The sequence below is a fragment of the Serratia aquatilis genome (assembly GCF_044865145.1).
Classification (GTDB): Bacteria; Pseudomonadota; Gammaproteobacteria; order Enterobacterales; family Enterobacteriaceae; genus Chania; species Chania aquatilis.
The window spans coordinates 115,343-173,013 of sequence record NZ_CP173186.1 but is presented as its reverse complement, the minus strand read 5'-3'; the positions used below and the strand labels follow the sequence as shown (position 1 = coordinate 173,013).

The following is a 57,671-nucleotide window of genomic DNA, read 5'->3' as shown; positions in this document are numbered from 1 at the left end:
TCCGTGGTTGAATGAAACGGCCACCTACATGCTCATGCGTACTGCTCTCAATCAGAGCAGCGAGAAAAGCTCTGGTGAATATGGCGAGTTCGAGGTCGATAAGATTGACAGAACGGCGGCAGCCGAGGCCTTAACCTGGGCTCAAACCTATTTACAGTTATGGCCTGACGGGCAATACGCCGACTCCGTCAATAATATGACCCGCCGCATATACTGGTATTTGCAGGACTGGCAACAGTTGGCAAAGAAATATGAAATTGCTCTGCAACAGGTTTCTGACAGCAAGGCACTGATTAGTCAAATTCAGGAATACGATAATAAAACGGGCTACGAATATAAGGTATCACCTTTCCCCGAAGCCCCGTTGGTCACTTTTATTGAAGCGTTACGGGCACTGCGGACCAATGCGAATGATGAACCGCATCTCACTCAACAAGCGTTGGACAGTGCAAAAGCGGTGTTTGACAATGCCGGTAAACTTCCTTTGTGGAACTATCTGCAACACAATTTGTGGCTGGTACAGAAAAATTATGCGGCAGTCATCAACGCTATCCCTCCCGCGAAAACACTGCCCGCCGGGAATATTCTGGCTTTCAGTGAACAGGTATTGTACGGCGAAGCATTAATGGCGCAAGAAAACTGGTCTGCCGCTCGTCAGCACTGGCAGAATCTGCTGAAACTCAGCAAAGAGGCCGAGCAACAACAATATATTCAGGCCAAGCTGGCCGCGACGATGGTTTACAACAACGACATTGCCGCTATCTTTGCTCCTGACAGCGCGATCACCAACCTGCGTTTTCGTTCCCATGTGCTCAAAACTCGAGCCTCAATGGATTTGCTGCGCCAGCAGGTCATTCATGGTCCAAACAGTGAGGAGCGAACCATTGCACTGCATACCCTGCTGATCCGCGATCTTACCGAAAGCCGTTACGCCGATTGGCTGGCAGATAAAAAGCTCATCAGCCACATTATGCAACCCGCTATCGGTGAAGATTTCAATGATGTGGACCTGTCAGTGTTCGACTGGGCAGGGCAAAGTGCAGAGAATGGCTACTTCTGTCCGACGCTGGAAAACATCGTGACGACATTGAGCCAGAAACCTGCTGATGGCCGCGCCCTCAACTGCCTTGGGGATTTTTTCCGCACTACCGATTCGCATGTTGATTTATGGAAAGATGAGAACGGAAACGACGTGCTCAGCGCTGCCGTCGGGCAAAAATATCCTCTTGGTCAACCAAATCGCCAAAGCTATTACCAACAGATCATTACCAATCCTAAAACAGAAGTAGAAGATAAGAGTTACGCACTCTATCGTGCGGTAATGTGTTATTCACCTTCGGGCCATAATGACTGCGGCGGCGAAGAGGTCGACAAACTGATGCGTAAAGGCTGGTTCACGCAGTTAAAAACTCAATATCCAGGAACGATATGGGCCGGAAAGCTCAAATATTACTGGTAATCAGCCTGCTAATGGCCTGTATCCAAGCGCTTGCGGCAAATACCGTCAGTGCTGGTGAACATCAGGCCTTCTGGCTCTGGTCTGGGGTGAAAACCTCAGACCAGATGCGCAACGCGCAGACGGTGTACCTGCATCAGGGAGAAGTGATCCCCACGTCCCGTGGCACGATTTACCAGCCAATGGGCCTACCGGTAGACAAGTTGGCATTCAAACAAATCTGGCTTACCGTGCGCTTCACCACACTGGACGTACCTGAAGAAATACCGGCGCGTCTGATCCGGCTGATGCAACGCTGGCAAGCAGCGGGCAACGACGTTGTAGGATTGCAGGTCGATTTTGACGCCGCCACTCGGCGCCTGGAAGATTACGGGGGTTTTCTACAGCGGTTGCGGGCGCAGTTACCCGCTGAATTCTCTCTTGGCGTGACCGGTCTGCTCGACTGGGCGAAGACAGGCAGCGTAAAGACGCTCAATGCGCTGCCAGTGGATGAAATAGTGATCCAAAGTTACCAGGGTAGAAAGACGGTGAGTAATTATGCGGCTTATCTTCCCGCCCTAACAAAACTACGCATCCCATTTAAGCTGGGTCTTGTGCAAAACGGGGAGTGGTTCGCAGCGGATGAAAAACAGTTACAAGCCTCCTCCTGGTATCGGGGAACGGTTATTTTTCTGCTAAATCCACAACCTTCCACGGGCTGACACGAAACTAGAACCAACCTATACGCGGTTTTGCTTTTCTGCCACTGGCTGCTTTTCCTCCGCCAATAATTCATAAATCGTTTTACCCACCTTCTGGATCGCCCGTTCAATCTCACTGGTCATCGGTTTGCTGTAACTGAGCCGTAGGCAATTACGGTATTTTCCCGCAGCGGAGCTGATAAACCCAACGGCAATCTGTATGCCTTGTGGCAACAAACAGCGGTTTAGACGCAGGCTATCGAATCCATAAGGCAGCTCAACCCATAACATAAAGCTACCTTGCGGCCTGCTCAGCCGAGTGTTTGGGGGAAAATACTTCACGACCCACCCGGTCATAATGTCGCGATTGCGTTGATACTGGCGGCGCATGCGGCGTAAATGCTGCATGTAATGCCCTTGCTTGATGAATTCAGCCATGGCCAGTTGCGGCAAGGTGGGCACCCGCCCAGCAGAAATGTACTTCCTATGTAAGGCTTTTTCCAAATAGCGACCCGGTGCAATCCACCCGATACGCAGGCCGGGGGCAACCGTTTTAGAGAAGGAACTGCACAGCAATACCCGGCCATCTTCATCAAATGAAGTGATGGTGGGTGGACGCGGGTATTGATAGGCGAGCGCGCCATACACATCATCTTCAATAATGGCAACGTCATAACGCTGGGCCAACGTCAGCAAAGCTTTCTTGCGCTCATCCGGCATGTTGTAACCCAAGGGATCATTACAGGTAGGGGTAAGCTGGATGGCTTTAATCGGCCACTGATCCAGCGCCATTTCCAATGCTTCCAGGCTAATGCCAACCACGGGATCGGTTGGAATTTCAATGACCTTCATCCCCATCCCTTTCAAGGTCTGCATCACACCGTGAAAGCTGGGGGAGTCCACAGCTACAATGTCACCTGGCTGGCAAACGGCACCGATGGCGATAGCCAGTGCACCGTGGCAGCCGGAGGTAATAATGATATTTTCTGCCGATTGATGATTACCACTGTCCAGCATCAGGCGGGCAATCTGCTCGCGCAGCGCCAGGCTGCCGTAAATATTGTCATAATCCAGCACTTCTTCACTCTGATGCAGGCTAATGCGGCTAAGCAAACGGCTGAGTATTTTAAGGCCGGGACCAGAAAGGTCGGGCCTACCAACTCCCAGATGCAACACATTCTCCTGATCGCCCCTCTTCAAAAACTCCAGGGTATTTTCCCACTGAGAGATCTCGACCGGCCTTTGTGCATGGCTGCACACCGCAGGTAAAGAAGGCAGATTTGAACTACCGCGTACGAAGTATCCCGATTTAGGCCGTGCCTCGATCAAAAAGCACTCTTCAAGTTGCCGATACGCCTGCTGTACGGTGCTGATACTGACCCTATGCTCTTCACTCAACACCCTCACTGAAGGGAGCCGCTCTCCGGCAACATACAGCCCCTCTTTAATACGCTGACTAAGAATATCGGCCAATTGTTGGTAGAGAGTCACTGATATCACCTGATTAATTGAAGAGGACCAGTACAGATGGCGCTAATTTGTGGCATTCAGTTTATTTATCACATGTCTGTATGGAAATAATAGCCACCCTTTGCATCTGTAAAGTCTTTCAGCAACGTATCAATCTAGTCGCTCACCTAATGACGGGAGTCGATGATGCATAATATGATTGAAGATCAAATGGATGAGTGTTGTTCGTCGGCTACGCATGCAGCCAGGAAGCACCGCAATATTTTCATCCGTTTATGGAAAAAAGCATACAGATGGGGATGCCGCTGGAATGAGCGGCGCAAAGCCGCCAATACACTAGCAAGGATGAGCTCGGCCCAGTTGAAGGATATTGGCCTGAGCCGAGATGATGTAAAACGAGATCATAGCCGCACGTGAACTCGGTCTGTATGAATCGCAACTTTATACCTGGCGTAGCAAACAACAGCAAAGCCTGCCTGTGCCTGAAAACCTGTTGAAACAGGACTTTTACGCCGATGCATACGGGCCCAGATGCTGGGCCCGTAACGTCAATCAAAACGCAAAACAAGAACAGCCAAATGCGCCCCAGAAGGCATTCTCATCAGAAACGGGAATGCTAGAGCGGCGAGCGATATCATGCTGATGGGCATGAACACCGCAAGGGCCGCAGCATTGGTGTGCCTGGCTCAAGATACCCACTCTATTGGTGGCTACTGGCGGTGCCGAGCGATAATGCCCCGGTACGTTAACCACTGGTGACCACTCCGGCAGCACCGGTAACGGCGGTGGAGAGAGCTGGGAGAAGCTGCCTGCAGCATAGACAATTTTACCGTCTACCACAGTCATCACCGACTCAATCCCTTTGATCTGCTCTTCCGGCACGCTGAAGTAATCTTGTGACAGCACCGCCATGTCAGCCAGTTGGCCCACTTTGATCTGCCCTTTTTTACCCTGCTCGGTAGAGAACCATGCGCTGCCCTGTGTCCAAAGCATTAGCGCGGTTTCACGATCCAGACGTGCGTTGTCGTCGTACATCGCCATGCCGCCAACCGTACGGCCAGAAACCAGCCAATACAAGGCGGTCCACGGATTGTAGCTGGCAACGCGGGTTGCATCGGTGCCTAATCCTACCGGCAGTTCTGCCGCCAGCATTTTGGCCACAGGTGGAGTCTGCTTGGTAGCCTCAGCACCGTAGCGCTCGGCAAAGTATTCACCCTGAAATGCCATACGATGTTGCACGGCAATACCGCCGCCGAGGGCTTTCACCCGCTCGATATTACGTTCAGATATGGTTTCTGCATGGTCAAAGATCCAATGCAAACCGTCAAATGGTATCTCGCGGTTAACTTTCTCGAACACGTTCAGCATACGGTCGATGGATTCGTCGTAAGTGGCGTGCAGGCGGAATGGCCAACGGTGCTCTACCAAATGGCGTACTACGCGCTCCAACTCATCTTCCGTCCCCTGTGGCAAATCTGGCCGCGGTTGCAGAAAATCTTCGAAATCAGCGGCGGAAAATACCAGCATTTCACCCGCGCCGTTATGGCGGTAGAAATCCGTGCCTTGGCCGGGTTTGAGCATATCGGTCCAGAGCTGAAAGTCCTCCAACTCTTGCTTAGGCCGCTGGGTAAACAGGTTGTAGGCGATACGAATGGTCAGTTGCTTTTTCTCATGCAGTTCCGCAATCACCTGATAATCTTCGGGATAGTTCTGGAAACCACCACCTGCGTCGATCGCACTGGTCAGACCCAGGCGGTTCAGTTCGCGCATAAACTGGCGGGTTGAATTGACCTGTTGCTCCAGCGGCAAGGTTGGCCCTTTGGCTAAGGTGGCGTAGAGGAGCATGGCGTTGGGTTTGGCGATCAGCATGCCGGTTGGGTTACCGTTGCTATCGCGTTGAATTTCTCCCCCCGGTGGGTTTGGCGTATCTTTGGTGTAGCCCACCACTTTCAGCGCCGCACGATTCAGCAGGGCGCGATCGTACAAATGCAGAATAAACACCGGTGTGTCCGGTGCGGCGGTGTTGATTTCTTCCAGCGTCGGCATACGGCGTTCGGCAAACTGGAACTCGCTCCAACCGCCGACCACTCTGACCCACTGCGGGCTTGGCGTGCGCAACGCCTGCTCTTTCAGCATCCGTAGGGCATCGGCCAGAGACGGCACCCCCTCCCAGCGTAATTCCAGGTTGTAATTCAATCCACCGCGGATCAGGTGCAGGTGAGAGTCGTTTAGGCCAGGCACCGCCGTGTGGCCGTGCAAGTCGATCACCTGGGTTTCTGGCCCGGCGTGCTGCATAACGTCGTTTTCGCTGCCGACGGCAACAAATTTACCGTCTTTGATCGCCACAGCCTGAGCGGTGGGGTTCTCGCGGTCAACGGTATGAAATTTACCGTTAATGATGATCAATGAAGCTGTGTGACTCATAACGTTTTCCTTTAATGGCGAGTGAGCCATTGATGAAACATGCGGGTGACGAGCGGCATCCACAGGAACACCACTAGGGCCACTACGCTGGCATCGTTCAGTAAATGCCCGGCCAGCGAACCGCTTAGCCCCGGTAATAGTTGATGCCAAAACCAGGGCACTAGATTGGTCGAAGGGAAAATCACCAACAGGGTGATTAAAAACTGTTTCCACTTGGCGGGTGGGCGTACGTTGGCACTGTTTGGCGTGAACCAAAACTCGGCGCCAGGGCGGATTTCAATATGATCGCTGCCCAACAGCAACGGCTTGACTTGCTCGATGTACTGCAAGCGCTGGGGGGAATGGATCCAGCGGTACAAATTGTCCAGATTATCGAAACGCACCAGTATCGTATAAGCCAACTCGCTGCCGGAAGGGCGGATGACGTTCACCCCCAAGTGGCCGGTAAAGGTTGCTGCATCAGGCATAATGCGCTTTAGCCAGGCTTCATAGGCATGTTCCTGACCCGATGCCAAATGATGGGTAATAACCAGCGTAACGTGTTGCTGATTGGACATGGAACCGGCCCCTGAAAAACCCCGGCCGCTTGGGCCGGGTAAGGTTTATTTCACATTGCGCGCCGGTGCGTGATGCACTAGGGTATAGGCATAGTCAACGCCCATACCGTAGGCGCCGCTGTGTTCACGCACCAAGTCCATCACAGCGTCGTAAGTTTCTTTGCGTGCCCAGTCGCGTTGATACTCAAGCAACACCTGCTGCCAGGTCACCGGGATCGCGCCAGCCTGCACCATGCGGTCGATCGCACGTTCGTGAGCATCCACGGAAGTACCACCAGAAGTGTCGGTGACCACATAAACTTCATAACCGGCTTCCAGTGCCATTAAGGCTGGGAAGGTCAGGCAGACTTCGGTCCACAGTGCGGAGATCACCAGTTTTTTGCGGCCGGTGGCTTCAACCGCTTTCACGAACGCCGCATCTTCCCAGGAGTTCATTGAGGAGCGTTCAATCGGAGTGATTTCAGGGTGAACCGCCAGCAGTTCCGGCCAGATATAGCCGCTAAAGCTTTCGCTTTCGACCGAGGTAAAAATCGTGGGCACATTAAAAATCTTGCCCGCTTTTGCCAGCGCAACCACGTTGTTTTTCAGTTGCTGGCGATCAATATTGGCGACGCCAAAAGCCATCTGTGGTTGATGATCAATAAAAAGCAGTGCAGAATTTTTTGGATCAAGCAATTGAAAATTAGACATAATTTACCTTAATAATATGATTTCTGTGAATAATACAGATAGGCCGTATCAGTGAAATTCATGGTAGGTAGATGCCGTTTGCAAAGATAGCGTAGAATTTTTGTCTTCTTGTTAAGTTTTTTTATATGCAGGGGAACGAAGTGAGAATAAACCTAGACGCATTGCTGATCTTGGACGCCTTGGAGCGTCACGGTTCATTTGCCGCAGCGGCAGCCGCACTGTTTAAAACGCCGTCTGCCCTGAGCTATATGGTGCAGAAACTGGAGAGCGATCTGGACATCACGTTGCTCGATCGTTCTGGGCACCGGGCAAAATTCACCGATACCGGCAAACTGATGCTGGATAAGGGGCGGATATTGCTGCGCGCCGCGCAAGATCTGGAGCAACAGGCGCGCTATGTGGAAAGTGGTTGGGAGAGTGAGCTTACCCTGGCCGTAGATGCGTCGTTTCCCTTTGAACGTTTATTGCCGCTGATTGACGAGTTTTACCGTCATCATCATCACACCCAGTTGCGTTTCAGCCATGAGGTGCTGGCCGGCTCTTGGGAGGCACTGGTTTACGGCTGTGCCGATATCATTATTGGTGCGATCTGCGAGCCGCCTTCCCGCGCGGGTTTCTCTTTCAGCCCGCTGGGGAGTTTGGAATATATTTTTGTCGTCGCCCCACACCATCCGCTGGCGACGATGCCGGAACCGTTATTGAAAACGACTATCCGCCAGCATCGCGCGGTAGTGGTACATGACACTTCGCGTGTTAATAGGCCGCAAAATCTGCACGTACTTGATGAGCAAGATCAACTGACGGTATTCAGCTTTAAAAGCAAACTCCAGGCGCAACTGGCCGGGTTAGGCTGCGGCTATCTGCCGCGTTATCTGGCGGAGCCTTACCTGAAAATGGGCCAGTTGGTAGCAAAAAATGTCGAGGCAGAATGTTATAGTGATACCTCGTATTTTGGCTGGCGCGAAAGTGCAACCGGCTTGGCCGCAGCCTGGTGGCGTGATCGTTTGCAAGCTTATGCCGATGCCGGCTTCATTTATTCGATCACAGGAGTAATAAAATAAACATAACCTTATGAATTTAAATTAAATTACCAATATACTTAAATAAATTTATACACATTACTATACACAATAAATCTAGTGTGAACCTCATAGATTGAATTATGAACAAAACAAGGCATTGTAGGACCTTGCGTAAAAAAGATTTATATAAAAACTAGTCACACTGTTCACTCACCCTTATTTTTATATATTAATCAATTACTTATTCAGTGACTGGTTATCCCCAAACTGTGCACCACTGTTCACTTCCGCGTGAACAGTGTAACCCGCAGGAACGAAGAGATGAGTACAATCTGATCATGTAGTTGATCTTTCCACATAAGAATGAATATCTATGCATAAGGCGAATAACCACATCTCAACCCCTCTCAAATAATTACAATACATTATTATTTTTTTAAAAAAACCTAATGAATTTCATGTACAGTTTGATTTAAATTAAATTTAAGGCTAATAATATTAGAAATAATATATGACCAGTAGGGATACTTGGATGGAAAGCTCATATGCATTTGATTTGAAGTTAGTTTGTGGTGGTTACTGCTATTTTTCAACCTACACATTGGGCTCTGAGCCGGATAAAGAAGGTTTAGAGTTTCGTACCCCTAGTCTTGTTTATAATATTAGATTTGCGAAAGCACTACAAGAAATGGGCCAAAACTATAAGATGATAAAGAACGAGAAGTCATTCTATGAGTGGACTTGCGTCCAAGGATGGGCATTGGTAGACGCTGATTTTGCCAGAAACTTTGTACCTCATTGGTTGCGTAAAAGAAAATGTATGACTTCCCCTTTTAGCTCGTTTACTGATGTAAAAATAGCATCTCCATCTGTAAGGAAAAGGACTTTTAGAGGAAAATTTAAAACTCGAATTCTTGAACGTGATAATAATCAATGTGTACTTTGTTCAAAAGCGTCGAATTTAACTCTACAGCATGTAGTCCCTTATTCAAAAGGCGGAGAGACAAGTTATCGTAATTTAGTCACACTATGTGAAGTTTGCAATCAGGAGTTGGGAGCGGATTATTGTAGAGAGCTTTATCAATTGGCAGGTTTATTTGGTGGTATTGAGCTCTCACTTTTGAGAGGAGGAAAGCTTGGTAAAGATGCTATCTCAAGAGCGTCTCAATTTTCATCAAATATCATGCATACACGAAGTGAGCTTTACTAAATGGAAAACTATAACCAGCCCTCAACAGTACATCATAAATATGCTTATATATTTCATTATTACTATGAGTAAATATTTATATAGACGACCTAGTTTGGTTTATCATTTAGTTATGTAACTATTTACATAGTAGGTCTTTTGCGTTTGCTTATACTACTTGGCTATTGAAAAAAGAAAAGGCAGGACCAATTTATTGTTTTTTAAAGTTTATCATATATACTCCCTTATAGAACCATATGGTAAATAATAAAAGGCTTTCAGCATGAAATTATATAAATATATGAGCTATGGAAATTTTGAGAAATTTATAGACAGTGGTTGCGTCGTGTTCTCAAACGCACAGAAGTTCAATGATGTATTTGAAGTATCAAATTATTTTTCTGAGAACTTGATCATTGAAAATGAATCATCATTTGAAAAATGGCTTAGACCCATTACTAACATTTCAAACTCAGTAATTTTGTGCTTAACTAGAAACCCTTTAAATACGTTAATGTGGGCACATTACGCAGACTCTCACAAAGGAGTGGTCATAGGGATTGATATATATAAAACTGATATGATTCTACCCGAAGAGAATATTTTACCCGCTCAGTTTGGTAACATCATTTATACACACACCCGTCCTTCAAATGACATTTTGTCAAAAGAAAATATAGCTAATGGTTACGCTCAGAAAATTGAGTTCGACTTAAGAAATATGGAAGCACTACAAAGAAAATACTTATATAAATCAGCAGAATGGGCGTATGAGGAAGAAGTAAGAATAGTAAAACACTGTAACTATAGCAAATTCAAAAAATCAGAATACTATCAATCTTTTTCGCTTATGGAGTTACCTTTTAATTCAGTTGTGGAAATTTACTTTGGCATTAATTTTGAAAAAAACAAAATGAAAAAAGATACATATGTAAAATTAACGTCAAAATATAAAAACTTGGCATTAAAGCAATGTTCATTAAACCTTAAGGGATGGAATTTACTCCCAATAAGTCTATCTGAGAATGACTTCATTGCGAATGAAGAAGATGACAAAGAGTGGGTCCCAATAAAGGTGAGCTCCTTTGACTTAATTATAATGAAGTCAAAGGAAAAACTACGGGGAATCATTAAATTTATGCAGCGAAAGACGAGGCGTAATTGTTCGGGTAAATAGCATCTCAAATTTGATAATAAGTATTACTCTTACGTTTGGGCATAAAATAGGCCTGCAAGCAGGCCGGAAGGGTCACCGATACATTTTCCTTGGTGTTGAAGTGTATGCGGTTTATACAAGGGACTATAAATGCCCCACTGCGGCAGTGTCCAATGGGTTAGACAGATCAATAACCGTGTATTGATCGGCGAAAACGATCGTGACCGCTTTCACTCAGCAGGCTTCACACTTGGGCAGCCAGTCGGCCTCGCAATCTTCATTCAATACCAGATTGGTCTGTATCCCCTGGCTGGTCTTGCGCTTGAGTAAGGTGATCTCGTATTCGCGCAAGGTCTGCGGGATGGCTCGCCCGAAAGCGGTCAGATTCAGCGGGTATTTGTGGCCTCGGGCCTCCATATAAGAGAGGTAAGCGTGATACAGATACTTGCGCGGGTTGGCTGGCACAATATTGGCGTTCCCCATATACAGGCCGTGCGCTTCACTCTCTTCCAGCAGATAGCCACAAAAATCAACCAGGGGATCGGCACTGCGTTTGATCTCCAGCGCTTCACTCGAGTGCTGTTGCGCCTGGAGCAGGTCGCGGGCGTCGTTCGGGTTAGCAAAACGTTGCATCAGGTGACGCACAATCACCGCCAATTCCCCGATGATTTTGGTCAGAAGCTGCGGGTCACGCTCATGCGTTGGTATCACCTCTGGGAACGGTAGGATCACCCGGCGACGGGAGACGCCGCCGCTGCGGTCACTGAACTGCATCGGGTTGTTGTTGACCGCCAGGATCACCGCCGGAATATGAGTGGAGTAGCCATCACGGTATTTCGGATCGATGGCTACCGCATCACCGCCGGTGATCGCCTTGATACCTGCCCCGTCACCGCTCCACTTCTCCTGGTCCGGCAGGATAATCAGCGAGAACCCAACCACCGAAGCCCGATCCCGCGAGGATTCCAGCGTATCAATGGAAGCCGAGGTGGTGTTGTCTTTCCCGGCCAGCAGGCTGGCGATTGAGGCCATCACACTTTTACCGCTGCCGCCCGGCCCGGTGACTTCAAGGAACATCTGCCAGTCGTAGCGATTTGCCAACACCATAAAGAGCGCCGCGAGGATACGTTCCTGTTTTTCGAGTTGCTGACCGGCGGCCCGCGTCAGCCAGCGCCAGAAGTGTGGTGCGTGGTCGGCCAGATTTTCCCCTGCCTTGGGTGGGGTGTAATCCACGCTGTTGACGGTGCGCAGCCAGTGGGTTTTCTGGTGGGCGCTGAACTGACCGGTAACGGTATCGAACACCCCATTGCGAAAACCAATCAACTGCCGGGCCGGGGTGCCCATTTGCGGCACCATCAGCTTGAGCGTGTCTAACACACTGTTGATCCCCGAGGCCGAGAACGGGGCGCGGATCTTCTGGAACAACGCGGCAATTTCCCGGCTGAGTACCCGGTAGGGCAATATATGCCATGCGCCGCTCTCGTAACGGTATAAGTCTTCCCCCACCGGCGGCACGGCCAGCAAGTGCTGATAGTGTTCGGCCAGCAGTTCGGCCTTTTCACTGGCACTCATGGCTTTCAGGTCGGCATCGCTGAGGGTGTCAAATGGGCTCGGCTGCTCCGGTTGGCTGAACGCCTGTAACTGCGCCAAGGTCGGCAGTGTGCCCTGTTGTTGATAGAGATCGTTCCAGTCACCCACCACTGGCGGTAAGGCCGGTTTAGCGCCGGTCAGTTGGGCGGCCTCGGCGGCACGGATCTGGCCGGTGCCACTCTCGTCATTATCGGCGGCCAGCAACAGCAACGCATCCGGGTATTGTATGCGTAACTGCTGTGCCAGAGCGGGCAGGTTATTGGCACTGAGCGCAATACACACGCTTTCCCCGGTTAATTGATGCACGGTCAGCCCGGTGGCGTAGCCTTCCGTTAACCAGATCACCGCATTATCCGGCCCGGCCAGATAATGGCAGGCGTCTTTGACCTGCCCCCCCGCCAGGGTGCGTTTGTCGCCTGCGGCGTTGATCAACTGGACGTTAACCACCTCCCCGGTGGCATTGGTCAGTGGTAACAATAGATCGCCGGGTTGATAGGTGATACCGCCCACGCGCAAAGGGTTCCCCTGTAGCGTCAAGGTGTTCACATCCGGCCAACCCTTGCGGACTAGGTAGGCGTTGCCTGTCTTGGTTACGGCAGCGGCCAGCAAGTGGTGGGCCTGTTCGGCGGCCTTGTGCCGGACCTGGGTTTTATCCTGTTGGCTGTCCTGCACCGGTAACGGTTCGAGTGAGGAGTTACCCAATACCCCGGCCACCTTGTCGGCGGCCTCTTTGGTGGTTACCGCCAGCGCTTTTTCGACCAGTGACAGACCATCCCCGCCGCCGCACTGGTTGCAAAACCAGGTTCCGCGCCCTTGCTGATTATCAAAGCGGAAACGGTCTTTGCCGCCGCACACCGGGCAAGGCTGCGCCCGGCCCCCGGCGAGGATGTGAATACCTAACGCAGGAAGTAATACCGGCCATTGGCCGGTTGCTGCACGCGCGGTATGGGAAACGTTTAGCTGTGTCATCGTGGCCCCCTTAATGCACGGTGGTGTGAGCAGTGGCGGCGAGCTGGTCACAGCACAACTCGTCCATCATCTTTTGCCCTAACGTTGTCAGGCGGGGAGGGGCGACCAGAATATCCGGCTGCACCATATCCCCCAGCATGGCGCACGCCATGTCCATGCCATCTTCCGGGCCGTGCTGGCAAACAAAGTAGCCTTCTAACTGCATGGCGATGGTCATTTGCAACTCATCCAGCGAGTAACCGAGGCTTACCCCATAAAAAGCGCAGGTATCGAGATAGGCTTGCACTACCGCACGACGATACACCGCTGTACGCACTTCAATAGGCAGGCAGGATTGATTGAGAGTATTCATGCGGCGGTGGCCTCCAGGCTGTTATTGATATGGGATTCGCAGGTGGTCACGACCTGCCCGAGTTGGTCAGTGAGTACCGCCACCACCGAGGCGAGAGCCTCTTGCTGGAAGGCGTCCGGGCGTTGGCCGTAGCAGTTCATCTGGTCGAGCATGTCGAGGAACAGCACGCCGACAGAATGTGCGTGTTGCAAGCGCAGGAAATCGGCATGCGGGATCGGGTAGTGGGTATCGGTATGGAAACGGGCGGCTAAGGTGTTCATGCGACCTCTGTTACAGGCAGACGGCCTGCGAAGGACAACACGTAATCACGTACCAGGGCACGGCGGGCGGAGCGCTCACAGGTGGCGACGGTGCGCAGCATGCACGGCTTTAATGTGGTGGTATTGCGGCGCACGGCGGCAAACAGAAAGACGAATTGCGTGTGCGAAGATGTAGGGATCGTAGCCATGGTGGCAGCCTTCTTAGAGTAAAGGTTATTGCTACCACCGAAGTTTCCACGCTTATGGGTGGTAGCCCAGACGGGGGTGGAAATACCGGCCTCTAAGAATACCGGCCAGCCCGAAGGCTGCCCCGCCTGAGCCACCATTGTTTGATAGCCACAGTAGTATAAAAACCACTGTGCAAAAAATGAGCGAGCAAAGGCTGCGACGTAAAAAAACACGCTAGGCGCGTGTTGTGTCGCCTTAGAGTTACACGGGTTTCCACGCCCGGCTGCCGATTGTGCGACAGCGCAAGGACTATAGCGTAGGACTTGCCGCCAGGGCAAGCCGGAAAACGCATACGGATGTTCAATCGATCGCATAGTGATCAACAGTCTGTCAGGACTGAGGTTTTATAGTTGTCGGAGCCGTTGGACAGCGGCACATGGCGCACCTTGGGCGCGTGGTATATCGATGGCCCTTGGCAATTGAGGGCAATCACCCCGTGTTTGGCGCTGCGACGTTCTGACAGTTTCATTTCAGGGTTTTTGCGCAGCATCAGGATCGCTTCTGCCACAAACAGGGCATCGCTTTGATCCAGGCTGAAGGTTTGCTGGCCGAGCGTCAGGAGCATCATACCGCGGCCTCTTGGTGACGGTTGGCGATACGGTCAGCCATCCACTCGTTCACTTCAGATTCAAGCCAGGCAACGTTTTTACCGCCCAGGGAAATCTGGCTCGGGAACTGTGAACGCCCAATCATTTCATACACGGTGGAGCGGGAAAGGCCGGTGGTGTAGAGCACTTCTGGCAGGCGCATAAAGCGATCCTGGGGCGTTGAATCTGTCGGGATTGGCGCAGGGGTAGAACGGGACTGTGTGGTAACTGCAAGCATGGTTATGCTACCTCGTTGTGTTTCCGGTGGGTTCTCACCGGGGCTGTGTGGACTCGTGTGGTAGCGCCCCATTATGTGAATATTTTTCCTGATGGCAACAAGGACTTGTTGTGCGGAAAGAGGACTTAACTGCTTGAAAATAAGCCAAATCCTAATATTGGCTTATATTGACTAATATTGGCTAACTATTGGAAAACAGTGGCAACCCATTAATAGGTTTAAGCTATAAAAGTAGTGGTTATTAATAGGATAAAACGTTATTAAAAATCGCGTTATGGCTAGCCAGGGAAAAGCTCAATTTTGGGCCGAGTGAACAGTAGTGAACAGTGAGTGATGAGTTTTCAAGTAACTGTTCACCTCTTTATTTATTGATTTAACTCTATTTTTTCTTAAAGTGAACAGTAGTGAATAGTTTATATAAAAACTAAAATCTCGGTGATGGTTTTCTGGTCAATTTCAGGGGCTGTTGTCCTGCCGGTGGTCCAACGGGCATCGATAGCGATGTTGTAAGGCTATCAGCAGAATAGTGACACATTGACGAACACCGGAGAGGATCCCCATGAGTGAGAACAGCACACCAACAGTGAGTAAAGAACTGGCCGATTTCCGTGAAGCCAGAGAGGCGCATCAGAAAAACGTCCAGGCATTGCGAGAGATTGAAGCCGCTATCGCCCGCTGTCATCAACAACTGAAAGAAACCGAGGAACAGGGGCAGCAGGCAAAGAGCAAATGGCGAGAGCTGTTTCACAGCCTCCGGGGTGAAATGACCGAAGAGCTTCAAGCACAGCATACACAGCGGGTTTCTAAACGTGAGTTGGTCAAGGAATTTGATTTGCTTATAGAAGGATTAGAACTCGACAGGATTTCGGCACAAAGTAAATGCGCTATGACGGCGGGCCCCCTTGAAATCACGCACAAGGCTGCGCTGTTGTCGCATGCTGATGAGGTCATGAATCAAGCGTTAAGGGAACATGCTGTGCATCTCATTCATGCCTTTAACATCAAGCGTGTCGCTTACGGCGTTTATTACAGCAACGGTAAAGAGTGTGCATCGAGCGATATTATTAACTTTCTTTCTCAATTTTCCTCAGTTTACGATCTTTCAAAAAATAACGAGCCGATCCATTTAGAAATTGGTGCGGAAAAGCCTTATTTAGACGGGGTGGATATGGACCTTTACAAGAGCCCAGCGAAAAGAATGAAGTATTATACTGAATTGAAAGCAAGACGTGAGCGCTATGAAGAAATGAAGAGTAAATCATTATGATGCGTTGCCCTGTCTGTCGTCATTCATCTTATACGCGCACCAGCCGTTATTTATCTGAGCAAACGAAAGAGGCCTATTATCAGTGCCAAAATATAGAGTGTTCATGCACGTTTAAAACGAGGGAAAGTGTTGAACATGTTATTCGGCAACCGTTAACACCGGAAACTATTTCGGCACCACCTCCACCAGAACGCCGAACGTTAAATCGTTACGGCAATAATAATCGCCTGCATTGATTAATCACACCCGCATCTATTTCCCTGGATGCGGGTTTTGCTTCCCACCCTATATCGAGAACAGCCTTTTTTCTGGCTAGCCTGCTTCAAACTGCGCGTGCATGCATAGGGTGCATGATTTTGCATGCGTCTAATGCGTGTGTTTACCCTATCTTGCCCCAGTGCTGGCGCGGCTTCAGGCCGATCATGCAACTGCATGAAAAGCGACACATGAAGCGGGCAGGCGAGGCGGGGATAGCATTGCGCGCTGAGGGCGTAATATCCATTTTGGTCTATTCCTTATTAAGATAGTCTGTACACATCTGAGCTAAACCTTTAGATGCAAGTTCCTTAATAAAACTCAATAATGCCGCCTCTTCATAAACCGTGGTACAATCCATTAACTTGCTGCCTAACTCAACAATTAGCTCCTTTGTGCGTAAAGATAGATCACCATAATTGGCATACGTATAAGCAAACCGGAGTAAACCACATATCTCTATTGTCTTCCGTCCCTTATCATTTATTGGTAAATAGTATCCGCACAGTTCAATTATTTTAATATTGTCAGCATAAGAATCATAATGAGGGTGATTGATTATATAATCCTCACCTTTAATAGGTAGAGTTTTCCTATTTTTATTTAAAAGAACATTTTTATTCCCCTTTGCTGAATTACAATCTTTGCATGAGACACAGAGATTACTAGGCTCCATAAGAAATTGCGGATGTGTATCTTTGGGGATAATATGCTCCGCATCCCAAACTAAATTATGGTCAACAACAATGCGCTGTTTACAATAAGGACAAGTGAAATTTTGTTTGTCAATATAGAATTCTTTAATATAATTTTTAAACTCAGATAACTCAAAATTATCTTTATTATTCCAATAAACTCCAACTTTCTCAGTATCTTTCAATACTGAAAAATTATCATATGCAGTTTTATAAACACCTTCAAGATCATTTGAGGTTAAATACATCTTTCCCCTCCAAAAGTACCTTTTCTGCTAAACATATTAATTTATAAATTGGATCGGTGGGTATAATCGTTTCTTTCAGAGATAAAATCCTTTGAACTTCGCTGATACTATCTCCTGATTTTTTATAGAAATCTCTAGGATTAGTTAGGAAGGACAAAAGGACTCTTAATAGATATTCGTTTTTGAAGCCAGGGGATTTGAAAATTTCAGCCAACTGATAATCAGCGGATTTTTTTGATGTCATTAATGCATCATGTAATTCGTTTTTTTCTAAGGAACAAATATATCCATTTCCCTGTTCAAGTCCTGATACTATTTGTGGAGAGTGAGTCGCTAAAATGAAATGACACCCATTGTAGTGACGAAAGGTCTCTTGGAGTAGTCTGATGAAGTCAAGTTGCCACTGTGGGTGTAGACTGATTTCCGGCTCATCGATACAGACTAACGAATTATCATCTATTGCACCGGCAATTCCTATCATCATTGTTATGATGCATTGTTGACCAGAACTTGCTTGGTTAAAGCTAAATGATTTTTTTTCATTCTTATTAGTTAGATTAATGTTTTTTACTTTTACAGCACCCTTGGACATCAAATATACGAGCCATTCATAGTCAGCATTATCTATGCTTTTTTTGTCATAAAGATTAAACTTAATATTAAAATTCTTTCCACCAAAAACTTCATTAGCTTCTTCAATACGCTTCAACAAGGAGAGTTTTTCTACATTACTCTCAAATACACCCCCATCACTTTTACGATATATAGTGAAGTGATTTTTTATATCACTATCTTTTGCCAAATACTCCTCAATAAAAGTTTGATCAAACCATTTTGAAAAGTTAACATAATCCCTCATTTTTCCACTATAAGAAGAATCGACATCAATGAAAGGCATATATTTTTTGACATAACTATTATACTCTTTTGTATGAAGATAGCCTAGATTTACTTTTATCTCAAAATTAACGCTAATATTTTGACTGAAGCCTAAATAATTAAAAACATCCCCTATTTTTGATGAATTATCCTTACTATCCATAAAACCTTTAAATATAGAAAGAAAACCATCAGATAGCATATCTAATGGAGATGAACCTCGTCCATCAAACCCTATATAATTATATTCACCCGTGAATTTAGAGTTTTTCCTTGCATTTGCTATAGTGGGGAACTTGTCAAATCGACTAGTCGATACAGCTATAACTTTCTGTGGTTGTTTTACAGAGTTGAACGCTAGTTTCATACGTTCAGCTTCTCCATCAAAAACAAATGAATTAACCACCTTCCCAAGTAAATTACTTTTGCCACAGGCATTCTTACCAGTAATAATAGTAAACGTATTTGTGTTATTTCCCTCATCTTCAGAAAGTTTTATTTCCCTACCATGCTCCGTGATAGATATTATTTTAAACATCATTATCTCCCACTATATAATTAGCATACCACTGCAACATCTCTCTACGCTTTTCAAGGTATTGAGCATGGTTATATGTTCCCCGGATACTATTCTTATCCACATGTGCAAGCTGCATCTCGATCCACGCACTATCAAATCCTTGTTCATGTAGGATAGTAGACATTGTGTGTCTAAAACCGTGACCGGTAGCTCGTCCCTTATACCCTAACAGCTCAATCACCTGATTCACGCTTTCCTTACTTATAGGCTTTCTGCGGTTGTTGCGTCCAATAAAAATATAAGGATAGTGACCGGTGATCGGCTGTAGCTGTTTAAACAGCTCCATAACCTGCGTGGATAAAGGAACAATATGGGGGCGGCGCATTTTCATACGTTCGGCGGGGACTTCCCATATTGCCCGCTCAAAATCGATTTCTTCCCAGGTAGCAAAACGCATTTCTTGTGTACGCACGCCGGTAAGCATCACGATTTTAGCGGCGTTCTTGGTAATAATGCTGCCGGTATAACCTTCTAAATCTTTTATGAAGTAAGGCAGCTCCTCTGCTGAAAGGAACGGATGGTGTTGTTGCTTTGGAACAGCCAATGCACTGGCGAGATCTGGAGCGGGGTTGTACTCCGCCCTGCCGGTGATAATCGCATAGCGGAACACTTCTCCACACCGCTGGCGCACTTTGCGGGTTTTCTCTAGTGCTCCCCTCTTCTCAATGCGCCGAAGTACCTCTAACAGCTCCAATGGCTTAATTTCAGAGATCGGCCGCTTGCCGATATAGGGGAAAACATCAGCCTCAAAGGTGCTCATGATTTCCTCCCGATAGCCCAGTGACCAGCGATCTGCTTTAGCCGTATGCCACTCACGGCTGATAACTTCAAATGAGTTCTCGGCGGAGAGTTTCTGAGCCAGCTTTGCAGCCTTTTTCACTTCACCTGGATCAATCCCTTCAGAAACTTGTTTACGCGCCACCTCACGCTTTGAACGCGCTTCAGCAAGGGAAACTAAGTCATAGGTGCCGAATGACATCAGCCTAGCCTTACCGGCGTAGCGATAGCGAAAACGCCAACCTTTACTGCCACTGGGTTCGATCAGGAGTGAAAGGCCTTGGCCGTCGTTGAGTGTATAGGCTTTCTCTTGAGGTTTGGCACGGCGGATTTGTAAGTCAGTTAGCGGCATGTGTATAGCTCAAAGATGTATAGTCAAAATCTATACCCATCAGTATACACATTTTTCACGGATTTAGAGAGAAACCCTCGGACACCCTCGAACAGAAAATCAAAGTAAACATTGTTTTTATTGGTTTTTTTTGATTTATCGGGAGGTATTCGGACAAGCTTTGGCGGAAGATCACAGGAGTCGAACCTGCCCAGGACCGCTGGCGGCCCCAACTGGATTTGAAGTCCAGCCGCCCCACCGGGGACGAGGATCTTCCTCTGGGAATCGGAAGCAAGCGGCGATTATAGCGCGAATCTACCTCTGCGCTAAGTGAGAAATCATGTTTCCGCGATCGCCTTCTTACACTTGATTATCCGCAGCAAACGCTCACTTTTTATCTGCTACGCTAACCCAGCCCGGGTTATTCACCCGTACATTGCTGGAGATGCTATGACCAAGAAAGTTGCCGTTCTGCTGAGCGAAGGATTTGAAGAGGCAGAGGCGGTTATCGTGATCGACGTGTTGCGCCGTTTGGAGATTGAAGTGGAGCTGCTGTCCTGCTGGGATCGGCTAGAACTCCGCAGCTATCACCAGATGCGTATGTTCGCCGATGCTCTGTTGGAACGCCGCATGGACACGCTGTACGACGCCGTAGTGATCCCCGGTGGGCCACAAGCGACTATCGAAATGGCAGAGAACGAGTTGGCAGTGGAGTTTATCCGCCGCCATGATCGTGCAGCCAAGCTGATCTGTCCATTGTGCTCCGCCGCCGCACGCGTTCTGGCCAGCAATAAGCTCTTGCAAGGCCGCCGCTATGTTTGTTCGGGCGATCTTCATCAGGAAGTCGAAGACGGCACCTACGTGGCCGAAAAGGTAGTGGAAGATGGCAATCTGATCAGTGGGCAAGGTCTGGGGGCAGCATTTGATTTTGCTCTCACCATTGCTTACCGTCTGACTGGCGATCGCGCTACAACGCAAGAACAAGCTGAGCATATCTATCACGAAAGCTGGCAAGTCCCACAGGCAGTGCACTAATACCCACTGCTGCTAACCAGGCGCGGCGCAGTTAGCGCTTTCCGGCCCAACGCCGGGGCGATAAATGTTACCGCGCTTTCTGTTTTCTACGCCAACCGCCTAATACACTACCTCGCCGTAACAGTCCCGATGCTCCTTGGGTGTCATGTCATAGCCTTTTTTAAATACCGAGTAAAAGTATTGCAATGAAGGGTAGCCACACATCTGGGAGATTTCGTTAATAGGTAACGACGTGGTGGTGAGTAAATTGCGGGCACGCTCCAGTTTCTCTTCATGGATCACATTATGGATAGTCTGGCCGGTTTCATCTTTGAAGCGTTTTTCCAGGTTGGAACGGGATATCCCAACAGCATCCAACACCTGCTCCACCTTAATCCCCTTGCAGGCGTGGTAGCGAATGTAGTGCATGGCCTGGATCACCGCCGGGTCACGCAGCGAGCGGAAATCGGTAGAGCGGCGTTCAATCACTTTCACCGGGGGCACCAAAATACGTTGTAACGGCAGTTCCCGCTGGTCGAGCAACTGATGCAACAGCTTGGCTGCACGGTAGCCCATCTGGCGCGTGCCCTGTGCCACGGAAGACAGCGCCACACGCGAAAGGTAGCGCGTCAGTTCTTCGTTATCGATACCTATCACACACAGTTTTTCCGGCACCGGAATATCCAAATGTTCGCACACCTGCAATAGGTGACGCGCCCGTGCATCAGTCACGGCGATAATGCCGGTGTGCTGCGGCAGTGTCTGCACCCAATCTGCCAGGCGATTCTGTGCGTACTGCCAATTATCTGGCGCGGTCGCCATCCCTTGGTATACCACCCCTTGATACTGTTCCGCCGCAACCAACTGGCGAAAAGCCTGTTCACGCTCTTGCGCCCAGCGTTTGCCCCCTTCCAGCGGCAGGCCGTAGAATGCAAAGCGGTTTAGCCCCTTCTCTTTCAGGTGCATAAATGCAGCTTCCACCAGAGCATGGTTATCGGTGGCTATATAATGTACCGGTGGGTAGTCCTCTTCGCGGTGATACGAGCCGCCAACGCCAACAATCGGCACGTTGACGTTATGTAATAACTGCTCAATATCCCGATCGTCGAAATCGGCAATCACACCGTCTCCCAACCAGTCTTTGATATTATCGATACGGCAGCGAAAATCCTCTTCAATAAAGATATCCCAGTCACTCTGCGATGCCTGTAAATACTCCCCAACGCCTTCCACCACCTGGCGGTCATACACTTTATTGGCGTTGAACAGCAACGTAATACGGTAGCGCTTCTTGAACATGAGCGTTCCCCTAATGAAAGCTGCCCTCTGGATTGCATAACACAACTTTCCAGAGAGCAATAAAAATGCCACCACAGTTGTGAAGCAGCACCTAAACCCGGCGTTTAGTTGCGGAATCCATCCATACCGCCAGCAGCAAAATCGCGCCTTTAACGATGTACTGCCAGAAGGTCGGCACATCCAGCATACTCATGCCGTTATCCAGCGAGGCCATGATAAATGCCCCCATGACCGCCCCTGCTACGCTGCCGATCCCGCCGGCAAGGCTGGTTCCCCCGATCACACAGGCGGCAATGGCGTCCAGTTCGGCGATGTTGCCAGCTGATGGTGAGCCAGCCCCCAAGCGTGAGCTGAGGATCAACCCGGCAATCGCCACCATCAGGCCGTTAATGGCGAACACCGCCAGCTTGGTGCGTTCAACGTTAACCCCGGAAAGCCGCGCGGCGTCGATATTGCCGCCAATCGCGTAAATGCGGCGGCCAAAGGCGGTACGCGTTGCCATGAAGATCCCTGCCAGCATCAATGCGGTCAGGATCAATACCGGCGTTGGAACCCCGCGATAATCATTCAGCAGGTAGATCGCCCCCAGCACCAGTATTGCCATGATGCTTTGCCGGGTAATGTCCCCGCTCGATGTGGCAACGGGCAAGCCGAGTTGTGCACGTTTGCTGCGCCGCCGCCACTGCCAGGCCACAAACAACATCAGCCCAATGGCCCCAATGCCGAACCCCAGCCCATTTGGCAGATAGCTTTGGCCAATCTGCGACATGGCACTACTGGTTGGTGAGACAGTTGTACCGTTGGTGATACCGATCAGAATACCGCGAAACGCCAGCATCCCCGCCAGGGTGACAATGAAAGAGGGCACTTTACGATAGGCGACCCACCAGCCGTTCCAGGCACCCAACAGCAACCCGGCCAACAGCGTGACCACAATCGTTAGCGGCAGCGGCCAGCCAAACCAGACGTCGAATATCGCCGCTGCACCACCCAGTAATCCCATCATCGAGCCGACGGAAAGGTCGATCTCCGCCGAGATAATCACAAACACCATGCCCACCGCCAGAATGCCGGTGATCGCCGTCTGGCGTAGCAGGTTGGAAATATTACGCGCGCTGAGATAGGCCCCTTCGGTAGTAAAGGTAAAAAACAGCATGATAACGACGATTGCCGCCAGCATGACGAAGACCTGCATGTTGACGGATTTCAGGCCAAGCAGCGGTTTTTTCTGCACCACAGGCGGCAGGCTTGCTTCAGATTGTGTGCTTTTCGACATGTTTTTCACTCCTCAAGGCCGTTTCCATTACCTGTTCCTGGGTCAAGTCGCGGTTCACCAGATCGGCTTTAATCTGCCCTTGGTGCATCACCAGTACCCGATCGCTTAATCCCAGCACTTCCGGCAGTTCGGATGACACCACAATCACCGCGATCCCTTGCTGGACCAATTGATTGATTAACTTATAAATTTCCTGTTTGGCCCCAATATCAATACCTCGGGTCGGTTCATCCAGAATGAGAATTTTCGGTTTCAATAACAGACACTTCGCCAGGATCGCTTTTTGCTGATTACCGCCGCTCAGCCGGGCAATAGGCAACTCTGGGGAAGAGGTCTTAACCCGTAACTGTTTTAAGGATTGCTGAATGGTGGCCTGTTCCTGTGCGTCATCCAGCATCGTTAATGCACCGCTGAAATCGCCTAATGCTGCCAGCGTCATATTGGCCCCTACGCCCATCACCGGTACGATGCCGTCGCGTTTGCGGTCTTCCGGCACCATGGCAATGCCATAGCGCATCGCTTGCCGGCAGTGGGTGATAGTGGCAGGCTGCCCATCGATGGTAATACTGCCCTGCCAACGCCCTGGGTAGGCTCCAAACAGGCATTGCATGGTTTCAGTACGCCCGGAACCCACCAGCCCGGCAACACCAAGGATCTCCCCGCGCCGCAACGTGAAAGAAACATCATCCACGCGGCGGATATGCCGGTTGATCGGATGCCAGGCCGTCAGGTTCTCCACCTGCAGGATCACCTCCCCAATGGCGTGTGGTTCCTGCGGATAGAGTTCGGTCAGTTCGCGGCCTACCATCATGGCGATAATGTCATCTTCACTCATCCCATTGGCTGGTCGGGTCCCGATATGCTTGCCGTCGCGGATCACGCAGATCAAATCCGAGATGGCTTTCACCTCATTCAGTTTGTGAGAGATGTAAATGCAGGCGATGCCGTGATCGCGCAGATCCTTAATGATCGCCAGCAAGGTGGCGGTTTCACTCTCCGTTAATGAGGCGGTAGGTTCATCCAGCACCAACAGGCGCACCTGCTTATTCAGTGCTTTGGCAATCTCCACCAGTTGTTGCTGGCCCAACCCCAGTTCCCCTACGCGAGTATTCGGGTCCACCTGCAGTTTGACCTGCGCCAACATGCGCTGGCAGCGCAGATACATGTTGTCGTAATCCATAACGCCATAGCTGCCCCACTCGTTGCCGAGAAACATGTTCTCCAGCACCGTCATCTGTTTCACCAAGGCCAGTTCCTGGTGAATGATCGCGATGCCTTTTTGCTCGGTTTCACGAATGGTTTTTGCCGCAATAAGCTCGCCAGAAAAATAAATCTCGCCCTGATAACTGCCGTGCGGATATATTCCGCACAGCACTTTCATCAAGGTTGATTTTCCTGATCCATTTTCACCACATAAGGATAATACCTGCCCGGCCTCTAATTGCAGGCTGACATTGTCCACGGCTTTTACAACGCCGAACTGTTTGGTGATATTTTTCATTTCTAACAGGCAGGGCATTATTCACTCCCCCTATTAACTCAATATACTGCAAGCTGACAGTACTCGCTCGTCACCCGCAGGCAGCTTGATTTATTCAGAGCATGGCTTTGTCAGGAATTAATTAAGATCGGATTTCTTATGGAAGCCATCGGCAATAATCGTGCTTTCAATATTCGATTTATCCACCTGAACCGGCGTTAATAGCCAGGCTGCGACATCTTTACTGCCATTATTCAATTTGGCGTTAGATTTTGGCTGTTCCCCTTTCCCCAATTGCACCGCAATATCTGCGGCTTCATCGGCCAGTTTGCTGATCGGTTTATACACCGTCATGGTCTGGGTACCCGCCACTATGCGCTTGACTGCCGCCAGATCGGCGTCTTGGCCGGAGATCGCCACTTTGCCTGCCAACCCCTGTGCGGCCAGAGCCTGAATTGCGCCCCCGGCGGTGGCATCGTTAGACGCAACAACCGCATCGATATGGTTATTGTTGGCCGTCAGAGCGTTTTCCATGATCTTGAGCGCATTTTCCGGCAGCCAGCCATCGGCCCACTGGTCGCCCACCACTTTAATCTTGCCACCGTCGATCAGTGGTTGCAGCACGGTCATTTGCCCTTTGCGGAACAGCTTGGCGTTGTTGTCTACCGGCGAGCCCCCCATAAGGAAATAGTTGCCCTGAGGCACGCGCTGCACCAGGCTTTGCGCCTGCATTTCACCCACTTTTTCGTTGTCGAAGGAGATATAAAAATCAATATCTGCGTTGTTGATCATCCGGTCGTAGGCCAATACCTTGATCCCTTCACGCTTCGCCTCGCTGATCACATTGCTCAACACCTGGCCGTTATAAGGGATGATCACCAGCACATCGACGCCCCGATTGATCATATTTTCGATCTGCGCCATTTGGGTTTCTTCATTACCATTGGCTGACTGGACGAACACCTCTGCCCCCAGAGATTCGGCCTTTTTCACAAAAATATCGCGGTCTTTTTGCCAGCGTTCTAAACGCAGGTCATCGATAGCCATACCGATTTTAATCTCTTTACTGTATCCCGGTTGGCTGGCCAGTAGCAGCAGTGCACAAGCTGAAAGAAGGAGAGGTTTAATTTTCATCTTATAACCCTTTATTAGTGTAGGGACGATGGCTTTCAAACAGCCTAAACTGAAAGTTGAGGATATAAATCGCGAAACTGCTAGCGAATTGTTATCGCTTATGACCTATTCAGCAATTACTGATTTTTACCGGCCAATTATGATTTTTGGTTTAATGTTGTTTTTATGATGGCGATCATATTTTGAAATAAGAAATATCTAGATGGCCAATAGATACAGCGCGGCGGTAAATAAATCGAATAATGAGATCTGGTCCACATTTAATAATTCTGAGAATTTGAGTGTGAAATAACGTAATTGAGCATTGTTAGCCTTACTCCGATGATTAATACACTCGTCATACTTCAAGTTGCATGGGTGTTGGCCACGACCAATCGCACCAGTCACATAGTGGACTATGCTCCTGGCAACTCTCGGTCTTGCCGCCTACATGCAACTCGAATTATTTAGAGTCTACATCCCGCAGGTCGGGCACTGTTACCAAGGAGTCACAAATGCAATCCTATTTCGATCAGCTTGAACAGGTTCGTTACGAAGGTACCGGCAGCCATAATCCGCTGGCTTTCCGCCACTATAATCCCGATGAAATCATCCTTGGTAAACGCATGGCCGACCATCTGCGTTTTGCCGCCTGCTACTGGCACACCTTCTGTTGGAACGGAGCCGATATGTTCGGCGCAGGCGCGTTTGAACGGCCCTGGCAGCAACCGGGCGATGCGCTGGCATTAGCCAAAAGCAAAGCCGAGATCGCGTTCGAGTTTTTCCACAAGCTGAACGTACCATATTACTGCTTTCACGACATCGACGTTTCCCCGGAAGGAACAACGCTGAAAGAGTACCAGAACAATTTTGCCGTCATGACCGACGTACTTGCCGAGAAACAGCAAAGCAGCGGTGTAAAATTGTTGTGGGGAACCGCCAACTGCTTCACGCATCCGCGCTATGGTGCCGGTGCGGCCACCAACCCGGACCCGGAAGTTTTCAGTTGGGCCGCGGCTCAGGTGTTCGCGGCAATGAATGCGACGCAAAAACTGGGCGGAGAGAACTATGTCTTGTGGGGTGGGCGCGAAGGCTATGAGACGCTGCTCAATACCGATCTGCGCCAGGAGCGCGAGCAGATTGGCCGGTTTATGCAGATGGTGGTGGAGCACAAACATAAAATCGGCTTTGAAGGCACATTGTTGATTGAGCCCAAACCCCAGGAACCCACTAAGCATCAGTATGATTACGATGTCGCCACCGTTTACGGCTTCCTCAAACAGTTCGGTCTGGAAAAAGAGATCAAAGTCAACATCGAAGCCAACCACGCAACATTGGCCGGGCATTCGTTCCACCATGAGATCGCCACCGCCATCGCGTTAGGGATTTTCGGTTCGGTTGACGCCAACCGTGGCGACGCACAGCTCGGCTGGGACACCGATCAGTTTCCAAACAGCGTGGAAGAGAATGCATTGGTGATGTTCGAAATCCTTAAAGCTGGCGGGTTCACCACCGGTGGCCTGAACTTTGATGCCAAAGTCCGCCGCCAGAGCACCGATAAGTATGACCTTTTCTACGGCCATATCGGTGCAATGGATACCATGGCGCTGGCACTGAAAGTTGCGGCCCGCATGATAGAAGATGGCCAGTTACATCAGCAGGTTGCCAAACGTTATGCCGGTTGGAATGGTGAACTGGGCCAGCAAATTCTGCAGGGTAAGCTATCGCTCGAAGCGCTGGCGCAGTACGCTCAACAACAGACTCTTGCACCAAAACATGCGAGTGGGCACCAGGAAAAACTGGAAAATCTGGTGAACCGCTACCTGTTCGGCTAACGCCCAATCTCCCAGTTCATTCAAGTTGCCAGCGTCTTGGCTGTCTTCCCGGGGTCTGGTTTTGGGATCGATAGCCACGCTGCAACTTGGTAACCGCGCGGTGTTGAAACTCACCGCATAATAAAGGACTCGCTATCATGTACATTGGTATCGATCTGGGCACTTCCGGAGTTAAAGTCATCCTTCTGGGCGAACAAGGCCAATTGCTTGCCAGCCACAGTGAACCTCTTCCCATCTCTCGCCCTCATCCCTTATGGTCTGAACAAGCTCCCGATGATTGGTGGCACGCGACGGATCGTGCCATGCTGGCTTTAGCTCAACAGCAAGATCTGCATAGGGTTAAAGGTATCGGCCTGACCGGTCAGATGCATGGCGCTACGCTGTTGGATAAACAGCAACGGGTGTTGCGCCCGGCGATCCTGTGGAACGATGGCCGCAGCTTCGCGCAATGCCAGACTTTGGAACAGACCGTCCGCGACTCACGTAATATCACCGGTAACCTGATGATGCCCGGTTTTACAGCCCCCAAGCTGTTATGGGTTTTGCAGCATGAGCCAGAGATTTTCCGCCAGATTGACAAGGTATTGCTGCCGAAGGATTACCTGCGTTGGCGTATCACTGGCGAGTTTGCCAGTGACATGTCTGATGCTGCTGGCACCATGTGGCTGAATGTCGCACAACGCGACTGGAGCGACACCATGCTGAGCGCCTGCGAACTGACGCGTGAACAGATGCCTTCGCTGTTTGAAGGCAACCAGATAACCGGGCAGGTACGGAGTGAACTGGCCAAACGCTGGGGTATTGCGCCGGTGCCGGTAGTCGCTGGTGGGGGCGACAATGCCGCCGGGGCGATTGGCGTTGGTCTGTATCAGGCCGGGCAGGCAATGCTGTCTCTGGGAACGTCTGGTGTCTATTTCGCAGTCAGCAACGGTTTTCTCAGTAATCCGACCAGCGCGGTACACAGTTTCTGCCACGCATTACCGCAAACCTGGCATCTGATGTCGGTGATGCTCAGTGCAGCATCCTGCCTGGATTGGGCCTGTAAGTTAACCAACGTAGACAGCGTTACTACACTGCTACGTAATGCCGAACAGACGCCTCCCAGTGAGGCACCGCTGTGGTTCTTACCTTACCTTTCCGGCGAACGCACACCGCACAACAATCCGAATGCCAAGGGTGCTTTCTGGGGCTTTACTCATCAGCACGGTTCTGGCGATCTGGCGCGGGCGGTACTGGAAGGCGTTGGTTTTGCCCTGGCAGATGGTATCGATGTGCTGCATGCCAGCGGCTTACAGCCTTCTGCCATTACGCTGATTGGAGGGGGAGCACGAAGCCCGTACTGGCGCCAGATGCTGGCAGATATCAGCGGCCAACGGCTGGAGTACCGAACAGGTGGTGACGTTGGTCCGGCACTGGGCGCGGCGCGGCTAGCGCAGATAGCCCTGAACCCTGGGCAGCCACTCAGTACCCTGCTACCCGAACTGCCGTTGGAGCAGGTGCATGAACCGGATACTGGACGCCATCAGTACTACGCAGAGCAGCGCAAAACCTTCCGCGAACTTTACCGCTGCCTGCTACCATTAGGCTGTGCTTAACTGACCTTGGTGCCACAAGCTTCCATTGCTGCGCCGTTAACCACCTAAGGTAGCCACACACCAAACTGGCCCGGAACACTTGTCGTTGTGCCGGGTCAGCCCCCCTTCTAACCGCAATCACGTGTTCAAAGCCCGAGCATACTCAAAAATTCCATTTATTTAACAAAACCCCAAAATTTTACAAATTATAATTTTCGGTGCTATTCTTTTTTTAAACATAAGGAACAGAACAATGAAGAAGATACTGCTTTTGGTTTCGTTAATAATTTTATCTGGTTGTTACTTGACGGAAAAAGAAAACATGGCAACAGATCCTGTTTTCACCGGGAAAACGCAAAAAACACCAGAGTTATTTATGGAGTGTGTACTTAATAGTTGGAATGAAGAGAGTCCCACGCCTATTTATTCGGAGCCGACGGTGAATGGATACACGGTACAGATAAATGATATGAAGAACGGTATTGTTATGCTATTAGAAGTCACACACGCGAAAAATGGCACCGGTAGTGACTTTAAATTCCACAAGAAAGAATATATGAGCCATTACGAAACAATTATATTTGACTGCAAGTAAAAATTAGGAGAGTTAATATTTTTAGCCATAGGAAGAGACACGTAGCATTACGTTTTTGGTTAAACGCGCACGCATCCAGGTCGACTCAACTAAAAAAATTGGTACAGATACCGGCTGTTTGTATAATCATAAATTATTCGATTTTATTAATTTCATCAATTGGGTAAAGCGTTTCACATTTAGCATCCATGCCCTCTTCACAGCGCTGAACGACTTTCGAAGATCCTCTTTGGCCGTCAGTAATATAAATAAACTGCCCAGGTCTACATACTACGTTCTTGGTTTTCAGGAATTCTATGTATCCTTCTTTAGTTACATTTAACTCACTTCTATTAATATAGACGGAACACTGATTTACATCTGGAATTCTAATATGTGAAGCAGAAAAGACTTCTCTCCGATGATAGTTGTTGGCTAAATAAACTAATAAAATCGCCATTATAAGGATAATCATGGGATTGATAATAAAAAATTTTCCACAAACTCTAAGCAAGCCGTCTAAGCTTTTTTTAAGTATTTCTTTATTCTGATTCGCTTTTTTAGCTGCAACAGCCTCTTGCGTTAACTTTTCTTTGGCAGGAGAGGCCGGGGTAGCATCCTCTTCCTCCACAAAATCTTCAATTCCCGCAGTTTCTACAAACTCCGTAGTTTCCACATCCAAAATCTGGACATCGCCTGAAAACAGAAGCCCCTCCTTGGGTACGGTCTTGATGACATCGCCCTTGATCCCTGCGCTAGCCAAGCCCTTTCTTAACAGTGATACGTTCTGATAGAAGGTATTAGTGGTAACGTATTGCCCCTGATTCTGCCAGGCAAACTTAAAAAACTCTTGTTGGCTAATCACTTTTCCTGGGCGCAATAGCAGTAACTGCAAGCATCGGCTGGCAGGAATATTTAAAACTATCTCATTACCTTTCATCCCTGTGGGAATCAACCTATGTTGCTCTGGAATATAAGTCACAAGATTGTTAATAACAAATTTTGTCATTTTTTCAGCCAACCACAGTTAGTTATCTTAAGAGTAACTGATATAAATCATTATAGTAAAAAAAACAAACATGCATACTCTAGATCATTCGGCTTGTCATATGGCAGAAAACTCGAGCCAGCTGCGCTGCGAACAGATTTTATCTCTATTAGCCCCCGTACTGTAGGGTAAGTTGCCGAACCATACTGATCTCATACAACTATAGACCCTACACCACAAATGACATACGTCTTTATCGTAATGGTTACGCCCGTCACATAGCCAGCGCCCTTGAGCAACACCTCACTAGCCAAGCATTACCTTAAGACCGTCAGGCTGGCTCAGTGTCTTAACTTAGCAACGGCTTACTACATCAGATTAGTCCTCAGTTAAGATAACTCTGACACTGAGTGTAATTTTATTTTTCCAATAAAAAACAATACATTACATTATTTACTGGTTTTTAATCCTTGATTCGATAAAAATTCGATGTTTTTAGCTACCACAAAAATATGAAGTTGAGAAGGGTCCTATTTTTATAAAAATCTACCTTAATGTTAATCTCTAGATTAATTGACTATGTTTTTATTATTTTTATGACTAAGGGACTATATTTCCCATTTTTCTATACACGTAAGTTGCAGTCAACATTCTCTTGATAAGGCTTGGATTGTTCCTATAATGCAGCTCTAAAGGGAGAGGCTTGTTATTTTATTTTTAAAATATAAATAATAAACCAGGATGTATATGGAAAATAAACTCTATGGTTTCTTGATTGATCAAGAAATTATGCTTGATATCGTAAAGAAAAGACTGGTTCGCTTTACTGACGAATCCTCCGTAAACTCTATGACAATCAGGGTAGTATCTCTTAATGTTACCTTGGTACGCTTATTAACCTTACTATTGGCAAGCAATAGCGGCATGGTCCTTTCCAAAGATGACATCTTGAATAATGTCTGGGAAAAATACGATCTGTCCTCTTCCAGCCAAAGATTATGGCATGCCATCAAGGAATTAAGACGGAAATTGTCGGCAATCGGCCTGCCAGGCGATTTTATATTGAGCGTACGCGACGCAGGTTACTCTATTAATAGTCAACATAAAGTTACCTCACTCTTTTTAGGATAAACACCCCTGCAGATAACAGGGCTTCAGGAACATATCCATCTTATTGTGGGTGTGAACATACCATTTCGACGGATCTTGAAGTGGTTTAATAATACAAGGTAAGTAGGAATATAGATGAAAAAGTTGGCTCTCATCGCTTCTCTGGTTGCTGCATGCGGTTTTGTTGGTCTGGCTCAGGCTGCCTCTACCGGCATCATCGCCTTTAACGGTGAATTGACGGCCAACACCTGTGACGTGATTGTGGATGGTCAGGCTGCCAGCGTATCAACACAACTTACATTAATGTTGAATCTGGCACAGCTAACCTACCTTACTCCGTAGAATACTATGCCAACGGCCCGACAACTGCCGGTACTGTAGTCAGCAGCGTTGTGTACTCCATTCAGTACAAATAATGAATTTTTGGGAGGGTAATTTCCCTCCCAATACCTCTATTTCTAGCCTAGTGGGATTGATGATGAAGATTTCCTCATGCCTTAGACACCAGTTGCCGAGCCTGGTCATGTTAGCCCTGTTCAGTACCTACAGCCTGGCCAGTGTGGTGATCACCGGTACTCGGGTGATTTATCCGTCCGATGCCAAGGAAGTCAGTGTCAAAATCAACAATGTGGGTACCTCCCCCGTCCTGCTGCAAAGCTGGATCGATAAAGGCGATACCGATGCACAGCCCTCCTCCATCCAGGTGCCTTTCGTCCTGACCCCACCGATGAACCGTGTTGAAGCGGGCAAAGGGCAAACGTTACGTATCAGCTATGCCGGTGGCGCTTTGCCGATGGATAAAGAGTCCGTGTTCTGGCTGAACGTGCTTGAGGTTCCGGCCAAGAAACAGGCCAAGGCCGACGAGAATTTCCTGCAAATGGCTTTCCGAACGCGTATCAAGCTGTTCTATCGCCCAACGGGCCTGGAAGGCGTTGCTAACGATGCGGCAAAAGCGGTGACCTGGCAGGCACAGGGGAATAGTCTACAAGCTACCAACCCCACACCCTATTATGTTTCTTTCGTCACTATAAAGGTCAACGGTAAAGAAATCGAAGGGGATATGGTCGCACCACGCGGCACACTGACTTTCAATCTGCCTGGTAAGGCTGGCAGTAAAATTACCGGGGATTTTGTCAATGATTACGGGGCAGTAAACCCGTTTGAAGCGGTCATTAAATAACGACAACGAAAAGCCACACACTTTTTTATTATCTTATTGTAAATATTCAGGAAATTATTTCTGAAGGGAATCAACATGTCAAAATCTGTGCACACGGGCTTAAGGAGCATATTATCGCCCGTGGCCCTGGCCATTCTTTCGGCGCTGTGTTTTGGGAGTGCCCATGCGCAAACTGCGGCTCCTGCTACTGGCGAGAGTGTGGAGTTTGACCCGGTGTTCCTCAATAACAATGGTGGGGCTCAACCCGTCGATCTCAGCCGTTTCGCACACGGGGCTTCGGCCTTGCCGGGGACCTACCGCACCGCCGTTTACGTTAACGACGGGCTGATTGACAACCGCGATATCGAGTTCAAAGCGCGGCCCGACAAGTCCGTCTATCCCTGCCTGACGACCGAGTTGATCAAGAACATCGCCTTCAACTTTGATGCGCTGCCAGCCGGGGTCCTGACGCCGGGCGCACCAGGGCAGTTCTGCCTCGATCTGCAGCAGAAATTGCCGGAAGCCCAGGTCAATTTCGATAGCGGTGAACAGCGTCTGGATCTGGTGATCCCACAAGTTTACATGCTGAAGACCGCCCGTGGCACCGTCAGCCCCGAGCTGTGGGACAGTGGCGTTACCGCCGCGATGCTCGGCTATAACGTCAACGGCTATACCAGCGAGTCGCGGGGCCAGACCTTCAACTCCCTGTATGCCGGGGTTAACGCCGGGCTGAACGTCGGTGCCTGGTACCTGCGCCATAACGGTGCCTACAACCGCATGGACAACGGCCAGAATCAGTACAGCAACATCAATACCTACCTGCAGCGCGATATCCCGTTGATTAAGGGCCGGGCGCAGATCGGGCAATCCAATACCCTGGGGCTACTGTTTGACACCTTGCCGTTCACCGGGGTGCAACTGGCCAGTGATGAGCGCATGCTGCCTGAATCTCTGCGTGGCTATGCGCCGGACATTCGCGGGATTGCCCGTACCAACGCCCGGGTGACCGTGCGGCAGGGCGATCAGGTGCTGTATGAAACTACCGTCACCCCCGGCGAGTTCCTGATCAACGATCTCTACCCGACCGGCTACGGCGGCGACCTGGAGGTCAGCGTGCGTGAAGCCGACGGTACCGTGCAGACGTTCCGGGTGCCGTATGCCTCGGTGGCCCAGTTGCTGCGCCCCGGAGCATCCCGCTATGCATTTACCGCCGGTGAACTGCGCTCCGACAACCTCAGGGGCAAGCCGGCACTGTACCAGGGCACCTACCAGTACGGGCTGACCAACGCCATCACCGGTTACGGCGGCCTGCAGGCCAGCCAGGACTATTATGCATTACAGCTTGGTGCCGCCGTTGGTACGCCTATCGGGGCACTGGCCTTTGATGTCACCCAGGCGCGGACCCATCTGGGCAGCAGCACCGATAAACAGGGGCAACATCAGCCTGACAACAACCTCAGCGGGCAGAGTTACCAGCTCAGCTACAGTAAGGCTATCACCGAGACCAACAGTAACCTGTCGCTGGCCGCGTACCGCTTTTCTACCGACGGCTATATGGATTTCATGACCGCCATGCAGACTCGCGATGCGGTAGCACAGGGTTTTTCGGCCGACTCGGTATGGCGGGCGAAGAACCGTATTACCGTGACGGCGGGTCAGGGGCTGCCGGAGAACTGGGGCCAACTGTACGTCAGCGGTTCGGTGCAGAACTACTGGAACCGGGAAGGCAGCGAGAAGCAGTACCAGATGGGCTACAACAACCAGTTCAAGCGCTTGTCATATGGCCTGAGCGTCAGCCGGACTTACTCGAGTATAGGCAGTACCCAGACCAACTACCTGCTCAGCTTCAGCCTGCCGTTGGGGCGCAGCGACCAGACGCACACGCCACAGTTACGCATAGACCTGACCCATGACACCAGCGGGCGCACCGGTCAGCAGGTAGCAGTATCCGGCAGCGCCGGGGCCGAGAGCCAGTTCAGCTACGGCGTGACGGCGATGAATGCCAATCAGGGCCAGGGTACCAGCGGCACGCTCAGCGGTAACTACCGCACACCGGCCACGGCAGTGAGCGGCACCTACAGCAACGGCAAGGGCTACCAGAGTGCCTCGGCCGGGGTGAACGGAACGATAGTAGGCCATGCGGGTGGTATGACATTCACGCCGTATACCTCGGATACCCTGGCGCTGGTAGAAGCCAAGGGCGCAGAGGGGGCGAGCGTCTCTTCATACCCAGGGGTAAAGATTGACTCTCGCGGGTATGCGCTGGTGCCGTACCTGAACCCATACCAATTGAACGAAATCAGCCTGGACCCGAAAGGGACGGCGGCGGATGTGGAACTGGATACCACCCTGCAGAAAGTGGCCCCGTACTCGGGGGCAGTGGTCAAGGTGAAGTACCAGACCAAACGGGGCCAACCGGTGCTGATCATGGCGACCTACCGGGGCGAACCGTTACCGTTTGGTGCTGACGTGCTGGACAGCAAGGGCAACAGCGTGGGCTCGGTTGGCCAGGGCGGGCAGTTGTATGCCCGCGTGGCGGAAGACCAGGGACAGTTGCAGGTGAAATGGGGTGATGGCGGCGAGATGCAATGCCAGGTGGGTTATCGGTTACTGCCGCAGGCGAAAGCCAGCGCAAATACCGCCACGGCAATCCAGCGTTTCACCTCGGCGTGCCAAAACGGCACTGCAGGAAGTTAACGGTATTAATAATAAGCGCCATGTTTCAAGTCACGGCTAGATTGGCGTCCGCCCCCACAATCACAGAGTTTATCCATGTGGCTGAAGGGGCGGAAGAACTCGACTCAAATGACATTGCAAGACACATTTTATCTGTCAGCGAAAAGACTAACTGTAACTATCTGAAATGAGACTGGTAATGTAAAAAACATCGCATAGGGAAATAATCATGAACATTAGGAAGAGTGCATTTATTCAACATTCCTGTATGTATACCCGCGAAGGTATAAAGTTAACTCTGGCTAACCTGATAGACAATAACATTGATGTCAAGGTTGTTGCAGACGAGAGTTATCTGGAGACCAAAGCCTTTCGGTTACTATATAACAAGAGTGTGGATGTTTTTATTTTAGGTTTACAGGGTACTGGGGACAGCCATGGGTCCATTCTTGACTTTATTCTTCAGTGGCTGCCTATGCACTATCCTGAAGCCAAAGTCGTTGTGATGACACAAACTCGCTCCATAGGTCAGCTAAAAAACTACCTGTTAGGTCTAGAGAATGTTGCTGCAGTGCTGGATGACTCAATAGAAATTAGCGAATTGCAGACGCATTTACAACATATCATGATGAACTCACCGCAGGTAGGAACGATAAAAAAACCGGTAACGCCCCTGACTCATCAGGAAATAAAGGTGTTAGGACACCTATTGAAAGGGGTACCGGTCTTGAAGATTGCCAGCACGTTGCGGATAAACCAGAAAACGGTTAGTGCTCACAAGCGTGCCGCAATGAATAAATTGGGCATCTCATCGCTACATGGGTTAATTCGGTGTCAAGTTAATTTAAGCATGATGAGTGATTTACTTACTCTGGATAAAACAGTGTAAGAACATAACCATTCGTCACGCTTGTTAATGAATCTTTTTCGCTCGTCAAATGACGGGTAAAAATTATCTATGTTTTATGGATATTGCTCAAACCATTTCAATAGAAGTTGAAGTGGTTTAATAAACAGCACTAGGTATGTAGGAATAGATATGAAAAAGTTAGCTCTGGTTGCTGCATGTGATTCTGTTGGTCTGGTTCAGGCGGCTTTTACTGGCACCATCACCTTTAACGGTGAACTGACGGCCAACACCTGTGAGGTGATAGTTGACGGCCAGGGAGCTAATGCTAACGTGGCTCTGCCAACTATCGGCACCAACCAACTGACTGCTGCGACAAACACTGCAGGCCGTACCGGTTTTAACATGGCGCTGAGCAACTGTGCCGGAACCTTGAAAACCGCGTCCGCCTTCTTTGAAGCTGGGGCTTCTGTTGATCAGGTGAGTGGCCGTCTGAAGAATATGACCGGCACAGCCACCAACGTAGACCTGCAACTGCGTGACGGTTCCAGCGCTGCCGAAACGGTGATTGCTGCCGGTACGGTGATTAGCAGCGTGGTGTATTCCATTCAGTATAAATAAGTACCTTGGGAAATACATTCCCCCAAGTTTAACGTTCAAACGCCGGTTATTGTCTTAATAACCTGCCATTTAATCAATGACTTTTTTCCGGTTAATGACCGGGAATAACACATATCCATAACATATGGATATTACCCCATATCCTTTCAATCACTATTGGAAGGGTTTATTAAACAGAAAGGAATAGATATGAAAAAGTTAACGCTGATTACTTCACTGGTTGCTGCATGCGGTTTTTCTGGTCTGGCTCAGGCGGCGTCTAGCGGCACCATCACCTTTAACGGTGAACTGACGGCCAACACCTGTGAGGTGATAGTTGACGGTCAGGGAGCTAATGCTAACGTGGCTTTGCCACCTATCGGCACCAACCAACTGACCTCTGCCACGCAGACCGCGGGCCGTACTGGTTTTAACATGGCGCTGAACAACTGTGCCGGAACGTTGAAAACCGCGTCCGCCTTCTTTGAAGCTGGTGCCACCGTTGACCAGGTGAGTGGCCGTCTGAAGAATATGACCGGCACTGCCACCAACGTAGACCTGCAACTGCGTGACGGTTCCAGCGCTGCTGAAACGGTGATTGCTGCCGGTAGCCAGAGCCAGCGTACCAGCACAACCTACGTCAACGTTGAGTCTGGCACGGCTAACCTGCCTTACTTTGTCGAGTACTATGCCAATGGCCCGACCACTGCCGGTACGGTGATCAGCAGCGTGGTGTACTCCATTCAGTACAAATAAGGGTAGGTGTAACCCCCTACTTTATTAATACTGTTAAGCGACGTATTTGAATAACAGATAAATATTTGGCAGGCAATTCAAGAACCTCTTATTTTTTAAAGATAAAGATGAGGAGTGCCTACCTATATTCATCAAGCGGAATATTAAATAGGAATATATATCAATGTATAAATTAGCTCTTTCGGCGGGGGTTTTTCTTTCCCTTACCAGTATGAACTTTGCGCAAGCTGACGCCACCGGAACTGTAAATTTTCAAGGTAAATTATACGAGACTACTTGTGATGTTTCTGTCGAAGAGCAGGGGCCTGATGCCATTGTCACCCTGCCACCTGTCGGTATTGAGCAGTTGAGCTCCGCGGGAATGATAGCAGGGAGAACAGAGTTTAATATGAAACTGTCGGATTGCCCCTATGTGACAGGGGGAGGTCGAGTGACTGCATTTTTCGAGGCAGGTCCTACGGTTGATCTGGTTACGGGCCGTTTGAAAAATGCATCTGGCACGGCAGGAAATGTTGACCTCATCATTTACTACGGAAGTAGTACTGTCCAATCCAGAGCAGGTACACTACCTAAGATGCATTATTCTTTCTCGGGCAATCCAACTACCGTGACTTTACCGTATGCTGTGGCATATTACGCCAAGGCTCCAACTACGGCCGGATCGGTCAGAAGCTCGGTGGTATATTCCATCAGCTATCGATAAATTGATATCAATGCTGAATAATTAGAGTTTTAGCATGAAAACTCCACCGCGAATTTCTCGCGGTGGAGAATGGCTGAGAGGGAGTGGGCAAAACTGCGTGACGGTTCCAGCGCTACCGAAGAGGTGATCGTCGCCGGTAACCAGAGCCAGCGTACCAGCACAACCTATGTCAACGTTGAGTCTGGCACGGCTAACCTGCCTTACTCCGTAGAGTACTATGCCAATGGCACGACAACTGCCGGTACCATAATCAGCAGCGTGGTGTACTCCATTCAGTACAAGTAATGGTATAGGGGAGGCAAGCCTCTCCCAGTTTTGAGCCACACGTAAGATTCAGGCTGTGTCTTCATTGTTCATGCGTGCCTACTGCGGGCAACCAAGAGATGTAGCCTGGTTATAGCACTGATATTTTTACTAATAATTACAATGCGTTATTTAAATAAATTGCAAAAAATACGGTACTGAACCCCATAAACCTTCATAGGCTAATCATGCTGTCTATACTGAAGTCATAAGTATGATGGCGATGTGCGCTTATGAATGCAATACAGAGAACAAGCGGTAACCATAGCCGTAGACATTAGGTCAACCCTAGAGCACTAAATACCTAACGCAAGCCTACCCTTAGTAATTCCTTAGTGTAGAGATAGGTTGCCTAGTGTCAGCATACCTTGAGCGTGAAGCGAGTAACGATATGAATAAGCTTAAAAAAGTCATTTTAGGAAGTGTTTTACTAAGTTGCAGCCAATATGTATTGGCTGCAGTCACCTGTACTGCGAATAGTTTTACTGCCCGTAATTTTGTTACTACCTTGGCTCCGGCTAATATTACCGTTGGACCGGACATACCCAACGGAACCGTTGTCTATCGGCTTGATTTTAAAGACCCAGGAACAAACGCTGGTGCTTTCACTTGTGGTCCAGGTTCTTTTAGCGTACCACAAAATCTGGAATACAATAGCACGCCGCTGCCTTTAAGCAGTTGGAGTGGCACTCCTTTTCCTAATCGTGTGTACCAAACTTCAGTACCCGGTATCGGGGTTGCCATTTCCAGTGACTTAACCAACCAAGCCATACCGACTGCAGCATTTACTACAACTTATTCTGGCACGAATTTTTACAGTTTTAGTATTCGTATCAACGCGGTGCTCAGCCTAATCAAAATCGGTGCGGTTTCACCGGGAACCATCACCGGGGCTTCATTGCCAACGGTACGCTTAAATCTGGGGCCGGACCCAAGCGTATCTAACTCTGTTATAAGGGTTTACAACCTTAGCTATGCGGGCTCACTCAATGTGGTCTCTCAGACCTGTACTACCCCGGACGTCAATGTTCCTTTAGGTTCTTTTGAAACCAGTATTTTCACTGCAGTCGGTACCGTCACCCCTTGGAAGGATGCGTCTATTACTTTGAATAATTGCCCTCGTTTTTATGGCTATTATAACAACTCATCCTACAATACCTCACCAGGGTCAGGTGCAACGACCGTTGGGAGTGCAGTAGCAAATATTTTAAATGTCAAATTGACGCCACAGAATAGTATCTGGGATACCGTTAAAGGAATAATGAATATAACCAGTGGTACTGGTGCAGCATCAGGTGTTGGCATTCAATTAGCCTGGGGCGATAAATCTGGCACACCGCAACCGATTAATTGGAATCAAACTTACAATTACACCCCAGGAAACACGACTGCGACGACGTTCAAGATCCCGCTTTCGGCAAGATATTATCAGACCAGTAACACGGTTACACCCGGGCGAGCGAATGGCAACGTAACGTTCACTATAAACTATTACTAAACGCGAAATAAAAATTACAGTGTAAGTCTGTAGGATGAACGATGTCCCTACAGACTTAATTATTCATGAAACACTTTTAAATATATGATGTTCGTTTTTGAAGTTTGCAAGCAGTTACATCGTTAAAAGCTTTCTAGATTATACAGTTATTGTTTATGAAAGGTTTCATAATTCAAACAATTGTCATTCAAGGGCATAACCATGAGACTTCAAAAAAAACATATTTTACTCCTCTCTATAGCTATCGCAGCTACTGTTAACTCCCGGGTTGGTATGGCGATGACCTGCAATCTGTCCCCGACCGAAGGCGCACTGAATACCACCGCACCGTTTCAGGGCAGCAATATTTACATTGGTCCCGATGCAGCCAACGGTACGGTGCTTTATAACCTGTACTTTAACCCTTCACGCAGGATCGTCATAAATTGCGATACCCCATCCACGGCCTACCGGCCAACCATTAATTGGACATTTTCATCAACCCCTCGCCCCTTATCAAGCTGGTCTGGCTCGCCCTATGGTGGCAAAGTGTATGAGACCGGTGTTCCAGGCATCGGCGTTGCCGTGCGCAATGCTTCCACTGCTATCCCATTTACCAGTAATCCATGGGGAACAACAACTGGCGGTATCAGTTGGCTGGCGCAAAACGGATTCAATTTCGATCTGGTGCTGTTAAAAATAGGAAATATCACACCTGGAATAGTAAATGGCGCAAACTTACCGACAGTACAAATTTATTTTCAAACGCCACTTACCCCTCAAATTGGCGTCACTACGGTTAGATTTACGGGTACGTTAAATATTACCTCCAGTACCTGTACTACGCCTGATGTTAATGTCCCGTTGGGAACGTATGACGCAAACAAAGTATTTACCGCTGTTGGAAGTACCACCCCCTGGGTTAACGCAAGTATAAAATTAAGCAACTGCCCGAGATTTTATGGAACGCTTAATGATGTGCAGCAAACATACACTTCACCGGGCGGTTCCCCAGCAGCCGTTGGACCATCGATTGCTAACAAGTTGAATCTGATTTTAAACGCCAACACCTCCGTTATTGATAATGCGAAAGGTATAATGTCAGTTGCGCCAGGAAGCTCAAGCGCATCTGGTGTCGGCATACAAATGTCTACCGGTAATGTGGGGGACACCACGACAAATTTTGTATTTTTTGGCGGGGCCGGGCAACTTTATACGATGGCAAACAGTACTGCTACAGGGTTTACTCTCCCTCTGCGGGCACGGTATATACAGACCAATGCATCTGTAACGCCGGGAAAAGCAAACGGCTCAGTCACATTCACCATTAATTACTATTAATGGCTACAGTCAAGGTGGGTTGGCGTTACTAAAAAACGCCTACCCACCTACTGGCAGACAGAATTAAACTGTTGAATAAACTGTTGTGGTGGGCTGTTCTTTGCCTGTGGTAGCAAGCGGTAGCCCACCATACATTGCATGTCACTACTGTCACCCCATTTCACCTGCAACTGCCCTTTGTCTTCCGCCACTCGAGCATAGATTTGCCCGCCTTGGCCAACCGAGCCCACGCTGTTGCCCTTGCTGTCCAGCACGTCTGCCCCAAACTGTACCGGATCGCCCTGATAGGTCGCCACGATCAGGACCGGCTGGCCTCGTTTAACGATGTACTTCACTTTAACCACTGCACCCGAATAGGGAGCGACTTTTTGTAGGGTGGTATCCAATTCGACATTCGCCGCTGTTCCTATCGGATCTAGGCTGATTTCATTCAACTGATAGGGATTCAGGTACGGCACCACCGCATAACCCCGCGAGTTCACCGATACTCCCGGATAGGAAGATACGCTCGCCCCTTCTGCCCCCTTGGCCTCAACCAAAGCTACGGTATCGGAGGTGTACGGCGTAAAGGTCAAACCGCCGGAATGTCCGATCACCGTCCCACTCAGGCCAGCCGAGGCACTCTGGTAGTTCTTACCGGTGCTGTAGGTGCCGCTCATTGCAGTGACTCGAGTACGGTAGTTGCCACTGAGCGTACCGCTAGCACCCTGTCCCTGATTGGCATTCATCGCCGTAACCCCGTAGCTGAACTGGTTATCTTTGCCCATTGAGCCGGAGATCGCCGCCTGCTGACCGGTGCGCCCGGTGGTGTCATTGGTCAGATCCATGCGAAATTGCGGCGTGTGCGTTGCGTCACTTCGCCCCAGCGGCAGGCTGAAACTAATGAGGAAGTTGGTTTGCATTGAACCCAAGCTGGAATAACTGCGGTTCGCACTAACCCCATAGGATAGGCTTTTGTACTGGTTGTTGTACCCTACCTGATATTGCATATCGCGGCCTTCCTGCCCCCAGTAAGTCTGCACTGAGCCACTGATATACAATTGGCCCCAGTTCTCTGGTAGCCCTTGCCCGGCTGTCAGGGTCAACCGATTTTTGATGTTTGAAACGGTATCGACTGAATTCCCTTCGCTAACTGCGTTTCGAGCCTGCATCGCGCTAAGAAAATCCAAGTAACTGGTGGAAGAGTGACGCAGCACTACGGAAAGGTTGCTGTGAGTTTCATTGATAAGCTTACTGTAGCTGAGTTGGTAGTTCTGCCCACTTAGCGACTTGTCTGAACTACCATCATTACTATTACCCAGTTGAATCCGCGCCTGGGTGACATCAAAAGAGAGTGCGCCGATCGGGATACCAAAAGCGGCACCAACCTGTAGGGCATAATAATCCTGACTGGCCTGTACACCGCCATAGCCGGTAATAGCGTTGGTCAGGCCATGTAAGTAGGTAGTCTGGAATAAAGCCGGTTTTTCACGCAGGCCTGCGCTACGCAACTCCCCAGCGGTGAATGCATAGCGGGATGCCCCTGGGCGCAGCAACTGGGCCACTGAAGCATACGGCACCCGGAATGTCTGAACGGTACCGTCAGACTCACGCACGGTGACCTCCAGATCGCCGCCGTAGCCGGTCGGGTAGAGATCGTTGATCAGGAACTCGCCAGGGGTGACGGTGGTTTCATACAGCACCTGACCGCCCTGCCGCACGGTTACCCGGGCGTTGGTGCGGGCAATTCCGCGAATATCCGGCGCAAAGCCGCGTAGAGACTCGGGCAACATACGTTCGTCACTAGCCAGTTGCACACCGGTAAATGGCAACGTATCAAATAACTGCCCGGTGGTATTCGACTCACCGAAAAGCACGCGCCCTTTCAACAATGGGATATCACGCTGCAGATAGGTATTAATGGAACTGTATTGATTGTCGTCATTACTCAACCGACTATAGGAACCGTTGTGCCGCAGGTACCAGGCACCGACGTTAAGCCCAGCGTTGACCCCGGCAAACAGGGTGCTAAAGGAAGTGCCATTTGATTCGCTGGAATACCCGTTGACGTTATAGCCAAGTAGGATTGCAGGAATACCACTGTCCCACAACTCAGGGCTCACCGTTCCTCGTGCCGTATTAAGCATGTAAACCTGGGGGATAACCAGATCCAGACGTTGCTCATTGCTGTCGAAATTAACCTGGGCTTCTGGCAGTTTCTGCTGCAAATCCATGCACTTTTTGTCACCAGTCAACTGGCTTAAAAAATCATCTGGCAATTTTTCGTAATTAAATGAAATACCTTCAATCAGATCTTTGCTCAAACAGGGATAAACCGACTTATCCGCGCGTACTTTAAATTCAATATCAGAGTTAATGGTAAATTGCTCATTAACGTACAGCGCGGTTTTATACACACCGGGAAGCGCAGAGGCCCCCTTGGCAAAGCGGCTAAGATCGACCGGCTTCGTTCCCTGAGCATTGAGGAAAATCGGGTCAAATTCCGCAGTCTCCTGTGCAGCAACCGAGTTCGAAATTGCTATGCTGACGCTCGCGACAAGCACGACAACAAATGAAGGAAAAAGGCTACGGGCGAGGTATCGCAAACGTTCTGACACTCCGTCTCCTTACGCGTTGAATAACAAAGCCAGCGCATATTAGATTTGCGGAACATACCCAGCACTTTCAATATTCAGGAGGTGGCCAACGTTAATAGCCCCTCTTGGGTTGTTGTCATCAACATACGTATCAAAGTCGCTTGGGCATAACGAATAAGTCGCCAGACTAAGAGCCTGGGAAGATAGGCTCTTATTGCCACATTGATTGCCTGACAGATTCAATCCCGAATCGTTTCCGTTACTTAATCACAGCTTCAAACGGGTTTACTGCCCCGTAATCATTGACAAAATCCCCGGTAATTTTACTGCCAGCCTTACCAGGCAGATTGAAAGTCAGTGTGCCGCGTGGTGCGACCATATCCCCTTCTATTTCCTTACCGTTGACCTTAAGACTGACAAAGGAAACATGGTAGGGAGTGGGGTTGGTGGCTTGCAGGCCATTGCCCTGTGCCTGCCAGGTCACCGCTTTTGCTGCGTCGTTGGCATTGCCTTCCAGCCCCGTAGGGCGATAGAACAGCTTGATGCGCGAACGGAAAGCCATCTGCAGGAAATTCTCATCGGCTTTGGCTTGTTTCTTGGCCGGAACCTCAAGCACATTCAGCCAGAACACGGATTCTTTATCCATCGGCAAAGCGCCGCCGGCATAGCTGATACGCAGCGTTTGCCCCTTGCCCGCTTCAACACGGTTCATCGGTGGGGTCAGGACGAAAGGCACCTGGATAGAAGAAGGCTGTGCATCGGTATCGCCTTTATCGATCCAGCTTTGTAGCAGGACGGGAGAGGTGCCCACATTGTTGATTTTGACACTGACTTCCTTGGCATCAGACGGATAAATCACCCGAGTACCGGTGATCACCACACTGGCCAGGCTGTGGGTACTGAACAGTGCTAGCATTGTCAGGCTGAGTACCTGACGACTATTGCAACAGGAAATCTTCATCATCCGCTCCCGGTTATTGTGTATACCTAGGCTGTGTCCCTTAACTGCACGCGAGTGCCGCTGGCGGTCATTTTCGCGCAGGGCAAGGCGTGAGCCGCGAGGTTTGGTGGACCAAATAAGCGGCGAACAACGCAGCAATGCACGCAAATGGCCCCAGCCCGAAGGGTCGCGCCCCAAAAGCCCGTTCGAAGTAAAGTCGGGCTTGAACAGAGGCCCACTCTGCCCTTCACCCTCCGCCTTGATAACGGGCTTTTGGGTCTGCGACGGCACCACGGACAGTTAAGGGACACAGCCTAGATAATTCGAGTTACAGCAAGGCCGTAAAGGTACAGCCCTCAAAGACGGACCAATCCGCAAATCAGATACTTCACTTAAGTAGAATAGACCAAACTTTCGATAATACGAGTTGACCAAAGGAGATAAACGCTGGTCTACGGGAAAGGAGATTGGAGGAGAAAAATTATCACAGGAGCTAAAACGTTTACGCTAAATAACTCAAGTGGCTTCAAGATGGCAACTGTCAGGGTCGCCCTTCCAGTAACCCTTACCCGTGCTGGTGGGTTGTGAAAGTCACGACCTGACTGACGATGTTGCAAAAGGACCGATCATGATGCAGTTTGATTTAAAAAACTACACATCGCCTCTAAGTAATTCATTCATCATATGCGTGTCGTTGCCACATTTCATTAAGCCATGTAATGAGGGGATACCCAGCTTATTCAACGCCGAGCGTTTGTGGCCACTGACCGTTTTCTGATTAATCTCTAAGGTTCTTGCCACCTTCAGGACCGGCATTCCTTTCAACAGATGCCTCAATACCTTGATTTCCTGATAGGTCAGCGGTGTGGCCTGTTGTTTTCTGGGTGCAATTTCCAGCGAGTCGGTAACCAACGCTTGCAGATACTTGCGTAGATCTTCAATGCTTATAGCGTAGTCCAGTACCGTAATCACATTCCTAAGACCTGACAGATAGTGCTTTAGTCTTCCTATCGAATTAGCCTGGGCCATAATAACTACCTTGGCCTGTGGATGGTACAGGGGTAACTGATTGATAATGATATCAAGAATAGTTCCATAGCTATAACCATTACCTTGCAACCCTAAAATAAAGAAATCCACATCTTTATTCTGCCACAGATGATAAGCCCTGGATTGTAAATCAACGCTATCAGAACTGATTTTCAAACCTAAATCATTCGATAACTCTCTCAGTATAAAATCAATTCCTTCGCGGGTATATGCACATGCATGCTGAAGGTAAAAGCTTTTTCCCTCTTTCATATCCACCCTTATATTAGAGGATATGCACTTACCGTTATCAGGTGGTGCACGCCCTCCGTATTATATAAGTGACCACCAGCGGTGATCACTTGCCATTAATAAATGCAGTCTGCATAGACTTTCGAGTATTTATCCGTTATGCAATCACAACGAAATGAATAAGGAGGGTTCCCTACTCTTACTTATACTGAATGGAATACACCACGCTGCTGACTACGGTACCGGCAGTGGTTGCACCCTTGGCATAATACTCTACAGAGTAAGGCAGGTTAGCCGTGCCAGACTCAACGTTGACATAGGTTGTGCTGGTACGCTGGCTCTGGTTACCAGCCACGATCACAGTTTCACCAGCGCTGGAACCGTCGCGCAGTTGCAGGTCTACATTGGTGGCCGTGCCGGTCATATTCTTCAGACGACCGCTCGCCAGGTCAACGGAGGCACCGGCTTCAAAGAAGGCAGACGCGGTTTTCAGGGTGCCCGCACAATTTTTCAGCGCCATGTTAAAACCGGTGCGACCCGCAGTTTTTGTTGCAGCAGTCAGTTGGTTGATGCCGATGATTGGCAGTTTAACCAAGGCATCGGCGGTCTGACCGTCAACTACCACGTCGCAGGTGTTGGCCGTCAGTTCACCGTTAAAGGTGATAACTCCAGTTGAAGCCGCCTGAGCCAGACCAGCAAAACCACATGCAGCAACCAGTGAAGCAATCATCGTTAACTTTTTCATATCTATTCCTATTTGTTTAATAAACCCTTTCACTAGTGAGCGAAAGAGTATTCGTTAAAATCCATATATTATGGATGTGTGATACCCGGTAATTTACCGAGCTAAAAAATTACCCGTAAAAAAGTGTCGTCACTTTATGGTTATCAACGAAATAACCGGTATCACGTACACTCGCTATAAAATCAGCGGGAAGACCAACAGCTGACAGTTTCTTTCTTAATTCATTTATGGCGTGCCATAAACGTTGACTGGATGATGACAGGTTGTGCGCTTCCCAGACGTTATTGAGAATATCGTCTTTCGAAATAATGGCATCGCTATTCGTCATCAGTAACAAAGTTAATAATCGTACCAGGTTGACATTAAGCGTCACTACCCTGATTGTCATCGCATTGACTGAAGACTCATCAGTAAAACGAACAAGTCTTCGCTTGTCGATATCGAGTAATACTTCCTCATCAATCACAAAACCGTAAATTTTACCTTTCATATACCATCACTATTAAATCAGTTGCTTTAGAAAATTAAGCCTTCTACTAATACTGTTGGCCAATCGTCTATAAGGTTATATACCCTTCATACTTCAAGTTGCATGGGTGTTGGCTTCGTCGGTTCGCACCAGTCACATAGTGAGCTATGCTCCTGGCGACTCTCAGACTTGCCGCCTACATGCAACTCGAATTATTTTGGTTATAAATCTGAGTAAGCAAACGAGTAAAAAAACTTTGTACATCACATCCCGTTCGTTGAGATAAATATTAAGTCATCAACAAGAAACTTCTTAGTGAAGTATTTTTATTTAAATCGTTAAGATGGCAAGACGCCTTGTACTGTGCTTCAAACCAGGCTTTCTTAACGCGATTCAGGTTATTTTTTGCATAAAAAAGTCACCCATACCTCCTTTCACATAACCTATTGATTTAAATTTTATTTTCTCAAGTTAAGATTTTTATGTCTGTTCGCCCTTCTTTTAACCCTCTCGATAAGTCAGCAAATAAGGGTAATGGAAATCTTATTATCCAATTGATTTATTTGTATAAAAATCTTAATAATGAATTTTTTACATTATCCCTTGGACCGCTCTTCGCCGCATTCCACACTGCTCTTGCAGAGAGGTTTATTACTTCAATTAAGTCGCTACTTGCACTTCAAATTAACCTCGGATTGATAAAGTTAACCCTGTGAAACATTAACTTTCTGCGGTGCCGTTTTGGCACGCCGAGGTGAAACGCTGGATTGCCGTGGCGGTATTTGCGCTGGCTTTCGCCTGCGGCAATAACCGGTAACCCACCTGGCATTGCATCTCGCCGCCATCACCCCATTTCACCTGCAACTGTCCCTTGTCTTCTGCAACGCGGGCATACAGTTGCCCGCCCTGGCCGACCGAGCCCACGCTGTTGCCCTTGCTGTCCAGCACGTCTGCACCGAACGGCACCGGTTCACCCCGGTAGGTCGCCATGATCAGTACCGGCTGGCCCCGTTTGGTGGCGTATTTCACTTTAACCACCGCCCCCGAGTACGGCGCCACTTTCTGCGTGGTGGTATCGAATTCCACATCCGCCGCAGCCCCTTTCGGATCCAGGCTGATTTCGTTCAACTGGTACGGGTTCAGGTACGGCACCACCGCATATCCACGTGAGTCAATCTTTACACCCGGATACGAGGAGACACTAGCCCCTTCCGCCCCCTTGGCCTCTACTAACGCCAGGGTATCCGAGGTATACGGCGTGAAGGTCACCCCACCCGCATGGCCCACCACCGTGCCGTTTACCCCGGCCGAGGCACTCTGGTAGCCCTTGCCGGTGCTGTAGGTGCCGCTCATTGCCGTGGCCGGTGTGCGGTAGTTACCGCTGAGCGTGCCGCTGGTGCCCTGGCCCTGATTGGCATTCATCGCCGTCACGCCGTAGCTGAACTGGCTCTCGGCCCCCGCGCTGCCAGATACCGCTACCTGCTGACCGGTGCGCCCGCTGGTGTCATGCGTCAGATCCATCCGCAACTGTGGCGTGTGCGTCTGGTCGCTGCGCCCCAACGGCAGGCTGAAACTGAGCAGGTAGTTGGTCTGGGTACTGCCTATGTTCGAGTAAGTCCGGCTGACGCTCAGGCCATACGACAGGCGCTGAAACTGGTTGTTGTAGCCCATCTGGTACTGCTTCTCACTGCCTTCCCGGTTCCAGTAGTTCTGTAGCGAGCCGCTGACGTACAACTGGCCCCAGTTTTCCGGTAGCCCCTGGCCCGCCGTCACGGTAAAGCGGTTCTTCGCCCGCCATACCGAGTCGGCCGAAAAGCCCTGTGCCACCGCATCGCGAGTCTGCATGGCGGTCATGAAATCCATATAGCCGTCGGTAGAGAAGCGGTAAGCGGCCAGCGACAGGTTACTGTTGGTCTCTGCAATGGCTTTACTGTAGCTGAGTTGGTAACTCTGCCCGCTGAGGCTGTTGCCCGCTTGATTGTCAGCGCCGTTCCCCAGTTGGGTCCGCGCCTGGGTGACGTCAAAGGCCATCGCCCCGATGGGCGTCCCAACGGCGGCACCAAGCTGCAGTGCATAGTAACCCTGGCTGGCCTGCAGGCCACCGTAGCCGGTGATGGCGTTGGTCAGCCCGTACTGGTAGGTGCCCTGGTACAGCGCTGCCTTGCTCCGGATACTGTCAGAACGCAGCTCACCGGCGGTGAATGCATAGCGGGATGCTCCGGGGCGCAGCAACTGGGCCACCGAGGCATACGGCACCCGGAACGTCTGCACGGTACCGTCGGCTTCACGCACAGTGACCTCGAGGTCGCCGCCGTAGCCGGTCGGGTAGAGATCGTTGATCAGGAACTCGCCGGGGGTGACGGTAGTTTCATACAGCACCTGATCGCCCTGCCGCACGGTTACCCGGGCGTTGGTACGGGCGATCCCGCGAATGTCCGGGGCATAACCGCGCAGGGATTCAGGCAGCATGCGCTCGTCACTGGCCAGTTGCACCCCGGTGAATGGCAGGGTGTCAAACAGCAGCCCCAGGGTATTGGATTGCCCGACCTGCGCCCGGCCCTTGATCAGCGGGATATCGCGCTGCAGGTAAGTATTGATGTTGCTGTACTTATTTGGGCTGTTATCCATGTAGCTATAGGCACCATTGTGGCGCAGGTACCAGGCACCGACGTTCAGCCCGGCGTTGACCCCGGCATACAGGGAACTGAAGGTCTGGCCCCGCGACTCGCTGGTATAGCCGTTGGCGTTGTAGCCGAGCAGGACGGCAGGAACCCCGTCATCCCACAGCTCTGGGCTGACGGTGCCACGGGCGGTCTTCAGCATATAGATTTGAGGGATCACCAGATCCAGCCGCTGTTCACCGCTGTCGAAATTGACCTGGGCTTCCGGCAGCTTCTGCTGCAGATCGAGGCAGAGCTCCCCCGATGCGCCCGGCGTCAGGAACCCGGCTGGCAGCGCATCAAAGTTAAAGGCGATGTTCTTGATCAGCTCGGCCGTCAGGCACGGATAGACGGACTTGTCGGACCGGGCTTTGAATTCGATATCGCGGTTGTCAATCAGCCCATCGTTGACATAAACAGCGGTGCGGTAGGTCCCCGGCAAAGCCGAAGCCCCGTGTGCAAAACGGCTGAGATCGACGGGTTGAGCACCACCATTGTTATTGAGGAACAGCGGGTCAAACTCCACACTCTCGCCAGTAGCAGGAGCCGCAGTTTGCGCATGGGCGCCCCCAAAACACAGCGCCGAAAGAATGGCCAGGGCCAAGGGCGATAATAGGCTCTGGAAACTCTTTTGCGAAAAATTTGACATAGAAACCCCTTCAGAACCTATTATCTGAATAATTTGAATCGTTAAACTCAATTACTTCTCGAATGATAAGCCGCTATTCAAATATGCTACTGGGCAGCTTTAATAAGGTGGGGATCCCCCTAAGCCTTATTTATACTGAATAGAGTACACAACGCTGCTGATCACCGTACCGGCAGTGGTCGGACCGTTGGCGTAATACTCTACGGCGTAAGGCAGGTTGGCACTGCCGCTGGATACGCTCAAATAAGTGTTATTGGCACGTTGGTTCTGGTTGCCAGCCTGGATCACAGCCTGACTGGCATTAGAGCCGTCACGCAGTTGTAGCCCCACATTGCCCGCCGTGCCAGTCATGTTCTTCAGACGCCCGGTCACGGTATCTACAGATGCCCCGGCGTCGAAAAAGGCCGATGCCGTTTTCAAGGTACCGGTACAACCGGTCAGCGCCATAATGAAGCTGGTGCGGCCTGCGGTCTGTGCAGCTGAGGTCAACTGGTTGATACCCACGGTCGGCAGGGTCACGGTGGCATTGGCATTTTGCCCATCCACAATCACGTTACAGGTGGAGGCAGTCAGTTCACCATTAAAGGTTATCGTACCGGTAGAGGCAGCCTGAGCCAGACCAGTAGAACCACATGCAGCAACCAATGAAGCAACGAGAGCTAACTTTTTCATATTTATTCCTATCTACCTTGTGTTGTTATGCCCGGCACTTCGCAGGGCAATAAATTATTGTTAGAAAGTGCCTTCACTTATGGTTATCAATGTAATAACCAGCATCACGCACACTTTCTATTAATTTAGTTTATTAGAGGATTAGACCCGTTTATTTATGCTACAGACTAATTCTCTATAAGGTTGTAAACCTGATTTAGCAATTGAGGAAAACAACTCTATGTATTACTCCCCCGTTCGCTGAGATAAATACTAACCACCAAGCAGGAAATGTCTTAGTGAAGTATTTTTATTTAAATCGTTAAGATAGCAAGACGCCATGGATCGTGCCTCTGGGCAAAATTTCTTAACGTGATTCAGGTTATTTTTCACGTAAAATAGGTCCAAACGTCATTTTTATTCAATAAATTGTTTTAAATACATATTTTTCAAATTAAGATTTTTAACTTCACTCGTTACTGTTTTAACCCTCACAGAGACTCTTGATGAAAAACCCAATATCACATTGATTTAAATGAATAAAAATCTTAATAACGAATTTTACATACTCCCTCTCAGCCACTCTCCACCGCGAGCAATTCGCGGTGGAGTTTCCATGCTAAAACTCTAATTATTCAGCATTGACGTCAATTTATCGGTAGCTGATGGAATATACCACCGAGCTCCTGACCGTTCCGGCAGTAGTTGGAGCCTTGGCGTAATATGCCACTGCATACGGTAAAGTCACGGTAGTTGGATTGCCCGAGAAAGTATAATGCATCTTAGGTTGTGTACCTGCTTTGGATTGGACAGTACCACCTCCGTAGTAAATGATGAGGTCAACATTTCCTGCCGTGCCAGATGCATTTTTCAAACGGCCCGTAACCAGATCAACCGTAGGACCTGCCTCGAAAAATGCAGTCACGGGGCCTCTAGCTGTCACCCAGGGACAATCCGACAGTTTCATATTAAACTCTGTTCTCCCTGCTATCATTCCTGCGGAACTCAACTGCTCAATACCGACAGTTGGCAGGGTGACAATGGCATCAGCACCCTGTTCTTCGACAGAAACATCACAAGTAGTCTCGTATAATTTACCTTGAAAATTTACAGTTCCGGTGGCGTCAGCTTGCGCAAAATTCATGCTGGCAAGGGAAAGAATAATCCCCGTCGAAATAGCTAATTTATGCATTAATATATATTCCTATTTAATATTCCGTTTGATGAATATAGGCAAGCACACCTCATATTTATCTTTAAAAAATAAGAGGCTCTTGAATTGCCTGCCAAATATTTATCTGTTATTCAAATACACCGCTTAACAGTATTAATAAAGTAGGGTTACACCTACCCTTATTTGTACTGAATGGAGTACACCACGCTGCTGATTACAGTACCGGCAGTGGTCGGGCCATTGGCATAGTACTCGACAAAGTAAGGCAGGTTAGCCGTGCCAGACTCAACGTTGACGTAGGTTGTGCTGGTACGCTGGCTCTGGCTACCGGCAGCAATCACCGTTTCAGCAGCGCTGGAACCGTCACGCAGTTGCAGGTCTACGTTGGTGGCAGTGCCGGTCATATTCTTCAGACGGCCACTCACCTGGTCAACGGTGGCACCAGCTTCAAAGAAGGCTGACGCGGTTTTCAGAGTACCAATACAATTTTTCAGCGCCATGTTAAAACCAGTACGACCCGCGGTCTGCGCAGCTGTGGTCAGTTGGTTGGTGCCGATAGCTGGCAAAGCCACGTTAGCATTAGCTCCCTGGCCGTCAACTATCACCTCACAGGTGTTGGCCGTCAGTTCACCGTTAAAGGTGATGGTGCCGGTAGACGCGGCCTGAGTCAGACCAGTAAAACCACATGCAGCAACCAGTGAAGCAATCAGCGTTAACTTTTTCATATCTATTCCTATTTGTTTAATAAACCCTTTCACTAGTGAGCGAAAGAGTATTCGTTAATATCCATATAATATGGATATGTGTTATTCCCGGTAATTAACCGGACAAAAGTCATTTATTAAATGGCAAGCTATTAAGACAATAACCGGCGTTTGAACGTTAAACTTGGGGGAATGTATTTCCCAAGGTACTTATTTATACTGAATGGAATACACCACGCTGCTGATCACTGTACCGGCAGTGGTCGGACCGTTGGCATAGTACTCAACAGCGTAAGGCAGGTTGGCACTGCCGCTGGCCACGCTCAGATACGCGGTATTGGCCCGCTGGTTCTGGTTGCCCGCCTGGATCACCGCCTGGCTGGCATTAGAGCCGTCACGCAATTGCAGCCCAACGTTGCCCGCCGTACCGGTCATGTTCTTCAGACGCCCGGTCACGGTATCTACAGATGCCCCGGCTTCGAAGAAGGCCGATGCCGTTTTCAGGGTCCCTGTACAACCGGTCAGCGCCATGACGAAGCCGGTGCGGCCTGCGGTCTGTGCGGCTGAGGTCAACTGGTTGATACCCACGGTCGGCAGGGTCACGGTGGCATTGGCATTTTGCCCATCCACAATCACGTTACAGGTGGAGGCCGTCAGTTCACCGTTAAAGGTGATAGTGCCGGTAGAGGCAGCCTGAGCCAGACCAGTAGAACCACATGCAGCAACCAATGAAGCAACGAGAGCTAACTTTTTCATATCTATTCCTACGTACCTTGTGTTGTTTAACCATTCCAATCGAGATTGAGAGGGTATTAGTTAATATCTATTCAAGAAGGCGACGTATTGCACTTATTAAATTAACAAGGCAATAACCCGTGGCCTGTATATACCCTTCATACTTCAAGTTGCATGGGTGTTGGCTACGTCCGTTCGCACCAGTCACATAGTGGGCTATGCTCCTGGCGACTCTCGGACTTGCCACCTACATGCAACTCAAATTATTTTGGGTATAGTTTCAAAACCAAATCAGTAAACGAGTAAAGTTACTATTTTCACTACTTCCCCGTTTCGTTGAGACAAATACTAACCCTCCAACAAGAAACTTCTTAGTGAAGTATTTTTATTTAAATCGTTAAGATGACAAGGCGCCTTGTACCACGCATCAGGGCAAATATTCTTAACGCAATTCAGGTTTTTTTTTGCATAAAAATGACAAATTCATCATTTCAAAATAAAAACTTGATTTATATGGTTTATTTTTCAAATTAAGATTTTTTATTTCATCGTTCGTATTCTTAACCTCACAGATAAGGCTGCAGTAAAGCATATTGCAAACCTTACTACTTTATTGATTTTATTAAACAAAAATCTTAATAAACGTTTTTTCATACTCCCTGCCTGATTAGTCAGAGAGGTAACTTGATGAAGGAACCAAGAGCGAGTGGAGCAATTAAAAACCGTGTAGGCTGCATTGCTCTACTGGCTTATCAAAATAAAGCCTAAGGGCTAAACATTGCCACCGTAATACGGCTCTAATCATTAAATGTATATACTCAAAATAATTCGAGTATAAAAATTAACTCAATAACGTCATATATTCATGAAAAACAAATGAAACCATTACCCAGAATGAAAAGCAGAATAAGATCCCTATTCTCCAAATAGCGTGACTTGGTAGTTTGTAGAGTATTTTCATCAATTTGGTTAACATTCTTTCACCTTCTTAATACGTAGCGAATTTATAACGCGCTAAAATGATATATCGAAAAGAGAAGTAATTTATCTATCCGAAATCCTCTGCCCGAACATGTCGGGCAAAGAGTAGTTGTACCGTCTTTAGCAGGTTATTGATTAAATATGGATTCGTGTTTTACCCACTAATTATCGGGATAAACATTATCCGTAAAAAATTGCTGTCACCTTGTGGTTATCAATGTAATAACCGGCATCGCGCACGCTGGCTATAAAATCAGCAGGAAGACCTACAGCCGACAGCTTCTTTCTTAACTCATTTATGGCGTGCCATAAGCGTTGACTGGATGAAGACAGGTTGTGCGCTTCCCAGACGTTATTGAGAATGTCGTCTTTCGAGACAATGGCATCGCTATTCGTCATCAGTAACAGAGTTAATAATCGCACCAGGTTGACGTTAAGCGTCACTACCCTGATTGTCATCGCGCTGACTGAAGACTCATCAGTAAAACGAACAAGTCTTCTCTTGTTGATGTCGAGTAGTACTTCCTCATCAATCACAAAACCGTAAATTTTACCTTTCATATACCATCACTATTAGTTCAGTTTCTCTTTGCGGCAGGCTTGTAGCCTGTATGGTTACAAAACTGAGTGAGCAAACTGGTAAAACGATAATCTGCATCACTCCCCGTTCGTATGAGACAAATACTAAGCCCCAAGCAAGAAACTTCTTAGTGAAGTATTTTTATTTAAATCGTTAAGATGGGAAAACGCCATGTCCTCTGCTTGTGGGGGAAGCGTCTTAACGCAATTCAGGTTATTTTTTGCATAAAAAACAACCCTCTCACCGAGAGAATCCAATATATTGATTTTTATGATTTATTTTACGAGTTAAGATTTTTTATTTCATCTATCGTGTTCTTAACTTCGCCGATAAGACAGTTAGTAAACCTCACAGAAAAAAAACAATTAATTGATTTTTAATTAAAAAAATCTTAATCACACATCTTTGGGTCAGTGAGGTAGAACATGCAGGCCTGATAAAGGCATTGAGGATTAGGCTGTGTCCCTCAATTGCACGCGAGCGCCGCTGGCGGTCATTTGCGCGCAGGGCAAGGCGTGAGCCGCGAGGTTTGGTGGACCAAATAAGCGGTGAACAACGCAGCAATGCGCGCAAATGGCCCCAGCCCGAAGGGTCGCGCCCCAAAAAACCGTTCTCTGTGTTGTCGGGCTTGAACAGAGGGCCACTCTGCCCTTCACCCTCCGCCTTGATAACGGGCTTTTGGGTCTGCGACGGCACCACGGGCAATTGAGGGACACAGCCTAGTGGGGGTATTTATCTGGATACAGGTATATAGGCACGCGGCGTGGAGCCTGACATTTTTTTGAAGAAATACACAAAAGCGCTGTCGCTGGCAAAACCAAGAGCGCTGGCAATTGAAGAGATGCTGTTACGCTCTGACAGTAGCTCTATAGATTTGAGAAAGCGCCACTGTTGACGCCATTGCTGATAACTCAGCCCTGTTTCTTGCATAAAGATTCGGCTAATGGTTTTCTCGCCCGCACCTGCGGTAGTCGCAAATATATTTAATGGTGGCGGGAGTTCATCACCTGAGAAATTTAATAACCGACGATCCGCAGGGAGCCTCAATAACATCGGTTCACGGTGTGCGGAGCGAATTTCATCCAACCCCACGGTCAATAGGTTTAGGGCAGGTCCCTGTTGCCAGCCTGTATCGAAAGGGGATATCGCTATCCGTTCGAGGACTGCACGAAGCAAAGGATTAACCTCCAACACCACGACTTCGTTGGGTAATGATTTTACTAAAGCCGTATCAATATAGATTGACCTGTACCCAACGACTCCTTTCATTTCTGCCCGGTGTTTGGTATTCGCAGGTATCCAGACTACCCGTGTGGGGGGAAGCATACACAGACGTTTGGATAGCGTGATCCTGATACATCCACTTTGAGTAAACAGCAATTGCCCCATTTTATGTTGATGCTCACCCGAATCATGTTTTCCAAGTTTTGCAGCAATGCCCACTATCGATAGCCCCAGGCTGTCAGGATCAAAAACGGTATCTGCATTTAACCACGCCATA

52 protein-coding genes, 1 tRNA gene and 1 pseudogene (1 of these 54 cut by a window edge) are annotated in these 57,671 nt (G+C 49.0%); 23 read left to right on the top strand and 31 right to left on the bottom strand.

What is annotated here, in order from left to right; genetic code table 11:
- Together SAQUA_RS00775 and SAQUA_RS00770 are read left to right on the top strand one after the other, a co-directional pair.
- Positions 1-1,459: the 3' portion of a hypothetical protein gene (locus SAQUA_RS00775; RefSeq protein ID WP_380673801.1), read on the top strand. The gene continues 695 nt to the left of window position 1, outside the view; 1,459 of the gene's 2,154 nt are visible here — the last part of the coding sequence; its start codon lies beyond the left edge, outside the window; it ends in the stop codon at positions 1,457-1,459.
- Positions 1,429-2,157, top strand: a complete 729-nt coding sequence (locus SAQUA_RS00770; protein WP_380673802.1) for a DUF3142 domain-containing protein — start codon at positions 1,429-1,431, stop codon at positions 2,155-2,157. Before SAQUA_RS00775 ends, SAQUA_RS00770 begins: the two co-directional genes overlap by 31 nt.
- An 18-nt stretch (positions 2,158-2,175) precedes the next feature.
- Here SAQUA_RS00770 and SAQUA_RS00765 read toward each other — a convergent pair whose 3' ends face one another.
- Positions 2,176-3,627, bottom strand: a complete 1,452-nt coding sequence (locus SAQUA_RS00765) for a PLP-dependent aminotransferase family protein (protein ID WP_380673803.1) — start codon at positions 3,625-3,627, stop codon at positions 2,176-2,178.
- Between the two features lie 162 nt (positions 3,628-3,789).
- Between SAQUA_RS00765 and SAQUA_RS00760 the strand changes: the two genes are divergently transcribed.
- Positions 3,790-4,023, top strand: a complete 234-nt coding sequence (locus SAQUA_RS00760; protein WP_404413126.1) for a DUF1127 domain-containing protein — start codon at positions 3,790-3,792, stop codon at positions 4,021-4,023.
- 135 nt (positions 4,024-4,158) lie between these two features.
- On the opposite strand, the gene SAQUA_RS00755 is transcribed toward SAQUA_RS00760, so the two are convergent.
- Genes SAQUA_RS00755 through SAQUA_RS00745 form a run of 3 tightly spaced genes read right to left on the bottom strand, consistent with a single transcriptional unit; the run spans position 4,159 to position 7,277 of the window.
- Entirely contained in the window at positions 4,159-6,030 is a 1,872-nt protein-coding gene (locus SAQUA_RS00755) for an amidohydrolase (protein ID WP_380673804.1), read from the bottom strand.
- Positions 6,031-6,041: 11 nt separating this feature from the next.
- On the bottom strand, positions 6,042-6,587 hold the full coding sequence (locus SAQUA_RS00750) for an antibiotic biosynthesis monooxygenase (RefSeq protein ID WP_380673805.1): 546 nt from the start codon (positions 6,585-6,587) through the stop codon (positions 6,042-6,044).
- Positions 6,588-6,632: 45 nt separating this feature from the next.
- The gene (locus tag SAQUA_RS00745; RefSeq protein WP_380673806.1) at positions 6,633-7,277 is read right to left on the bottom strand and encodes a hydrolase; all 645 of its coding nucleotides are present in this window, start codon (positions 7,275-7,277) and stop codon (positions 6,633-6,635) included.
- A gap of 140 nt (positions 7,278-7,417) precedes the next feature.
- Here SAQUA_RS00745 and SAQUA_RS00740 point away from each other — a divergent pair, with 140 nt between their 5' ends.
- The 3 genes from SAQUA_RS00740 (at position 7,418) to SAQUA_RS00730 (ending at position 10,665) form a co-directional block, all read left to right on the top strand.
- Positions 7,418-8,338, top strand: coding sequence for a LysR substrate-binding domain-containing protein (locus SAQUA_RS00740; protein WP_380673807.1), 921 nt, complete (start codon positions 7,418-7,420; stop codon positions 8,336-8,338).
- Between the two features lie 493 nt (positions 8,339-8,831).
- Complete coding sequence (locus tag SAQUA_RS00735; RefSeq protein WP_380673808.1) at positions 8,832-9,509, top strand: HNH endonuclease; 678 nt, start codon at positions 8,832-8,834, stop codon at positions 9,507-9,509.
- Positions 9,510-9,771: 262 nt separating this feature from the next.
- Positions 9,772-10,665: a DUF2971 domain-containing protein gene (locus SAQUA_RS00730; RefSeq protein WP_380673809.1), complete on the top strand. Its 894-nt coding sequence runs from the start codon at positions 9,772-9,774 to the stop codon at positions 10,663-10,665.
- 213 nt (positions 10,666-10,878) lie between these two features.
- Here SAQUA_RS00730 and SAQUA_RS00725 read toward each other — a convergent pair whose 3' ends face one another.
- From SAQUA_RS00725 to SAQUA_RS00700, 6 genes are read right to left on the bottom strand one after another with little or no spacing between them, the layout of a single operon-like run.
- The gene (locus SAQUA_RS00725) at positions 10,879-13,203 is read right to left on the bottom strand and encodes a primase-helicase zinc-binding domain-containing protein (protein ID WP_380673810.1); all 2,325 of its coding nucleotides are present in this window, start codon (positions 13,201-13,203) and stop codon (positions 10,879-10,881) included.
- Between the two features lie 10 nt (positions 13,204-13,213).
- Entirely contained in the window at positions 13,214-13,555 is a 342-nt protein-coding gene (locus SAQUA_RS00720) for a DUF5375 family protein (protein WP_380673811.1), read from the bottom strand.
- Complete coding sequence (locus SAQUA_RS00715; protein WP_380673812.1) at positions 13,552-13,815, bottom strand: hypothetical protein; 264 nt, start codon at positions 13,813-13,815, stop codon at positions 13,552-13,554. The genes SAQUA_RS00720 and SAQUA_RS00715 overlap by 4 nt, the downstream gene beginning before the upstream one ends.
- The gene (locus SAQUA_RS00710) at positions 13,812-14,357 is read right to left on the bottom strand and encodes a host cell division inhibitor Icd-like protein (RefSeq protein WP_380673878.1); all 546 of its coding nucleotides are present in this window, start codon (positions 14,355-14,357) and stop codon (positions 13,812-13,814) included. Before SAQUA_RS00710 ends, SAQUA_RS00715 begins: the two co-directional genes overlap by 4 nt.
- Positions 14,358-14,362: 5 nt before the next feature.
- Positions 14,363-14,611 (bottom strand): hypothetical protein, encoded by a 249-nt coding sequence (locus tag SAQUA_RS00705; protein WP_380673813.1) that lies wholly within the window; start codon positions 14,609-14,611, stop codon positions 14,363-14,365.
- Positions 14,608-14,868, bottom strand: a complete 261-nt coding sequence (locus SAQUA_RS00700; protein WP_380673814.1) for a helix-turn-helix transcriptional regulator — start codon at positions 14,866-14,868, stop codon at positions 14,608-14,610. The genes SAQUA_RS00705 and SAQUA_RS00700 overlap by 4 nt, the downstream gene beginning before the upstream one ends.
- 559 nt (positions 14,869-15,427) lie before the next feature.
- Between SAQUA_RS00700 and SAQUA_RS00695 the strand changes: the two genes are divergently transcribed.
- Together SAQUA_RS00695 and SAQUA_RS00690 are read left to right on the top strand one after the other, a co-directional pair.
- Positions 15,428-16,135: an aldehyde dehydrogenase gene (locus SAQUA_RS00695; protein ID WP_380673815.1), complete on the top strand. Its 708-nt coding sequence runs from the start codon at positions 15,428-15,430 to the stop codon at positions 16,133-16,135.
- Positions 16,132-16,371, top strand: coding sequence for an ogr/Delta-like zinc finger family protein (locus tag SAQUA_RS00690; protein WP_380673816.1), 240 nt, complete (start codon positions 16,132-16,134; stop codon positions 16,369-16,371). The genes SAQUA_RS00695 and SAQUA_RS00690 overlap by 4 nt, the downstream gene beginning before the upstream one ends.
- 272 nt (positions 16,372-16,643) lie before the next feature.
- Here the strand turns inward: SAQUA_RS00690 and SAQUA_RS00685 are convergent, their stop codons facing one another.
- The 4 genes from SAQUA_RS00685 to SAQUA_RS00670 all read right to left on the bottom strand — a co-directional run bounded on the left by SAQUA_RS00685 (position 16,644) and on the right by SAQUA_RS00670 (position 20,177).
- Positions 16,644-17,333 carry an HNH endonuclease gene (locus tag SAQUA_RS00685; RefSeq protein WP_380673817.1) on the bottom strand — a complete coding sequence of 230 codons (690 nt, stop codon included), beginning with the start codon at positions 17,331-17,333 and terminating at the stop codon, positions 16,644-16,646.
- Entirely contained in the window at positions 17,314-18,753 is a 1,440-nt protein-coding gene (locus tag SAQUA_RS00680; protein WP_380673818.1) for an AAA family ATPase, read from the bottom strand. Before SAQUA_RS00680 ends, SAQUA_RS00685 begins: the two co-directional genes overlap by 20 nt.
- Complete coding sequence (locus SAQUA_RS00675; protein ID WP_380673819.1) at positions 18,743-19,921, bottom strand: tyrosine-type recombinase/integrase; 1,179 nt, start codon at positions 19,919-19,921, stop codon at positions 18,743-18,745. Before SAQUA_RS00675 ends, SAQUA_RS00680 begins: the two co-directional genes overlap by 11 nt.
- Before the next feature lie 161 nt (positions 19,922-20,082).
- Positions 20,083-20,177 (bottom strand) — tRNA-Sec (locus SAQUA_RS00670).
- Between the two features lie 173 nt (positions 20,178-20,350).
- Here SAQUA_RS00670 and SAQUA_RS00665 point away from each other — a divergent pair.
- Positions 20,351-20,935 (top strand): DJ-1/PfpI family protein, encoded by a 585-nt coding sequence (locus SAQUA_RS00665; RefSeq protein ID WP_380673820.1) that lies wholly within the window; start codon positions 20,351-20,353, stop codon positions 20,933-20,935.
- A 99-nt stretch (positions 20,936-21,034) separates the two neighbouring features.
- Here SAQUA_RS00665 and xylR read toward each other — a convergent pair whose 3' ends face one another.
- The 4 genes from xylR to xylF all read right to left on the bottom strand — a co-directional run bounded on the left by xylR (position 21,035) and on the right by xylF (position 26,103).
- Entirely contained in the window at positions 21,035-22,213 is a 1,179-nt protein-coding gene (gene xylR / locus SAQUA_RS00660; protein WP_380673821.1) for a D-xylose utilization transcriptional activator XylR, read from the bottom strand.
- Positions 22,214-22,304: 91 nt separating this feature from the next.
- Positions 22,305-23,489: a xylose ABC transporter permease XylH gene (xylH, locus tag SAQUA_RS00655; protein WP_380673822.1), complete on the bottom strand. Its 1,185-nt coding sequence runs from the start codon at positions 23,487-23,489 to the stop codon at positions 22,305-22,307.
- Positions 23,467-25,008 carry a xylose ABC transporter ATP-binding protein gene (locus SAQUA_RS00650; protein WP_380673823.1) on the bottom strand — a complete coding sequence of 514 codons (1,542 nt, stop codon included), beginning with the start codon at positions 25,006-25,008 and terminating at the stop codon, positions 23,467-23,469. Before SAQUA_RS00650 ends, xylH begins: the two co-directional genes overlap by 23 nt.
- 99 nt (positions 25,009-25,107) lie before the next feature.
- Positions 25,108-26,103 (bottom strand): D-xylose ABC transporter substrate-binding protein, encoded by a 996-nt coding sequence (gene xylF, locus SAQUA_RS00645; protein ID WP_380673824.1) that lies wholly within the window; start codon positions 26,101-26,103, stop codon positions 25,108-25,110.
- A 494-nt stretch (positions 26,104-26,597) separates the two neighbouring features.
- On the opposite strand from xylF, the gene xylA reads away from it, so the two are divergent.
- The 3 genes from xylA to SAQUA_RS00630 all read left to right on the top strand — a co-directional run bounded on the left by xylA (position 26,598) and on the right by SAQUA_RS00630 (position 30,086).
- Complete coding sequence (xylA, locus tag SAQUA_RS00640) at positions 26,598-27,917, top strand: xylose isomerase (protein WP_380673825.1); 1,320 nt, start codon at positions 26,598-26,600, stop codon at positions 27,915-27,917.
- 137 nt (positions 27,918-28,054) lie between these two features.
- The gene (gene xylB / locus SAQUA_RS00635) at positions 28,055-29,512 is read left to right on the top strand and encodes a xylulokinase (protein ID WP_380673826.1); all 1,458 of its coding nucleotides are present in this window, start codon (positions 28,055-28,057) and stop codon (positions 29,510-29,512) included.
- A 232-nt stretch (positions 29,513-29,744) separates the two neighbouring features.
- A complete protein-coding gene (locus SAQUA_RS00630) occupies positions 29,745-30,086 on the top strand; it encodes a hypothetical protein (protein WP_380673827.1) in 342 nt (113 codons plus the stop codon).
- Between the two features lie 133 nt (positions 30,087-30,219).
- Here the strand turns inward: SAQUA_RS00630 and SAQUA_RS00625 are convergent, their stop codons facing one another.
- The gene (locus SAQUA_RS00625; protein WP_380673828.1) at positions 30,220-31,074 is read right to left on the bottom strand and encodes a transcriptional regulator; all 855 of its coding nucleotides are present in this window, start codon (positions 31,072-31,074) and stop codon (positions 30,220-30,222) included.
- A 726-nt stretch (positions 31,075-31,800) separates the two neighbouring features.
- Between SAQUA_RS00625 and SAQUA_RS00620 the strand changes: the two genes are divergently transcribed.
- The 11 genes and pseudogenes from SAQUA_RS00620 to SAQUA_RS00570 all read left to right on the top strand — a co-directional run bounded on the left by SAQUA_RS00620 (position 31,801) and on the right by SAQUA_RS00570 (position 42,025).
- Positions 31,801-32,184, top strand: a complete 384-nt coding sequence (locus tag SAQUA_RS00620) for a transcriptional regulator (RefSeq protein ID WP_380673829.1) — start codon at positions 31,801-31,803, stop codon at positions 32,182-32,184.
- A gap of 114 nt (positions 32,185-32,298) precedes the next feature.
- Positions 32,299-32,579 (top strand): annotated as a pseudogene (locus tag SAQUA_RS00615) (hypothetical protein).
- A gap of 107 nt (positions 32,580-32,686) precedes the next feature.
- The gene (locus SAQUA_RS00610; RefSeq protein ID WP_380673879.1) at positions 32,687-33,343 is read left to right on the top strand and encodes a fimbria/pilus periplasmic chaperone; all 657 of its coding nucleotides are present in this window, start codon (positions 32,687-32,689) and stop codon (positions 33,341-33,343) included.
- Positions 33,344-33,418: 75 nt separating this feature from the next.
- Positions 33,419-36,019 (top strand): fimbria/pilus outer membrane usher protein, encoded by a 2,601-nt coding sequence (locus SAQUA_RS00605; protein WP_380673830.1) that lies wholly within the window; start codon positions 33,419-33,421, stop codon positions 36,017-36,019.
- A 208-nt stretch (positions 36,020-36,227) separates the two neighbouring features.
- Positions 36,228-36,887 carry a helix-turn-helix transcriptional regulator gene (locus SAQUA_RS00600; RefSeq protein WP_380673831.1) on the top strand — a complete coding sequence of 220 codons (660 nt, stop codon included), beginning with the start codon at positions 36,228-36,230 and terminating at the stop codon, positions 36,885-36,887.
- Between the two features lie 150 nt (positions 36,888-37,037).
- Positions 37,038-37,466 carry a fimbrial protein gene (locus tag SAQUA_RS00595; protein WP_380673832.1) on the top strand — a complete coding sequence of 143 codons (429 nt, stop codon included), beginning with the start codon at positions 37,038-37,040 and terminating at the stop codon, positions 37,464-37,466.
- Positions 37,467-37,655: 189 nt separating this feature from the next.
- The gene (locus SAQUA_RS00590) at positions 37,656-38,201 is read left to right on the top strand and encodes a fimbrial protein (RefSeq protein ID WP_380673833.1); all 546 of its coding nucleotides are present in this window, start codon (positions 37,656-37,658) and stop codon (positions 38,199-38,201) included.
- 163 nt (positions 38,202-38,364) lie between these two features.
- Positions 38,365-38,904 carry a fimbrial protein gene (locus SAQUA_RS00585; protein WP_380673834.1) on the top strand — a complete coding sequence of 180 codons (540 nt, stop codon included), beginning with the start codon at positions 38,365-38,367 and terminating at the stop codon, positions 38,902-38,904.
- A gap of 69 nt (positions 38,905-38,973) precedes the next feature.
- Entirely contained in the window at positions 38,974-39,189 is a 216-nt protein-coding gene (locus tag SAQUA_RS00580; RefSeq protein WP_380673835.1) for a hypothetical protein, read from the top strand.
- A gap of 409 nt (positions 39,190-39,598) precedes the next feature.
- Positions 39,599-40,705, top strand: coding sequence for a fimbrial protein (locus SAQUA_RS00575; protein ID WP_380673836.1), 1,107 nt, complete (start codon positions 39,599-39,601; stop codon positions 40,703-40,705).
- Positions 40,706-40,906: 201 nt separating this feature from the next.
- A complete protein-coding gene (locus tag SAQUA_RS00570; RefSeq protein ID WP_380673837.1) occupies positions 40,907-42,025 on the top strand; it encodes a fimbrial protein in 1,119 nt (372 codons plus the stop codon).
- A gap of 47 nt (positions 42,026-42,072) precedes the next feature.
- Here SAQUA_RS00570 and SAQUA_RS00565 read toward each other — a convergent pair whose 3' ends face one another.
- The 12 genes from SAQUA_RS00565 to SAQUA_RS00510 all read right to left on the bottom strand — a co-directional run bounded on the left by SAQUA_RS00565 (position 42,073) and on the right by SAQUA_RS00510 (position 57,670).
- Positions 42,073-44,622, bottom strand: a complete 2,550-nt coding sequence (locus tag SAQUA_RS00565) for a fimbria/pilus outer membrane usher protein (RefSeq protein ID WP_380673838.1) — start codon at positions 44,620-44,622, stop codon at positions 42,073-42,075.
- A gap of 238 nt (positions 44,623-44,860) precedes the next feature.
- Positions 44,861-45,517: a molecular chaperone gene (locus SAQUA_RS00560; RefSeq protein ID WP_380673880.1), complete on the bottom strand. Its 657-nt coding sequence runs from the start codon at positions 45,515-45,517 to the stop codon at positions 44,861-44,863.
- Between the two features lie 675 nt (positions 45,518-46,192).
- Positions 46,193-46,843 (bottom strand): helix-turn-helix transcriptional regulator, encoded by a 651-nt coding sequence (locus SAQUA_RS00555; RefSeq protein ID WP_380673839.1) that lies wholly within the window; start codon positions 46,841-46,843, stop codon positions 46,193-46,195.
- Positions 46,844-47,021: 178 nt separating this feature from the next.
- The gene (locus SAQUA_RS00550; protein WP_380673840.1) at positions 47,022-47,567 is read right to left on the bottom strand and encodes a fimbrial protein; all 546 of its coding nucleotides are present in this window, start codon (positions 47,565-47,567) and stop codon (positions 47,022-47,024) included.
- 109 nt (positions 47,568-47,676) lie between these two features.
- Positions 47,677-48,057: a transcriptional regulator gene (locus SAQUA_RS00545; RefSeq protein WP_380673841.1), complete on the bottom strand. Its 381-nt coding sequence runs from the start codon at positions 48,055-48,057 to the stop codon at positions 47,677-47,679.
- A 699-nt stretch (positions 48,058-48,756) separates the two neighbouring features.
- Complete coding sequence (locus tag SAQUA_RS00540; protein ID WP_380673881.1) at positions 48,757-51,345, bottom strand: fimbria/pilus outer membrane usher protein; 2,589 nt, start codon at positions 51,343-51,345, stop codon at positions 48,757-48,759.
- A 126-nt stretch (positions 51,346-51,471) separates the two neighbouring features.
- On the bottom strand, positions 51,472-52,017 hold the full coding sequence (locus SAQUA_RS00535; RefSeq protein WP_380673842.1) for a fimbrial protein: 546 nt from the start codon (positions 52,015-52,017) through the stop codon (positions 51,472-51,474).
- A gap of 631 nt (positions 52,018-52,648) precedes the next feature.
- Positions 52,649-53,188: a fimbrial protein gene (locus tag SAQUA_RS00530; protein ID WP_380673843.1), complete on the bottom strand. Its 540-nt coding sequence runs from the start codon at positions 53,186-53,188 to the stop codon at positions 52,649-52,651.
- Between the two features lie 161 nt (positions 53,189-53,349).
- A complete protein-coding gene (locus SAQUA_RS00525; RefSeq protein ID WP_380673844.1) occupies positions 53,350-53,895 on the bottom strand; it encodes a fimbrial protein in 546 nt (181 codons plus the stop codon).
- A gap of 189 nt (positions 53,896-54,084) precedes the next feature.
- Entirely contained in the window at positions 54,085-54,630 is a 546-nt protein-coding gene (locus tag SAQUA_RS00520) for a fimbrial protein (protein WP_380673845.1), read from the bottom strand.
- A 1,140-nt stretch (positions 54,631-55,770) separates the two neighbouring features.
- Positions 55,771-56,151 (bottom strand): transcriptional regulator, encoded by a 381-nt coding sequence (locus tag SAQUA_RS00515; protein ID WP_380673846.1) that lies wholly within the window; start codon positions 56,149-56,151, stop codon positions 55,771-55,773.
- A gap of 751 nt (positions 56,152-56,902) precedes the next feature.
- The gene (locus SAQUA_RS00510; RefSeq protein WP_380673847.1) at positions 56,903-57,670 is read right to left on the bottom strand and encodes a helix-turn-helix domain-containing protein; all 768 of its coding nucleotides are present in this window, start codon (positions 57,668-57,670) and stop codon (positions 56,903-56,905) included.
- Position 57,671: the final 1 nt, after the last annotated feature.

Bases quoted from the DNA above. Each gene is read 5' to 3' on its own strand.
- xylR (WP_380673821.1), bottom strand. From the start codon at position 22,213: ATGTTCAAGAAGCGCTACCGTATTACGTTGCTGTTCAACGCCAATAAA.
- SAQUA_RS00510 (WP_380673847.1), bottom strand. From the start codon at position 57,670: ATGGCGTGGTTAAATGCAGATACCGTTTTTGATCCTGACAGCCTGGGG.
- SAQUA_RS00535 (WP_380673842.1), bottom strand. From the start codon at position 52,017: ATGAAAAAGTTAGCTCTCGTTGCTTCATTGGTTGCTGCATGTGGTTCT.
- SAQUA_RS00600 (WP_380673831.1), top strand. From the start codon at position 36,228: ATGAACATTAGGAAGAGTGCATTTATTCAACATTCCTGTATGTATACC.
- xylB (WP_380673826.1), top strand. From the start codon at position 28,055: ATGTACATTGGTATCGATCTGGGCACTTCCGGAGTTAAAGTCATCCTT.
- SAQUA_RS00700 (WP_380673814.1), bottom strand. From the start codon at position 14,868: ATGCTTGCAGTTACCACACAGTCCCGTTCTACCCCTGCGCCAATCCCG.
- SAQUA_RS00770 (WP_380673802.1), top strand. From the start codon at position 1,429: ATGGGCCGGAAAGCTCAAATATTACTGGTAATCAGCCTGCTAATGGCC.
- SAQUA_RS00560 (WP_380673880.1), bottom strand. From the start codon at position 45,517: ATGCTAGCACTGTTCAGTACCCACAGCCTGGCCAGTGTGGTGATCACC.
- xylA (WP_380673825.1), top strand. From the start codon at position 26,598: ATGCAATCCTATTTCGATCAGCTTGAACAGGTTCGTTACGAAGGTACC.
- SAQUA_RS00710 (WP_380673878.1), bottom strand. From the start codon at position 14,357: ATGCGATCGATTGAACATCCGTATGCGTTTTCCGGCTTGCCCTGGCGG.
- SAQUA_RS00725 (WP_380673810.1), bottom strand. From the start codon at position 13,203: ATGACACAGCTAAACGTTTCCCATACCGCGCGTGCAGCAACCGGCCAA.
- SAQUA_RS00595 (WP_380673832.1), top strand. From the start codon at position 37,038: ATGAAAAAGTTAGCTCTGGTTGCTGCATGTGATTCTGTTGGTCTGGTT.
- SAQUA_RS00695 (WP_380673815.1), top strand. From the start codon at position 15,428: ATGAGTGAGAACAGCACACCAACAGTGAGTAAAGAACTGGCCGATTTC.
- SAQUA_RS00520 (WP_380673845.1), bottom strand. From the start codon at position 54,630: ATGAAAAAGTTAGCTCTCGTTGCTTCATTGGTTGCTGCATGTGGTTCT.
- SAQUA_RS00665 (WP_380673820.1), top strand. From the start codon at position 20,351: ATGACCAAGAAAGTTGCCGTTCTGCTGAGCGAAGGATTTGAAGAGGCA.
- SAQUA_RS00630 (WP_380673827.1), top strand. From the start codon at position 29,745: ATGAAGAAGATACTGCTTTTGGTTTCGTTAATAATTTTATCTGGTTGT.
- SAQUA_RS00745 (WP_380673806.1), bottom strand. From the start codon at position 7,277: ATGTCTAATTTTCAATTGCTTGATCCAAAAAATTCTGCACTGCTTTTT.
- SAQUA_RS00625 (WP_380673828.1), bottom strand. From the start codon at position 31,074: ATGACAAAATTTGTTATTAACAATCTTGTGACTTATATTCCAGAGCAA.
- SAQUA_RS00585 (WP_380673834.1), top strand. From the start codon at position 38,365: ATGTATAAATTAGCTCTTTCGGCGGGGGTTTTTCTTTCCCTTACCAGT.
- xylH (WP_380673822.1), bottom strand. From the start codon at position 23,489: ATGTCGAAAAGCACACAATCTGAAGCAAGCCTGCCGCCTGTGGTGCAG.
- SAQUA_RS00730 (WP_380673809.1), top strand. From the start codon at position 9,772: ATGAAATTATATAAATATATGAGCTATGGAAATTTTGAGAAATTTATA.
- SAQUA_RS00545 (WP_380673841.1), bottom strand. From the start codon at position 48,057: ATGAAAGGTAAAATTTACGGTTTTGTGATTGATGAGGAAGTATTACTC.
- SAQUA_RS00755 (WP_380673804.1), bottom strand. From the start codon at position 6,030: ATGAGTCACACAGCTTCATTGATCATCATTAACGGTAAATTTCATACC.
- SAQUA_RS00580 (WP_380673835.1), top strand. From the start codon at position 38,974: ATGGCTGAGAGGGAGTGGGCAAAACTGCGTGACGGTTCCAGCGCTACC.
- SAQUA_RS00760 (WP_404413126.1), top strand. From the start codon at position 3,790: ATGATGCATAATATGATTGAAGATCAAATGGATGAGTGTTGTTCGTCG.
- SAQUA_RS00720 (WP_380673811.1), bottom strand. From the start codon at position 13,555: ATGAATACTCTCAATCAATCCTGCCTGCCTATTGAAGTGCGTACAGCG.
- SAQUA_RS00575 (WP_380673836.1), top strand. From the start codon at position 39,599: ATGAATAAGCTTAAAAAAGTCATTTTAGGAAGTGTTTTACTAAGTTGC.
- SAQUA_RS00685 (WP_380673817.1), bottom strand. From the start codon at position 17,333: ATGTATTTAACCTCAAATGATCTTGAAGGTGTTTATAAAACTGCATAT.
- SAQUA_RS00705 (WP_380673813.1), bottom strand. From the start codon at position 14,611: ATGATGCTCCTGACGCTCGGCCAGCAAACCTTCAGCCTGGATCAAAGC.
- SAQUA_RS00530 (WP_380673843.1), bottom strand. From the start codon at position 53,188: ATGCATAAATTAGCTATTTCGACGGGGATTATTCTTTCCCTTGCCAGC.
- SAQUA_RS00550 (WP_380673840.1), bottom strand. From the start codon at position 47,567: ATGAAAAAGTTAACGATGATTGCTTCACTGGTTGCTGCATGTGGTTTT.
- SAQUA_RS00735 (WP_380673808.1), top strand. From the start codon at position 8,832: ATGGAAAGCTCATATGCATTTGATTTGAAGTTAGTTTGTGGTGGTTAC.
- SAQUA_RS00590 (WP_380673833.1), top strand. From the start codon at position 37,656: ATGAAAAAGTTAACGCTGATTACTTCACTGGTTGCTGCATGCGGTTTT.
- SAQUA_RS00555 (WP_380673839.1), bottom strand. From the start codon at position 46,843: ATGAAAGAGGGAAAAAGCTTTTACCTTCAGCATGCATGTGCATATACC.
- SAQUA_RS00750 (WP_380673805.1), bottom strand. From the start codon at position 6,587: ATGTCCAATCAGCAACACGTTACGCTGGTTATTACCCATCATTTGGCA.
- SAQUA_RS00570 (WP_380673837.1), top strand. From the start codon at position 40,907: ATGAGACTTCAAAAAAAACATATTTTACTCCTCTCTATAGCTATCGCA.
- SAQUA_RS00650 (WP_380673823.1), bottom strand. From the start codon at position 25,008: ATGCCCTGCCTGTTAGAAATGAAAAATATCACCAAACAGTTCGGCGTT.
- SAQUA_RS00690 (WP_380673816.1), top strand. From the start codon at position 16,132: ATGATGCGTTGCCCTGTCTGTCGTCATTCATCTTATACGCGCACCAGC.
- SAQUA_RS00680 (WP_380673818.1), bottom strand. From the start codon at position 18,753: ATGATGTTTAAAATAATATCTATCACGGAGCATGGTAGGGAAATAAAA.
- SAQUA_RS00675 (WP_380673819.1), bottom strand. From the start codon at position 19,921: ATGCCGCTAACTGACTTACAAATCCGCCGTGCCAAACCTCAAGAGAAA.
- SAQUA_RS00525 (WP_380673844.1), bottom strand. From the start codon at position 53,895: ATGAAAAAGTTAACGCTGATTGCTTCACTGGTTGCTGCATGTGGTTTT.
- SAQUA_RS00515 (WP_380673846.1), bottom strand. From the start codon at position 56,151: ATGAAAGGTAAAATTTACGGTTTTGTGATTGATGAGGAAGTACTACTC.
- SAQUA_RS00715 (WP_380673812.1), bottom strand. From the start codon at position 13,815: ATGAACACCTTAGCCGCCCGTTTCCATACCGATACCCACTACCCGATC.
- SAQUA_RS00610 (WP_380673879.1), top strand. From the start codon at position 32,687: ATGTTAGCCCTGTTCAGTACCTACAGCCTGGCCAGTGTGGTGATCACC.
- xylF (WP_380673824.1), bottom strand. From the start codon at position 26,103: ATGAAAATTAAACCTCTCCTTCTTTCAGCTTGTGCACTGCTGCTACTG.
- SAQUA_RS00605 (WP_380673830.1), top strand. From the start codon at position 33,419: ATGTCAAAATCTGTGCACACGGGCTTAAGGAGCATATTATCGCCCGTG.
- SAQUA_RS00540 (WP_380673881.1), bottom strand. From the start codon at position 51,345: ATGTCAAATTTTTCGCAAAAGAGTTTCCAGAGCCTATTATCGCCCTTG.
- SAQUA_RS00620 (WP_380673829.1), top strand. From the start codon at position 31,801: ATGGAAAATAAACTCTATGGTTTCTTGATTGATCAAGAAATTATGCTT.